Source organism: Pseudomonas sp. 1L-C-7-B-C1 (assembly GCF_057291635.1).
The window spans coordinates 230687-288303 of sequence record NZ_JBXAWH010000008.1 but is presented as its reverse complement, the minus strand read 5'-3'; the positions used below and the strand labels follow the sequence as shown (position 1 = coordinate 288303).

Genomic DNA, 57617 nt, shown 5'->3' with positions numbered 1-57617 from the left:
CGCTTCGTTCGACTTGGCGTCTCACGTCAGCGGGAGGCGAATTCTACAGCGTTACAACCTGCTGTCAACTGCCTTTTTCACCGCTGTCGATTCAAACATCTGAACCGAAGCATTCCTCGCCGCCTACTTCGTCCAACTCTTTGATTATCAAGGAGTTTTCCGTTTCGTCTGCGCCGGAAGTGGGGCGAATTATAGACAGATCCAAAGGGGCGTCAAGCACTTATTCAAACTTTAGTGGCAACGGTGCCGCTCTTTACCCTGCGGCGCTGAATACGCCCAGCAATCACGGGAATTCTAAGCACGAGGAGCAACGCGCCAATCACCGCATATATAGCCCACTCTTTCAGATCAGCCCGGACAATCCACAGCATATGCAGCAACCCTAGCCCGAGAATCAGGTAACTGAGCCGATGCAGTTTCTTCCAACGCACGCCCAAACGGCGCTGACTATAGCGATTGGACGTGACGGCCAGCGACAAGAGACCCAGAAAACCTAGCGCGCCGACAATGATGTAGGGCCGCTTGACCAACTCCACGCCCAGTTGCGCCCAGTCGAAACCCAGAATAAAGAAGCCATAGCCCAGCATGTGCAGCGACACATAGGTAAAACACCACAGCCCCAGTTGCCGACGCACCGCGATCCATCCGGGCCAGCCCGTCGTGCGCTGTAATGGGGTCATTGCCAAGGTGATCAACAGCAGCACAAGCGTTCCCAGCCCGAGGCGATCGACCAGCACCTTCCCCGGATCAGGCCCCAAGGCAAAAATCCACGCCTGATAGAGCCAATACATGGGCACTAACGCTGCAGCGATGAACACCGACACTCGCCAGTAGATGAAGCGCATCAATAGTTTTTCCGTAGATCCAGACCCGCATAGAGAGAAGCAACCTGCTCCCCATACCCGTTAAACATCTCGGTCTGGCGAATATTCGGGCTGAACAGCCCGCTGGGCAGGCGCCGCTCGTGTGCTTGGGTCCAGCGTGGGTGATCAACAGTCGGGTTCACGTTGGCGTAGAAACCGTACTCGCTTGCCGCAATGCTTTGCCATGTAGTCTTCGGCTGCTCGCTTGTCAGACTGATGCGCACGATGGACTTCACGCTTTTAAAGCCGTATTTCCAAGGCACTACCAGACGCAAGGGCGCGCCGTTCTGATTGGGCAGCTCCCGCCCATACATACCCACCGCCAGTATCGCGAGCGGGTTCATCGCCTCATCCAGGCGCAGCCCCTCTACATAAGGCCAGTCAATCAACGCGAAGCCGGAGCGCTGGCCAGGCATGGTCTTCGGGTCCTGCAGCGTTTCGAAGCGGATGTATTTGGCATTCGCCGTCGGCTCGACCTGCTTGAGCAGCTCGGAGATCGGGAAACCCAGCCAAGGGATCACCATCGACCACGCCTCTACGCAGCGCAGGCGATAGATACGCTCTTCCAGTTGATAGGGCTTCATGAAGTCTTCGAGTGCGTAGCGACCAGGCTTGGCCACTTCCCCGTCAATGACTACGCTCCAGGGCTCGGTTTTCAAAGACCCTGCGTTTTGCGCCGGGTCGCCCTTGTCGGTGCCGAACTCGTAAAAGTTGTTGTAGTGAGTCGCATCTTTGAACGGAGTGATCGTCTCGTCCTTGACGGTGACGGCTTGCCACTTGGTCGCAGGCAATTTTCCTTTGAACCAGTCAGGAGCAGCGCCGGCTTCGACGTCGGCGTAGCGCGAAGCTTCTTCGGCTTGGGCCCAACCAGGCATCGCGCTTACGGCAAGTCCTGCAAGTGAGCTGCCAAGCAATGCGCGACGGGAGAGATAAATGGATTCGGGCGTGACATCCGACTCTGTGCAATCGGATGTAGAAGGGATCTTGATCAGCATGATGACTCCGCAGCTATGGAGAACTGAAGCATCTATAGCTGCGGAGTATGCGGGAAATGCAGGCCGACTAACTACCTCTGGCGACGTAGACGCAGCAGGTATTGGATGGGGCCAGATGCTGCATAGCCGAGGAATATCAGCAGCAGAATACGCGGCGGATCACTGAACACCACGGCAAATACCAGAACCACCGCCAGGATGGCAACGAATGGCACGCGTCCCTTGAGATCCAACTCCTTGAAGCTGTTGTATTTGATGTTGCTGACCATCAGCATCCCGGCGGCTGCAACCAATAGCGCGACCAGGAACGACAGTTTCGAGCCCTGAATGCCGTAATCGCTGAATGCCCAGACGGTGCCTGCTACAACGCCCGCGGCGGCGGGACTTGCCAGGCCGATGAAGTAGCGCTTGTCGGCCTTGCCCACTTGGGTATTGAAGCGGGCCAGACGCAACGCCGCACCCGCCACATAGATGAAGGCGACCATCCAGCCGACCTTGCCCATGTCACCCAGCGCCCAGCCAAACGCCAACAGTGCTGGCGCCACGCCGAAAGCAACCATGTCGGACAGCGAGTCGTACTCTGCACCGAAGGCGCTCTGAGTGTTGGTCATCCGCGCGACCCGGCCATCCAGACCATCCAGGACCATGGCAACGAAGATGGCGATGGCAGAGAACGCGAAGTACTTGCTCGCGCTCGCCTGGTCACCCGCACTCAACGCACTTTGCGCACTCATCGCACTGATGATTGCGTAGAAGCCGGCGAACAGGTTAGCGGTGGTGAACAGATTGGGTAGCAGGTAAATGCCGCGATGGCGCACCTTGCGCCCCTCGTCGTCATGGCCCTCTTCAATGTGTTCATCGATCGGTAGCAGGCTTTCGGCGTCAGAAGCCTTGTTCGGCTCTTCGGGACGTTCGCTCATGGACAATACCTTGCAGCTGAATAATTTCGACAAATGCTTGTGGCCTCGGGGCCGACAAACGATGCAGCTTTATACCAGATGAGCCCCCATAACGAAAAAACGCGACCCGAGGGCCGCGTTTTTTCATGCAAGAAGCTGATCTGTGATCTTAGTTCTTGGCTTGGTCGACGATCTTGTTCTTCGCGATCCAAGGCATCATCGAGCGCAGTTGCTCACCGATGATTTCCAGGCCATGCGCCTTGTTGTTACGACGCTTGGCGGTCATCGACGGGTAGCCGCTGGCACCCTCGGCGATGAACATCTTCGCGTACTCGCCGTCCTGGATGCGCTTCAGAGCGTTGCGCATGGCCTGACGGGATTCGGCATTGATGACCTCCGGGCCGGTCACGTACTCGCCGTATTCGGCGTTGTTGGAGATCGAGTAGTTCATGTTGGCGATACCGCCTTCGTACATGAGGTCAACGATCAGCTTCAGTTCGTGCAGGCATTCGAAGTAGGCCATTTCCGGCGCATAACCGGCTTCAACCAAAGTCTCGAAACCGGCCTTGACCAGCTCAACGGTACCGCCACACAGAACGGCTTGCTCGCCGAACAGGTCGGTTTCGGTCTCGTCCTTGAACGTGGTTTCGATGATACCGGTACGGCCGCCGCCAACACCCGAAGCGTACGACAGAGCGACGTTCTTGGCGTTGCCAGAGGCGTCCTGGTAAACGGCGATCAGGTCAGGGATGCCACCGCCTTTGACGAACTCGGTGCGCACGGTGTGGCCCGGTGCCTTTGGCGCGATCATGATCACGTCGAGGTCGGCGCGCGGGACAACCTGGTTGTAGTGAATCGCGAAGCCGTGGGAGAAGGCCAGTGTCGCGCCCTTCTTGATGTTCGGCTCGATTTCGTTCTTGTACAGCTGAGACTGGAATTCGTCCGGGGTCAAGATCATGACCAGGTCTGCAGCGGCGACAGCGGAAGCCACGTCGGTCACTTTCAGGCCGTGAGCTTCAGCTTTGGCGACAGTAGCCGAACCCTTGCGCAGGCCAACAGTGACATCAACGCCGGAGTCTTTCAGGTTGCACGCTTGAGCGTGACCCTGGGAACCGTAACCGATGATGGCAACTTTTTTGCCCTGGATGATCGAAAGGTCGCAGTCTTTGTCGTAATAAACTTTCATGAAATTCCCCTGATAACGTGGCCGCAAGGCCATTTGCAAAATTAGGTTAGATGCTCAGCACTTTGTCGCCGCGGGCTATGCCGGTAACGCCGCTGCGAACGGTTTCCAGAATGGCCGTGGTGCCAATCGCCTGGATGAAGCTGTCCAGCTTGTCGCTTGTCCCGGTCAACTGCACGGTATAGACGCTGCTGGAAACATCCACGATCTGGCCGCGGAAAATGTCGGTGGTGCGCTTGATCTCAGCACGCTGTGCGCCGGTGGCCTTCACCTTGATCAGCATCAGTTCGCGCTCGATGTGGGCGCTTTCCGACAGGTCGACCAGCTTGACCACTTCGACCAGCTTGTTGAGGTTTTTGGTGATTTGCTCGATCACTTCATCATGACCAACAGTGGTCAGCGTCAGACGCGACAGGGTCGGGTCCTCGGTTGGCGCCACTGTCAGGCTTTCGATGTTGTAGTTGCGCTGGGAAAACAGGCCAACCACACGAGACAGGGCACCCGGTTCGTTTTCCAGCAATAGCGAAATAATGTGGCGCATGGTTATGTCCGCTCCGTCTTGCTCAGCCACATGTCACGCATGGACCCGTCTCTGATCTGCATCGGATAGACGTGCTCGCCGACATCGACCTTGATATCAAGGAATACCAGGCGATCCTTCATGGCGAACGCTTCTTCCATCATCGGCTTCAGGTCTTTCAGGTCAGTGATGCGCATGCCGACATGACCGTATGCCTCGACCAATTTGACGAAGTCAGGCAGCGACTCCATGTAGGAATGCGAGTGACGGCCGCTGTAACTCATGTCTTGCCACTGACGGACCATGCCGAGCACGCCGTTGTTGAGCAGGATGATCTTCACCGGCAGGTTGTACTGCAGGCAGGTCGACAGTTCCTGAATGTTCATCTGAATGCTGCCTTCGCCGGTGACGCAGGCGACATTGTCATTCGGGAAACTCAGCGCAACGCCCATCGCGGCAGGCAGGCCAAAGCCCATCGTGCCGAGACCGCCGGAGTTGATCCAGCGATTGGGTTTGTTGAAGCGATAGTACTGAGCCGCGAACATCTGGTGCTGACCCACGTCGGAGGTGACGTAGGCATCGCCTTTGGTCACTTCACACAGCGTCTCGATCACGGTCTGCGGCTTGATGACGGTTCCGTCGCCACGGTTGTACGGAAACAGGTCGCCGCCGGCGCGCCATTCTTCGATCTGCTTCCACCACGTCTCGACCGACTCCTTGTTAGGGGTTTCGGCAAGCTCTTTGAGGGTCGCAACCATTTCGGTCAGCACGCTCTCAACCGGCCCGACAATGGGCACGTCGGCCTTGATGGTCTTGGAGATGGATGCAGGGTCGATGTCGACGTGAATGATTTTAGCGTTCGGGCAGAACTTCGCCGGGCCATTGATCACGCGATCATCGAAACGCGCGCCGACCGCAAGAATCACGTCGGCGTGGTGCATCGCCAGATTGGCGGTGTAGCTGCCATGCATGCCCAACATACCGACGAACTGGCGATCAGTGCCCGGATAGGCACCCAACCCCATCAGCGTGTTGGTGACCGGGGCGTTCAATTGCTGCGCCAGTTCGGTCAATGGCGCCGAACCGTTGCCCATGATCACGCCGCCGCCGGCGTAGATGACCGGGCGTTTGGCCGCCACCAGCATTTCCACGGCCTTGCGGATCTGCCCTGAGTGGCCACGGACCGCCGGGCTGTAGGAACGCAGCTTGGCTTTCTTGGGGAAAATGTATTCGAACTTTTCAGCCGGGTTGGTCATGTCTTTCGGAATATCGACAACGACAGGACCAGGACGACCGGATTGAGCGAGGTAAAACGCCTTTTTCAGGACTTCCGGGATTTCCGACGGGTGCTTGATCATGAAGCTGTGCTTCACGATCGGCCGAGAGATACCGATCATGTCGGTTTCCTGGAACGCGTCGGTACCGACCATGTTGCTAGGAACCTGGCCGGACAGCACCACCATCGGAATCGAGTCCATGTAGGCGGTCGCGATACCCGTAATGGCGTTGGTTGCGCCGGGACCTGAAGTCACCAGCACAACGCCTGCCTTGCCGGTGGCGCGGGCGTAGCCGTCAGCCATGTGAGTCGCCGCCTGTTCGTGACGAACGAGGATGTGGCTCACAGCCGGTTCTTTGAACAGCGCGTCGTATATATGCAGGAGGGCACCGCCAGGGTACCCGTAGATGTGCTCTACGCCTTCGTCACGCAAAAAGCGGACGACCATTTCAGCGCCAGATAAAAGCTCCACGTTGTTCACCTCTAAAACGCCAGAATACCGTCCACACAAGCGAGGAGACGGGTCTTAATAGGTTTACTGCAAAGCAGAGCATGAGCGACGGTGGTCGCCGACTACGTCAGCACTGACTGAGCAAGTATTGGGATCGCCCCTTTAAGTGTTTCGGGGTCTTCCCACCCAGCGCGAGGTAACGCGTTGCGGGTGTTACGGGTCGGCGCGGGTGTGCGCCTCATGATCTACCGAGACGGTCTGCTTCTGGCAGTCCTTCTACAGCGAGCTTTGGATTGTTGGGATTCGCCCCTCTCAAGTCAAGTCATCGATGCGCTTTCTTCGTCCGCCGCCCGCCAAAAGGCACCGAATGAGGTCGCGGCGTCCCGCTTGTGATACGTTTCCGGCCATTGCCACAGAAGTAAGGAACCGGGAATGCGCTGGATGATTCTTGCGGCGACGCTGACACTTGCCGTCGCCCCGGCGGTCGGACAGGCCGCGCAGATATACAAATGGGTCGACGCTCAGGGCGTAACGCATTTCGACGCCCAGCCGCCTGCCGGGCAGACCGCACAGGAAATCAATACAGGGAGCCCTGTCGCCGCGCCCCCTGCCCCGCCGCCGCAGAATCAAGATGGAGCTCGGGAGCAGGAAGCAGTCGATGCCAAAGTCAGGAAGCAGGTTGCGGCTCAGGAGGCCAAGCGCAAAGAGGCGTGCGACGAACAGCGAACCAGCCTCGCGCAACTGCAGAACAATCCGCGGGTACGACAGGAGGTGGATGGCGAGCTAAGGCGGTTCACGGAAGAAGAGCGGCAGGCACGCATCGCCGAGGTCAAGAAATACCTCGACGATCAATGCAACTAAGGGTCAAACAGCCTCGGTGATCAACCGATCGAAGTCCTTCAGCAGCGCCAGGAGGTTGCGCGCTTCACGTATACGGCTGGCGTAGACCATCTCCGCCATTTCCAGGATGCCAGATGCCGTAGGCAACGGCATGTCCTGCTCGAGGATGATCTTCATGCGCGGCAGGAAGATCCATTGCAGCCACTGGTCAAAGTCCAGCGTGTCGACACAGAAGGGTTCACGGCTGGACAGCGACTCATCGCTGGGCGGCACGTCCTTCCACCATCCCAGCACGCGCAATTCGCGCTCGATCAACAGCAACTGGTCGGCAATTTTCGGAAAGCGTTTATCCATTGGCTTTCTGCCGTGCCAGCGCTGCACCGGCGGCGTCGCCCTGTTTCTCACGCGATTGGGCAATCAATCCCCAAAGACTTGCTTGAAGGCTGGCGCGACCGTTGGCGTAGGTCAGAGCGCGGCGGGCTAACTGCTCAGCCTGAGGCGCATCGCCCTGAGCCAGGCGTACTTGCGCCAGACGGTAAAGGACCTGCGGCTCACGGGGGGCAACACGTTGCGCACGCTCAAGGCTCGATGATGCGCCGTTAAGATCACCGCCGGACTGCTGTTGCTGAGCGGTTGTCAGCAGCGCCAGCACGGGCCCATCCAGTTGCTCGTCTTCTGACAATCCGCCGCTGGACGCAGAGGGAATACCAGTCGGCGCCGACGCTGGCATGTTGTAGGTATTACTGTTGGCCGGTGGCGGTGTGTACGGGTTGTTTACCGGGGCCTGATTAACCGGCGCCGTATTGATCGGTGCCGTGCTGATCGGCGCCGTGGTGGGTGGCACGAATGTGGAAATAGGTGCACCACTGGCATTGGCGCCGCCGGGCACCATGACCGTGACACCGGAATCTTCCTGAATCGTCTGCGACTGCGCTGGCGCCTGCACCGGCGCGCGGTAGGTGTTGCTGCGTGTCGACGAAACGCGTTCGCCATTCGAAACGCGTGACCCTGAATCCACCACCGGAATTGCACTGCGCGTCTGGGACGCGCAACCGTTGAGCAAAGCCAGAGCCGTTACAGCCGGAATCCACCACTTGTTCACGTCACATCCTCTTTGCTTGATTCAACCAGGCTTAATTCAACCAGCCCTTGACCCAGTCCATTACCGAATCGGCAGGCGCTGCAGCCCCCCCGCAGGTCGGGCCGGGTTGCGGCTCACTGCCGCGAATATACGGCATCTGGACGGCGTTCGGGCAGCTGGCGTCGGTGCCTTCGCCAGTACTGGCATTGACCCAGGCCTGCACGACGTTGTCGGGCATCGCCATGTCCAGTGGCAGCGGATCGGCCTTCTTCATGAAACTGGTCCAGATCTGCAATGCGCCGGTGGCCCCGGTAAACGGCGTCTTGCCGTTGTCGTCGCGGCCCATCCAGACGATTGCCAGCAAGTCCTGACTGAAACCGGCAAACCAGCTGTCGCGCGAATCGTTGGTAGTGCCCGATTTACCCGCCAGATTCAGCGTGCCTGGCAGCACGTTGTACACCGATTTACCCGTGCCTTCGCGCATCACCCGCTGCATGGCGTTCTGCAAGAGATAGATCGAGCCCGGGTCAAAACGTTGCTGAATCTGGAACGGGTAGCGCTTGAGCGGCTCCCCTTCGGCGGTCAGTACGCTGCGAATCCCGCGCAACGGCGTGTTGAAGCCGCCACTGGCGATGGTCTGGTACATCGTCGCCACTTCGATCGGCGTCAGAGCGCCAGCACCCAAAAGCATCGACGGGAACGCAGGCCACTCGCGGGTCACGCCCAGTTTGGTCAGGGTTTTGAAGACATTGGGTATGCCCAGGTCCAGACCCAGCTTGGCGCTGGACAGGTTGTAGGAATGCGCCAACCCCTGATACAGAAAAATATTGCCGTGGGCTTTGTGATCGTAGTTCTGCGGTTTCCAGATCTGGCCGTCGGCGCCTTTCACCTGGAAGGGCTCGTCCGGAATCCAACTGGTCAGGGTGTATTGTTGCGGGCGTTCGAGAGCGGTGAGGTAGATGGCCGGCTTGACCAACGACCCAATCGGCCGTACAGCATCCAGCGCTCGGTTGAACCCCGCGAAGCCCGCTTGTCGACTACCAATCAGCGCCTGGACTTCGCCGGTTTCCGGATTGGTCACGACCATAGCCGTTTCCATTTCGTCAGCGCCTTTGCGGCCCGATATCTTGGCGAAGCTTTCGCGCACGGCGGCTTCGGATTTCATCTGCAGAATCGGATCAAAGCTGGTGAAGATCCGCAGGCCCTCTTCGGTCAAGTCTTCGTCGCGGTAGTCCTGACGCAACTGGCGTTTGACCAGGTCAAGGAAGTCCGGAAACGAACTGTCGGCCAGTGAACCGGTTTTGGTCACGCCCAGCGGCATTTTCTTCGCCGCCGCAACCACTTCCGGCGTGGCGATACCCTGCTGCTCGAGCAGATCGAGGACCAGATTGCGCCGCTCCAGCGCACGCTCAGGATTGCGGCGCGGGTTGTAATACGAGGGCCCCTTGACCAGACCGACCAGCAAGGCAACCTGATGCAGCTTCAGTTCCGACAGCGGCTGGCTGAAGAAATACTGACTCGCCAGACCAAAGCCGTGGACCGCACGCTGACCGTCCTGGCCCACGAACACTTCGTTGAGGTAGGCCTCGAGAATCTCCTGCTTGCTGTAATGGATCTCCAGCAAAACAGCCATTATCGCTTCGGTCAGCTTGCGGGTGATGCTGCGCTCGTTGGTCAGGTAGAAGTTCTTGACCAGTTGCTGAGTCAGCGTCGATCCGCCCTGGCGCATCTGCCCAGCGGATGCGTTGATCCAGAAAGCGCGCACGATCCCCTTCGGGGATACGCCGAAATGATGGTAGAAATCGCGGTCTTCGACGGTGACGAGCGTGTCGAGCAAATAAGGCGGCGCCTGATCGAGTTTGATCAGAATCCGGTCTTCGAGATTCTTCGGATACAAGCCGCCGATCATCAAGGGCTCAAGCCGTGCGACAGCCAGCTTGGCACCGTTGGCGGCGGTCAGTTCAGCGACGTAATCGCCGGAGAAGCGCACATGGATCTGCTGGGCCGGATCAGCGCCTTCATAAAACTGGAAACCACGGGTGTTGAGGTCGACAGTGTTGCCGTTGACCGCAGCAGCGCCCGGCCCATTGGCCACGCCTTCGCGGCGATAGCCCAGCGCATCGAGCTCCAGAAGGAAGTCATCGCGTGAAAGCTTCTGCCCGACGAACAGCTCCAGTGGCCGTGCATAGACCTTGGCCGGAATGGTCCAGCGCTTGCCGGAGAATTTCTCCTGGACGATGGAATCCAGGTAAACGGCGAAGCAGCCAAGGATCACCAGCCCGACAAGACTGAGTTTCAGGGCCCAGCCCAACAGGCTGCGCAGGCGGCTGTTGGTGGGTTTGGGGGATTTTTTCGGGGAGCGGGATCGGGTCATGGCGGCGGATTATACGCACTTTCAAAGCCCCCGACAGACCGCCCTTTAAGCGGTTTGCAGCATTGTCTCCAGCGGCCATAATGGCCGCCTTTCGCTACTTCTCTATCGACTTATCACCTTTCAAGGATCGTCCGTGAGCCAGACACTGATAGCCGCGTTGCAAAACCCCGCCCTGTTTCCTCACCCGGTCGAAGAATTTCAGGTCATCGAGACGCATATTTCCTGGGTACTGCTCACCGGCCCATACGTTTACAAGATGAAGAAGCCGGTCAATTTCGGCTTTCTGGACTTCACCAGCCTGCCGGCGCGCCAGCATTTCTGTGAGCAGGAGCTGATGCTGAACCAGCGCCTGACAGACAATCTGTACCTGGAAGTACTGCCCATCACCGGCAGCATCGAAGCCCCGCAGTTGAATGGTGAAGGCGAAGCAATCGAGTACGTGCTGAAAATGCGCCAGTTCCCGCAGGACGGATTGCTCAGCACCTTGCAAGCCAAAGGCGAGTTGACGACGGCGCATATCGACGACATGGCCCGGCAGATCGCCGAGTTTCATCTCAAGTCGCCCAAGGTGCCGATGGAAAATCCGCTCGGTAGCGCTGACAGCGCCATGGCGCCGGTCACGCAGAACTTTGAACAGATTCTGCCTTTCCTCAGCGAAAAATCTGACCTCATCCAGCTGGAAGCGCTGGAAGCCTGGGCCAACACCAGTTTCGAGCGCCTCAAGCCTCTGATGAACCAGCGCAAGCTCGACGGCTTTGTGCGGGAATGCCATGGCGACATCCACTTGGGCAATGCAACGCTGATCGATGGCAAGGTCGTGATTTTCGACTGCATCGAGTTCAACGAGCCGTTCCGCATGACGGATGTCTATGCGGACATCGGCTTCCTGGCCATGGACCTTGAGGATCGCGGTCTGAAAAGCCTGTCGCGCCGACTCGTCAGCCAGTACCTGGAGCTGACCGGCGACTACGAAGGCTTGCAACTGCTCAATTTCTACAAAGCCTACCGCGCGATGGTGCGTGCCAAAGTGGCGCTGTTCAGCCTGAATGCCAACGCCGATCAGGTGCAGCGCGCCGCGACACTGCGCCAGTACCGCAACTACGCCAACCTGGCCGAAAGCTACAGCGCGATTCCGTCCAACTTCCTGGCCATCACCCATGGCGTTTCGGCGGTCGGCAAAAGTCAGGTCGCCATGAGGTTGGTCGAAGCCCTGGGTGCAATCCGCCTGCGTTCAGATGTCGAGCGCAAGCGTGCATTCGCCAACCATGAAGATCTGTATTCCGCCGACGTCAGCGCGGCCACGTATCAACGTCTGAATGAGCTGGCGGGTGTCGTGCTCCGCGCAGGCTTGCCGGTGGTCATTGATGCAACCTATTTGAAGCTCGCGCAACGTCAGGCGGCCGCACAGATTGCCGAGGCGATGGGCAGTCCGTTTCTGATCATTGATTGCGCCGCGCCCAAAGCCGTTATCGAAGGTTGGCTGGCCCAGCGTCGAGCGCAAAATCAGGACCCATCCGACGCAACCATGGAAGTCATCGAAATGCAGCTGGCCAGTCGCGAAGCGTTGACTGCCGACGAGATACTGCGCAGTCGGCACGTCGAGACCAACGTCTCCGGCGATCTGGACAAGCTGGTCGCCGACATTCGTCAGCACCTGCCGGGGCTCTGACTTCCCGCCCCACCAGTGGTCGAGTCGTGAAGGATACCGCTTCACGGCTCGACACTAGTGGCATTATAGTGGCGTCAGAATTCCAACAAAGGAGACGTCAAATGAACCAGCCCAAGCACCTTGACTCCCCCCTGTTCGCGCTATTGCGAAACGACGACGTGACCGCCTTCAACCTCGAACGGCCCAAACAGGGACCTGTTGATCTGTCTGGAGGAGATTTTCGCGGCCTTGACCTGCGTGAACTCAACGCTGAAGAGGTCGATTTCAGCGACGCCTACTTCAGATCGGCGGACCTGCGTGGCGTTGATTTCCGGACAACCAGGCTCGAGGGTGCAAGCATCGCCCACGCGCAGATATCCGGGGCGTACTTCCCGCCAGAGCTAAGTGCTGACGAAATCCTCATGTCGGTCAATTTCGGTACGCGCCTGCGTTATCGCACCCGCTGACGTCATCACCCCACTAAGCCCCGCCCTGACTTTTCGCCCCGCATGCGCCGCCGTGCCGTGCCCGTGCTCGCCTTTCATTTCAGTTGACCCTACCGTTCGGCGGCGCGTGCCGCATTCCACTGAGATTTTCTGCGGAGCAATTCTAGGGCGTCTACGCTCAAGGGCATGGCTCGCCTTTTCAGTTTGTGTCGGGCCTACGGAGAAGTTATTACATGGAATGATTGGAAAGGGCTGCAATCATGGACGATGAGTTGTTGGGGATGAAGAACCTGGGGAAGACCTCGGTTCAATGGCTTCACGCTGCGGGCATTCACACTATCGCCGACCTGCGCCGTCTTGGCGCAATCCAGGCCTACCGGGCCGTCCAGGTCAGGGGCTTCCGAGCATCCAAAGCGCTGCTGTATTCACTCGAAGGTGCGTTGTCGAATCGCCCTTGGAGCGAGCTGTCTCAGGAATACAAAGACTCCCTGGACACCGAATTGAAGAATGCATGCCCTGGGGCTATCGGAGAGCGCTGAACGCGCACAGCAAAATAGTCTTCAGAACACTGTTGACTTACAAATGAGAATCACTATGATTATCACATCCGGTCGCGAGACTGGCCGATAAACTGAAAGGCTCCTTGGTTCGGACTCTCAGATTATCTCCTCATCAGGCTAATCACGGTTTTTGACCCGGCTCTTTGCCGGGTCTTTTTTTGCCCGCGATTTACGCGCCTACGCCCAAGCGGATCAGCAGATCATCCAGCAGGCTGGTAGCCCCGAGCCGCAATCTCCCCTGCTCACGCCAGCGCGGCCCAAACCGCGCTTTGACCAAATCCATATGCACCCGCGCTTCATCGAGCGTTCGTACATTGCCGGAAACATTGATCCCCAAATGCGCGCCTGAGTCGGCGATGGCCGCGATCAAAATGCGGCTGGCCTGGGGCGTTGCATTCAGGATGTGTTTGCCGGTGCTGGTTTTGAGAAAGTTGGCGCCCTCCTCAATCGCCACACAGCTTGCGCCGTGAATAACCTGCGGATCACGCAGCACGCCGGTTTCCAGCGTGACGGTCAACGCTGCCCGACCGCACCTGGTCTTGCAGGCATTGATGATCTCAGCGCCAATCTGCCTGTCCCCGCCAAGCAACGCATAAAAAGGGTAAACCAGATCAATTTCGTCGGCCCCCGCGAGAATCGCCGCCTGGGTTTCCAGCTCGGCTGAACTGACAGAAGCCGAACCGCTCGGAAAGTTAACCGCTGCCACGACCTTGATCTCGCGCGCATGAAGGCTGTCGAGTGTGCGCCGCGCCAGTCCTGCGAACCTGGGCATGACGCAGACGGCGGCAACCTGCCCGACCGGTGTCAGTGCTCTATGACACAAGGCAACAATTTTTTCCGGCGTGTCGTCAGCATTCAGTGAAGCCAACTCCATCAGACCAATAGCCAGTTGCGCCAATGACGCATCGACCTCATACACGTCAATCGCCGCATTTATGTCGTTCATTACCCACCCTCAATGCCTTTGTCTGAGGCGACGATAATCGAGAATGGCTGTGCCTGAACGCTCACAACGACGCAAAAGAGCAGGCCTACGTGATTACAAGAATTGTCCGAAGGACGTTGCCTGCATGAGCATTGGAAATGGGGCTGCCGCATCGAAAAAAGGAACTGATGCCGGTCGATAACCAAGCCACTTCAGCGAGTGATCACCAGAGGGTGCCCACGCTCGGGATGGGGTTGCACCAGAACATCCAGGCCAAATACCGACATCAGCGCGTCAGGCGTCAGCACTTGCTGTGGCGTGCCGGATACATACGCGAGACCCTGACTCAGCAACAACAAGTGATCGCAATAACGGGCCGCCAGGTTCAAATCATGCAGGATCACCATCACCGCGCCGCCACGGTCGGCGAACGCGCGAACGGCCAACAGTGTGGTGTGTTGATGCAATGGGTCGAGCGCCGAGGTGGGCTCGTCCAGCAACAGAACCTGCCCCTTCTCCCCGGGCCACACCTGAGCCAGCGCCCGCGCCAGATGGACCCGCTGACGCTCGCCCCCCGATAGCTTCAGATAGCTGCGGCCGAGCAGGTGCATTGCATCGGCGGCCTCAAGGGCATGCTGGATAATTTCACCGTCACGTTGCTGACCGCTTTCATGGGGCAAGCGGCCCATCGCAACCACTTCCTCGACCTTGAACGCGAAACTCAATGTCGAGGCCTGCGGCAGTACGGCCAAGCGCCGAGCCCGCTCCGGACCACGCCATTGATCCAGAGGAATATCGTCCAGAAATACCTGGCCGCGGGTCGGGACAAGCTCGCCGCACAGAGCAGCCAACAGTGTACTTTTGCCAGCCCCGTTGGGGCCCAGCACGCCAAGCATCTGACCGGGCGCCATTGTCAATTCGATGCTGTCGAGCACCTGTTTGCCATCACGAACAACGCCGATGTCTTTGCCGATCAACATCAGGCACGCCCTCGAACGAGCAGGAAAAGAAAGAACGGCGCGCCGATGAATACGGTGACAATCCCGATCGGCAATTCCGCCGGGGCCATTACCAGTCGGGCGAAAATGTCTGCGAAGAGCAACAACGATGCGCCCGCCAGCGCTGATGCGGGTAGAACAACGCGGTGGTCTGGCCCCGTCAGCAGTCGCACAAGGTGCGGCACGATCAGGCCAATGAAACCGATGAGCCCCGCCGCCGCGACGGCTGCCCCCACGCCGAGTGCGATGCAAAGAATCAGCTCGCGCTTGAGGCGTTCGACCTCGATGCCCAAGTGACGCGCCTCCGATTCTCCAAGCAGCAATGCGTTAAGCGCCTTCGCTCGGCGCGGCAACCAGAGGATCACTGCCGCGCAAACCAGCAACAGAGGCCAGAGCCGGGCATAGCTGGCACCGTTGAGCGTGCCCAGATTCCAGAACGTCAGCGTTCGCAGGCTCGCATCATCGGCCAGATACGTGAACAGGCCGATGATCGAACCGGCCAGCGCAGTCATCGCCACACCCGCCAGCAGCATCGTACTGACACTAGTGTGACCGTCGCGGCGTCCGAGCCGATAGACGATTGCGGTCACCCCAAGCCCACCGGCGAAGGCGCAGATGGACAGCAGATAAGGCTGGAGCGGCTCGGGCAGTCCGCCAAGGGACGCTCCGGCGACGATGGCCACTGCCGCACCCAATGCCGCACCACTGGAAACGCCAACCAGACCGGGATCGGCGAGAGGGTTGCGAAACAGACCCTGCATCGCCACGCCAGACAAGGCCAGCACTGCACCGACTGCCAGTCCAAGCAGCGTACGAGGCAGGCGGATCTGGCCCACGATCAGTTCCGCCTGTTGCAAGTTGTCTTCCGCCATGGGCACGCCCACCAGATGAAGAACCGCGCGCAAGGTATCCATCATCGGCAGACTGACCGGGCCGAGCGCGAGGGACAGCCATATCGCCAGTAAACAGGCAAAACCCAGCGTGATGAACAGCGTTTTGGGGGCGAGATCAAGCCTCATCGGGCGTTCGAGACTCTGGCGCTGCCTGGTGCAGCGCCAGGATAGAACGCGTCTGCCAGTGATCTGACTGCGTCCGGCAACCGTGGGCCAAGACCGCCTACCAGTAAGGTCGGATCAATCTCGACGACGCGGTTATCCCGCAAGGCCTTGGTTGCCCTAAGGAGCGGGTTTTCACGCAGCAACGCCTCGCGGGGCTGGACGCCGTTTTGAGCACGGTCGCTGACAACGAGCACTTCAGGGTTCAGCCCGCTCATTGCCTCAGTGGAAAACACCTTGTAGCCGGTGTGGGTTGCCAGGTTGCGGCCGCCAGCCTGAGTGATCAGCCAGTCGCCGACAGTGCCTGCGCCAGCCACCATCGGCGCGCTCCCCGCGTGGCTCACCAGCAACAGAACACCCGGCGCGGCACGCTTCAGTTGCGTCACTCGCTGATGCTCCGTCGCGAGCCGCTTGATGAATTGGTCGCTCAACTGACGCGCCTCGCCCTTTTTGCCCAGTAATGCGCCGAGTCTTTCAAGACTGGCCTGGAGCGCGGGCAGCTCTGCACTGGCCGACAACACCTCGACCTGCACGCCGGCCGTACGCAGTTGCTGGATAACTGGCGGCGGGCCCATTTCTTCGGTGCCTATCAGAACGTTCGGACGCAACGTGAGGATGCCTTCCGCCGACAACTGTCGCTGGTAACCGATGCCCGGCAGCGATTTGACCGACCGCGGGTGCTGGCTCGTGCTGTCCACGCCCACCAGACGCGACTCTCCGCCCAGAGCGACTATCCACTCCGTCAAGGCGCCGCCGGCACTGACCCACCGCTGCGGCTCGGGTGAAGCGGCGGCTGCCAGGTGGGCGATAAAAAGCCCCGTGACGATCGCGATCAATCGGGAGGTGAAGCGCATAAGCGGTGGGTCCTCTATAAAGGAAGGCTCAGTCGATCACCTCAAGGCGCGACTGGCAGGATTTCGCTCATCGACTGGCGGGTTTGACTGCTGGCAGAATGCGCAGCCTGCTACGGCCAGGCATTTGATAATTATTTGCATTTGAGCGTCAAGCGCCAAGGAGACCCCGCTGAAATACCTGTGCGACAGCGCTGCGCTGATTGAAGGCAAAAGCCTCGGGTTCGATGTCGATGAGCTCAAGATTCTGGCCGTCCGGCGAGGGGGTCAGGTGTATGTGTACGCCAACCGGTGTCCCCATCGAGGGGTGGCGCTGGAATGGCAGCCCAATGAGTTTCTCGATGCCAGCGCCAGTCTGATCCAGTGCGCCACTCACGGTGCGCTGTTCTTGATCGAGAACGGCGAGTGCGTCGCCGGCCCTTGCGAGGGCAAATTCCTGAGGGCTATCGACTGCGGCGAAGACGCTCAGGGCATCTGGATCAACCCAGTGGCACCGGACTGAGCGGGCGCGTTTCCGAGAGATGAATCTCAAGCGGTCGATCAATGCGCACTCCGTCAGGGGTCAGCTCCACGCCATACGCCAGGACTTCGACCCCTGCCGCAGCCGCCTCAAGCAAGGCTGAGGCGTAGGCCGCGTCGATTTCGGCGGCGGGCCGCACGGCATCGATCCCTGTCAGGTTCACGCAATAGAGCAACACTGCGCGCACGCCCTCCCTGGCCAACGCTGCCAATTCACGCAGGTGCTTCGCGCCGCGCTGAGTGACCGCATCGGGAAACGCAGCGACCCGGCTGTCATCAAAACCCAGGGTCACGCTTTTGACTTCCAGGTAGAGCGGGCCATCGGGGTAATCCAGACGGAAGTCAACGCGGCTGTTTTCCTGACCGTAGGCGACTTCGCGCTTAAGCGCCGTAAACCCCGCCAACTCCGTGATCACGCCGTCCAGAAGCGCTTCTTCTACCAGCTTGTTGGCGCGCGCGGTGTTGACGCAGGCGAGCCGCCCCTGTGGCGTTTCGGTGATTTCCCAAGTGCCCGGAAGCTTGCGCTTGGGGTCATTGGACCTGCTGAACCAGACGCGGCCACCCGGCATCATGCAATTGAACATGGAGCCCGTATTGGGGCAGTGAATCGTCAGCAGCTCGCCGCTGGCGGTCTCGATGTCGGCGAGGAACCGCTTGTAGCGCTGAATCAGCCGGCCTTCTTCAAGTGGAGGAGAGAAACGCATCAGCCTTGCCAGCTCCGCAGGCCACGACCTATTCGCTCGACCGCTTCCTGAAGCCGAGGCAAGCTCTGGGTGTAGGCGAAGCGCACGTGATGGCCGGCGCGGTAGCGACCGAAATCCAGCCCGGGTGTGAACGCGACGTGCTCGGTTTCCAGAAAGTGATGGCAGAACGCAAACGCATCACCGCCGAATGCGCTGATGTCTGCGTATAGATAGAAGGCGCCTTCGGGTTCCACGGCAATGTTAAAGCCCAGTTCGCGCAGCGCCGGAAGCAGGAAGTCGCGACGGCGGGCAAACTCGGCTCGACGTTGTTCGAGGATCTCCAGGGTTTGCGGCTCGAAGCAGGCAAGCGCCGCACTTTGCGCCATGCTCGGCGCGCTGATGTAGAGATTCTGTGCCAGTTTTTCCAGATCGCCGACCGCCGCCTCGGGGGCAACCAGCCAACCGAGTCGCCAACCGGTCATGCCGAAATACTTGGAAAAACTATTCAGCACGAAGGCGTCATTGTCGACTTCCAGCACGCTGCTCGCGTCGGTGCCGTAGGTCAAACCGTGGTAAATCTCGTCAACCACAAGGTGCCCATCCCGCGCCTTGAGCGACGCCGACAGCGCGGCCAACTCGTCGCGGTGCAGCAGCGTCCCGGTCGGATTGGCCGGTGACGCCACCAGCGCACCGACGCTGTCCTCGTTCCAGTGTTGAGCGACCAGATCGGCCGTCAGCTGATAGCGCACGTCCGGCCCCACGGGCACCAGTTGAGCGGCGCCCTCCACCAGACGCAGAAAATGCCGGTTGCAGGGGTAACCCGGATCGGCCAGTAGCCAGTGTTTGCCGGGATCGACCAGCAGACTCGCCGCCAGCAGCAACGCACCGGAACCACCCGGCGTGATCAGAATCCGGCCCGGATCGACGTTCACGCCATAACGCTGAGCGTAAAAACCCGAGATCGCCTCGCGCAATTCCGGCAGACCACGGGCCGCCGTGTATCGGGTCTTGCCAGCGGCCAACGCCGCCTGACCGGCCTTGATGATCGGCTCGGCCGTGGTGAAATCCGGCTCGCCTATCTCAAGGTGGATGACGTCATGCCCCGCCGCTTGCAGTTCGTTCGCCCGCGCCAGCAGCGCCATCACATGAAAGGGTTCTATGGCGCGGCTGCGCGCACTGTAGGGCTGTGGCATGGGCCTTCCTTTGGTGAGGGGTGGCGAGAGGAATCGCCGATTCTACCCATCCGCCCGAGCGGGCTACAGCGTTTATCCGCCTGGGCAGCAGCAACTTGCAATCGACAGGCCGGTAAACCGGGGACTTGCGCCACACGCACTAAACTCGGCGCACTGCAAAAATAGATAAAACCGGGCGCTCAGGCTGTGGTCATAGTTCGGGTGCGTGTTGCAGGCCATCCTCGACAACCGGGAGTAGCGCGCTCCGATTCGATCTGGTAAGTTCGCCCGCTTGCAGCCGCAGGGCCGGCAGGTGTCGGCGATGGATCTTAACCTGTGTAATGGCTTAGAAGAGTGAGAGGCGGTCCGTTCATGCCCACCGAAGAAAAGCAAAAGAGCACCCCGGCAATCAGTGGTTTCGAACCCTACGTTGCGACGAAGGGCGAGGAATACATGGGCGAACCCATGCGCAAGCACTTCACCAAAATCCTGTCCCAGTGGAAGCAGGATCTGATGGTAGAAGTTGACCGCACGGTTGTTCACATGAAGGACGAGGCGGCTAATTTCCCTGACCCTGCCGACCGTGCAAGCCAGGAAGAAGAATTCGCACTGGAGCTGCGCGCCCGCGATCGTGAGCGCAAGTTGATCAAGAAGATCGACAAGACGCTGCAGCTGATCCAAGACAAGGAATACGGCTGGTGCGAATCGTGCGGCGTCGAGATCGGTATCAAGCGCCTCGAGGCCCGTCCAACGGCCGACATGTGCGTTGACTGCAAAAGCCTCGCTGAAATCAAGGAAAAACAGGTCGGTAAATGACCCTGTTGATCCAGTAGAAAAGGACGCCTCGGCGTCCTTTTCTTGTTTTGCCTGTACCGATCCACCGAGCGGAGAACGGTGCAAGCTGGAAGGCGCTACACGGATGCGTTGCGTTTTCCCACACAGCACGGCCAGTCGTCCGGTATTTCGTACGTTTTATTTCCAGTACCATCAGCGCCCATGAAAAACCCTTCCTATATAGGGCGCTTTGCGCCGACCCCCAGCGGTTATCTGCACTTCGGCTCTCTGGTCGCAGCGCTGGCCTCCTACCTCGACGCCCGCTCGGTCGGCGGGAAATGGCTGATGCGCATGGAGGATCTCGACCCTCCCCGCGAAGTTCAGGGTGCCCAGGCGGGCATACTCCAGACGCTCGAAGCCTACGGATTCGAATGGGACGGCGAACTGGTAAGGCAAAGCGACCGGCATGAGGCTTATCAGGAGATCATCAATCGGTGGTTCAACCACGGGCTTGCTTACGCGTGCACCTGTTCGCGCAAGCAATTGGAAGACTACAACGGGATCTACCCGGGTTTTTGCCGCAACGCCGGGCACTCACCCGAAGACGCGGCCATCCGGATTCGGGTGCCTGAGCTGGAATACCGCTTCGAAGACCGGGTTCAGGGCGAGTTTCGTCAACATTTGGGGCGCGACGCGGGGGATTTCATCATTCGGCGACGGGACGGCTTCTACGCCTACCAACTGGCGGTCGTCCTGGACGACGGCTGGCAGGGCGTGACCGACATCGTACGCGGCGCCGATCTGCTCGACTCCACGCCACGTCAGCTGTACCTGCAAGAACTGCTGGGCCTGCCGCAACCACGTTACCTTCACGTGCCGCTGATCACCCAACCCGACGGTCATAAGCTGGGGAAATCCTACCGTTCGCCGCCGCTGCCGCCTGATCAGGCCACGCCGCTGCTGCTCCGGGGTTTACGTGCCCTGGGGCAAAAGACGCCGGGTGAACTGAACGACGCGACACCCCGAGCGGTGCTGGACTGGGCCATTGCGCACTGGAATGCCGATTCGATACCTCGCCTCGGCGCTATCGAGGAAGCTCGAATAGACTGAGCTCCCGCGGCCGATTCATATGGGGCAGCACAAAGCTGGCGGAAACGTCGCTTGCAGCCCCATCGCCATCCGTTACCATGCCGCTCCGTCATCTTCTGGTCAGTCAACCTGGGAGGCCAAATGTACATTTATCGATTGGTCCTGCTACTGGTGGTGGGCATCTATCTGTTCTCCCCGGCCATCATGGACTGGTGGATCGACGCGACGGGCGCCTGGTACAGGCCGTACATGCTGTGGCTGATCCTGATCGTAGTGACCTTCATTCTGCAGAGCCAACGAGATGCCGATGAGCTTTAGCCTGACCCAGATGATTCTGGTCAGTGCCGCCTACCTGACGGTGCTATTCGGCGTTGCCTGGATCAGCGAACGTGGCCTGATCCCGCGCTGGATCATTCGTCACCCGCTGACCTACACACTGTCACTTGGCGTCTACGCCAGTGCGTGGGCGTTTTACGGCACGGTCGGATTGGCCTACGAATACGGCTACGGCTTTCTGTCGAGTTACCTGGGTGTGTCCGGCGCCTTCCTGCTCGCCCCCGTTCTGCTTTACCCCATTCTCAAAATCACTCGCACCTACCAGCTCTCGTCCCTGGCCGATCTGTTCGCGTTCCGCTTTCGCAGCACCTGGGCGGGGGCATTGACGACGATCTTCATGCTGATCGGTGTGTTGCCATTGCTGGCGCTGCAGATTCAGGCCGTCGCCGACTCCATCGGCATTCTTACCCGGGAGCCTGTGCGCAACTACGTGGCCTTCGCGTTCTGCGTGCTGATCACACTGTTCACCATCTTCTTCGGCTCGCGCCATATCGCTACGCGGGAAAAACACGAAGGGCTGGTGTTCGCCATTGCCTTCGAGTCGGTCATCAAACTGGTCGCCATCGGCGGCATCGGTCTCTATGCGCTGTATGGCGTGTTCGACGGGCCGCAGAGCCTTGAACAATGGCTGCTGCAGAACCAAAGCGCACTGGCGGCATTGCACACGCCACTGCAGGAAGGCCCTTGGCGGACGCTGCTGCTGGTGTTCTTTGCCTCGGCCATCGTGATGCCGCACATGTATCACATGACCTTCACCGAGAACCTCAACCCGCGCTCGCTGGTCAGCGCCAGTTGGGGGCTGCCACTGTTTCTGCTGCTGATGAGTCTGGCAGTACCGCTGGTGCTGTGGGCCGGGCTGAAACTGGGCGCCACGACCAGCCCCGAGTACTTCACGCTGGGTATTGGCATCGCCGCCCACAGCAAGACCCTGGCCTTGCTTGGCTATATCGGCGGGCTTTCCGCGGCAAGCGGGCTGATCATCGTCACCACGCTGGCGCTGTCCGGCATGGCGCTGAACCACCTGGTGCTGCCGCTTTATCAGCCGCCAGCCGAAGGCAATATCTATCGCTGGCTGAAGTGGACCCGGCGCGGCCTGATCGTCGCGATCATCATGGCCGGGTTTGGCTTTTATCTGCTGCTTGGCGCCAAGCAGAATCTCGCAAATCTGGGCATCGTTGCGTTCGTAGCGACGTTGCAATTTCTGCCCGGTGTGCTGTCCGTTCTGTACTGGCCGGCTGCCAACCGCCGCGGTTTCATGGCGGGGCTGATCGCCGGCATCGCGGTCTGGACTTTCAGCATGTTGCTGCCGCTGATCGGCGACTTCCAGGGGTTCTACATCCCGCTGCTGAACATGATTTACGTGCTGGATGACACCAGCTGGCATATGGCGGCAATTGCCTCTCTAGCGGCCAACGTGCTGGTTTTCACCCTGATTTCGCTGTTCAGCAATCCCAGTCCCGAAGAGGCGAGTGCGGCCGAGGCCTGCGCGGTGGACAACGTTCGCCGCCCCCAGCGCCGCGAACTGCACGCAGCCTCTCCCCAGGAGTTTGCGACCCAGCTGGCCAAACCCTTGGGCGCGAAGGCCGCGCAGAAGGAAGTCGAACAGGCGCTGCGGGATCTTTACCTGCCGTTCGACGAGCGCCGGCCATATGCGCTGCGGCGTTTACGCGACCGTATCGAAGCCAACCTCTCTGGGCTGATGGGGCCAAGTGTTGCGCAGGACATGGTCGAGACGTTTCTGCCGTACAAGTCCGGCAGCGAGAACTATGTCACCGAGGACATTCACTTCATTGAAAGCCGGCTCGAGGATTACCACTCCCGTCTCACAGGCCTGGCTGCCGAGCTCGACGCCCTGCGCCGTTATCACCGCCAGACCCTTCAAGAGCTGCCGATGGGTGTGTGCTCCCTGGCCAAGGATCAAGAGATCCTGATGTGGAACAAGGCGATGGAGGAGCTGACCGGCATCGGCGCTCAGCGCGTCGTCGGATCACGGCTCGAGACCATCGTCGATCCCTGGAAGCAGCTGCTGCTGGGGTTCATCAACGTACCTGACGAGCACTTGCACAAACAGCGCCTGGGCCTGGACGGTCAGACTCGCTGGCTCAACCTGCACAAGGCGGCCATCGACGAGCCGCTCGCGCCGGGCAACAGCGGGCTGGTGATTCTGGTTGAAGACCTGACCGACACGCAGATGCTCGAAGACAAACTGGTGCACTCCGAACGGCTTGCGAGCATCGGCCGACTGGCCGCCGGCGTTGCCCACGAAATCGGCAACCCGATCACCGGCATTGCCTGCCTGGCGCAGAACCTTCGCGAAGAACGGGAAGAAGACGCCGAGCTGACGGAAATCAGCAGCCAGATCATCGAACAGACCAAACGTGTCTCGCGCATCGTGCAGTCGCTGATGAGCTTCGCCCACGCCGGCGGGCATCAGCATGCCGACGAACCCGTATGCCTGGCAGAGGTGGCGCAGGATGCCATTGGTCTGCTGGCGCTGAACCGCCGTAATTTCGAAGTGCAGTTCTATAACCTGTGCAACCCTAACCACTGGGTCGATGGCGATCCCCAACGGCTGGCGCAGGTGTTGATCAACCTGCTGTCCAACGCCCGCGATGCATCGCCCGCCGGCAGTGCAGTACGGGTGAAAAGCGAGGCCTCCGAACACACGGTCGACCTGATCGTCGAAGACGAAGGCAGCGGCATTCCGAAAGCCATCATGGACCGATTGTTCGAACCTTTCTTCACCACCAAGGATCCGGGCGAAGGGACAGGGCTGGGCCTCGCGCTGGTCTATTCCATCGTTGAAGAGCATTATGGACAAATCACCATCGACAGCCCGGCTGACCCCGAGCACCAACGCGGAACCCGGATTCGGGTGACCTTACCGCGACATGTCGAAGCGACGTCCGCCGTGAACTGAGACCGTCGAGAGAACCGAATCAATGCCTCACATTTTGATCGTGGAAGACGAAACCATCATCCGCTCCGCCCTGCGTCGACTGCTGGAACGTAATCAGTACCAAGTCAGCGAAGCCGGGTCCGTGCAGGAAGCTCAGGAACGTTTCAGCATCCCCTCGTTTGACCTGATCGTCAGCGACTTACGCCTGCCTGGCGCACCTGGCACAGAGCTGATCAAGCTCGGCCATGGCAAGCCGGTGCTGATCATGACCAGTTACGCCAGCCTGCGCTCGGCCGTGGATTCGATGAAAATGGGCGCGGTGGATTACATCGCCAAACCCTTCGACCACGACGAAATGCTTCAGGCCGTCTCGCGTATCCTGCGTGATCGCCAGACGCTGCAAAGCATGCAGGCCGAACGCGCCGCCACCGCAAAAACCGTGACCGGTGACAAATCTGGCCCGGACAACAGCAACGGCGAGATCGGCATCATCGGCTCCTGCCCGCCAATGCAGGACATGTACAGCAAGATCCGCAAAGTCGCGCCGACTGACTCCAACGTCCTGATTCAGGGCGAGTCCGGTACGGGCAAGGAATTGGTGGCGCGCGCGCTGCACAATCTGTCCCGTCGCGCCAAGGCGCCGATGATTTCGGTCAACTGCGCAGCGATCCCGGAATCCCTCATCGAATCCGAGCTGTTCGGCCACGAGAAAGGCGCGTTCACCGGCGCCAGCGCCGGTCGTGCCGGTCTGGTTGAGGCAGCGGACGGTGGCACCCTCTTTCTCGACGAGATCGGCGAGCTACCGTTGGAAGCTCAGGCGAGGCTTCTGCGCGTCTTGCAAGAAGGCGAAATTCGCCGCGTGGGCTCGGTGCAATCGCAGAAAGTCGACGTACGCCTGATCGCAGCGACTCACCGCGACCTCAAGAGCCTGGCCAAAGTCGGGCAGTTCCGTGAAGACTTGTACTACCGCCTGCACGTGATCGCGTTGAAGCTGCCCGCATTGCGTGAGCGCGGCGCGGACGTTAACGAAATTGCCAATGCGTTTCTGGCGCGGCAAAGCCTCAAGGCCGGGCGTAACGACCTGCGGTTTGCGCCAGATGCGGAGCACGCGATCCGACACTATTCGTGGCCAGGCAACGTGAGGGAACTGGAGAACGCGGTCGAGCGCGCGGTAATCCTGTGCGAGAGCCCGGACATCTCCGCAGAGCTGCTAGGCATCGATATCGAGTTGAGCGATCTCGACGTCAACGAGTTCATCGGCCTTGCGCCACAGACGTCAAGCTCGTCGAGTTCCACGGCTGGCGAGCCGACGGAAGACTTGTCGCTGGAGGACTATTTCCAGCATTTCGTTCTGGAGCATCAGGACCACATGACCGAGACAGAACTCGCTCGCAAGCTCGGCGTCAGCCGCAAGTGCCTGTGGGAGCGTCGGCAGCGCCTCGGCATCCCCCGTCGCAAGACCGGAGTGGCAAGCGAAACCTGAGCAAGCCGTCGCGCAGGCTCTGGCACGCGGGTTACGGGCAATGTGAAAAAACTGTTACCTCTTTAAAGGTGACGTAACAGAACCGGGGCGTACGGTAACGAACCCCCGGTTTTTTTTCGTCCGCACTGAATAGCGTCAATTTGCCACACCCTCGGATTCAGTGGCCTGTAGCGATTTTTGCAAAAGTTGGCACAGGTACTGCTATAGGTATTCGTACAAAAACAACAAAAATCAGTCACCCGAAACACCAACATAATAAAAACAAGACGAATCGACTCACGCATAACAAGAACAACACGGCGGAGGCGCAGCTAACTGATTCTTTTGGAGAGGCGTTGCATTTGGGACTTGTCCCGCAACCAGGCCGAGAACAACAAAAACTACCCTTAGGTAGAGCCTGAACTGGTTGGATCGATAGATCACTGCCGCACAGCGACCAAAGCAATCCGTTTGCTCTTGACTCCCGATTGGGAGGTTTCACAGGCGAAAGCCGTGAATTGGGCGGTCAACAAAAATAAAAAGCCCATCAGACAATAAAAATAAGAGCACGCACTTTGGGGGAGCTTCGGCTCCCCCAGTAGCATCCGCACTAAACCCCTCCCGCTCGACACCCGCGCCACGCAGCGCATTCAATACCCGCACGCACCCATCGCGCTGCCTCCTACACCATCCCCCGACTAAATGCTAGAATCCCCGCCCATCGTGCGGTCACTCTTCGAAATTGGCCGAATATTCCTTCAAACAGTGCCTCCCATGCTGAAGAAGCTGTTCCAGTCATTCCGTTCCCCACTGCGCAAGCCGCAGCAACACGTGCGCACAACGCCTGAGGTGCTCAATAGCAGCCAGCACTCGTTGCAACGCAATCAATTCAGCCGCTATGCGGTGAACATCGTCGAGCGCCTGCAGACCGCCGGCTACCAGGCCTATCTGGTGGGCGGTTGCGTCCGAGACATGATGCTCGGCATCACGCCAAAGGATTTCGACGTCGCCACCAGCGCCACGCCCGAGCAGATCCGCGCCGAGTTTCGCAACGCCCGTATCATCGGCCGCCGCTTCAAGCTGGTTCACATCCATTTCGGCCGTGAAATCATTGAAGTCGCGACCTTCCGCGCCAATCATCCAATCGACGACGAAGACGAAGACAGCAACCAGTCTTCGCGCAACGAGAGCGGGCGCATTCTGCGTGACAACGTTTACGGCACCCTTGAAGACGATGCACAGCGTCGCGACTTCACAATCAATGCCCTGTATTACGATCCGGTCACCGAGCGCGTTCTCGATTATGCCAACGGCGTACACGACATCCGCAATCGCTTGATTCGCCTGATCGGTGATCCACAGCAGCGTTACAAGGAAGACCCGGTGCGCATGCTGCGGGCCGTGCGTTTCGCCGCCAAGCTGGATTTCGGTATCGAGAAGCACAGTGCCACGCCGATTCGCCCGTTGGCGCCGATGCTGCGCGACATCCCGTCGGCGCGCCTGTTTGAAGAAGTGCTGAAGCTGTTCCTTTCGGGTTACGCCGAGGCGACGTTCGAAATGCTCGTCGATCTCGAACTGTTCGAGCCGCTGTTCCCGGCCAGTTCCAAAGCGCTGGAATACAACCCGACCTACACCCACACGCTGATCAGCGAGGCGTTGGCCAACACCGATCTGCGCATCAAGCAGAACAAACCGGTCACGCCGGCGTTCCTGTTTGCCGCATTGTTGTGGCCTGCCCTGCCCGCCCGTGTGCTGCGTCTGCAAGAGCGCGGCATGCCGCCGATTCCGGCTATGCAGGAAGCGGCTCACGAACTGATCACCGAACAGTGCCAGCGGATTGCCATCCCGAAACGCTTCACCATGCCGATCCGCGAAATCTGGGACATGCAGGAACGTCTGCCGCGCCGCTCGGGCAAGCGTGCGGACCTGCTGCTGGAAAACCCGCGCTTCCGTGCCGGCTACGACTTCCTGCTGCTGCGCGAATTGGCTGGCGAAGAAACCGACGGCCTGGGTGAATGGTGGACGGACTATCAGGACGCCAACGATTCCGGACGCCGTGACATGATTCGTGACCTGGGCAGCAAGCCCGACGCCACCGGCCAGGGCCCGCGCAAACGTCGTCGCAGCAGCAGCGGCAAGCGCAAACGCGCCGGCGTCGACGGGGCGGAATAACAGCCAATGATCGAGCGCGTTTACGTCGGCCTGGGTAGCAACCTGGCCGACCCCGCCGAACAGTTGCGCGAAGCGATCAAGGCCATGGGCCTGTTGCCGCAGAGCAGCCTGTCAGGCGTTTCCTCTTTTTATGTCAGCGACTCGCTGTTGCCGGGTCAGCCGCGTTACACCAATGCAGTCGCTGCGCTCGACACCTCGCTCCCCCCGCTGGCACTGCTCGACGCCTTGCAAGGCATCGAAAACGATCAGGGCCGCGAGCGCCTCGAACGCTGGGGGCCGCGCACGCTGGACCTCGACATCTTGCTGTTCGGCGATCGCCTCATCGATGAGCCGCGCCTGAAGGTGCCGCATTACCACATCCAGGAGCGCGCGTTTGTGCTGTACCCACTGGCCGAACTGGCGCCAGGGATCACCCTCGCTGATGGCCGCGCGCTGAATGATTTGCTTGCTCGATGCCCGTTCGAAGGCCTGGAACGATTGGCGAGCTGACGCCGCTCTGCGGGCACGTTGAAACCGGCAACACCCGGAATTGACTTCCCGCCCCCTCCTCACGAAGATAAGCGTCCCAAAGCCGGACGACCGGCCACAAGGCGCGGATCAGGCCGTTGCAAACATCGCGAAACGACGATGTGCCTGCCTCCCAAGATGAATCACGCGTTGCTCGCCGCAGTATTCACAGCGCCTGAATGAGGACTTTCCATGCCCGATATCACCGTTACGTCCCTGCTGGCCCTGAAGCAGAAAGGTGAAAAAATCACCATGCTGACCTGCTACGACGCGACTTTTGCCCACACCGCCAGCCAGGCAGGTGTGGAAGTGCTGCTGGTCGGCGACTCGCTGGGCATGGTCCTTCAAGGCCACGACAGCACGCTGCCCGTCACCACCGCTGAAATGGCGTACCACGTGGCCGGCGTCAAACGCGGCAATCAGGGCGCGCTGATTCTGGTGGATTTGCCGTTCATGTCCTACGCCACGCCCGAGCAGACCTTCGCCAACAGCGCCACGCTGATGCAGGCAGGCGCACACATGGTCAAGATCGAAGGCGCAGCGTGGCTCGCCGACTCGATCCGGCTGCTCGCCGAACGCGGCGTGCCCGTCTGTGCACACATGGGTTTAACGCCCCAGGCGGTCAACGTGTTGGGCGGCTATAAAGTGCAGGGGCGTCAGGAGTCGCAGGCGCGGCAGATGCGGGCCGACGCGATTACCCTTGAGCAGGCCGGCGCCGCGATGATTCTGCTGGAATGCGTACCGAGCGAACTGGCCCAGGAAATCACCCACGCTGTAAAGATTCCGGTGATCGGGATCGGCGCCGGCAGCGCCACCGACGGTCAGGTGCTGGTGCTCCATGACATGCTCGGGCTGTCGATCACCGGCCGCGTGCCCAAGTTCGTGAAGAATTTCATGGCCGGTCAGCCGGACATTCAGTCGGCGATCGCCGCTTACGTCAGCGCGGTCAAGGACGTCAGCTTCCCCGCTCCAGAACACGGATTCTCGGCATGAACACAGTTAAAACCGTTCGCGAACTGCGCGCCGTCGTCGCTCGCGCTCGCAGCGAAGGCAAACGCATCGCTCTGGTGCCCACCATGGGCAACCTGCACAGCGGCCATATCGCGTTGGTCACCAAAGCCGTTCAACGCGCTGATTTTGTAATCGCCAGCATCTTCGTCAACCCGCTGCAGTTTGGTCCCAACGAAGACTTGGCGTCGTACCCCCGTACTCTGGCTGCCGATCAGGAGCAATTGCTTCAGGCCGGTTGCCATTTGCTGTTTACGCCGACGGTCGAAGAAATGTATCCCCATGGCATGGCTGACCAGACCATCGTGCGTGTGCCAGTGGTGTCCGAAGGACTGTGTGGCGGCAGCCGTCCTGGCCATTTCGACGGCGTATCGACGGTGGTCAGCAAGCTGTTCAACATGGTGCAGCCGGACATCGCGATTTTCGGTCAGAAGGATTTCCAGCAACTGGCCGTCGTCAACGCATTGGTGCGTGACCTGAACATGCCCATTCAAATCATCGGCGAACCCACCGTGCGTGCCGCCGATGGCCTGGCCCTGTCGTCGCGCAATGGCTACCTGACTGAAGACCAGCGCACGGCAGCGCCTGCGTTGTACCGCGTGATCAAACGGATCGGCACGGCATTGCAGCATGGCGAGCAGGATCATCAGCAGCTGATCAGCGATGGTGTGAAAGACCTCGAAGCAGCGGGCTTCCGGCCTGATTACCTGGAGATTCGCCATGCAGTGAGCCTGCGCCCTGCGACCCCGGATGATCGTGATCTGGTTGTGCTGGGCGCGGCGTTCATGGGCAAGACGCGCCTGATCGACAACCTGCATCTGGTCAAGGAATAACCTGCCCACCCGGCTGATGGATGCGCCGGGTCTCATGTGAAGCAAAAGTCACGTGATCGGATGACCATCTGCGCCTATGCTCAGGGCGCGAAACCGATTGTGCAGCGCAGGCCTTGGCCTTCGCAGGGTGCTGGCGATGAACTTAGCCACACCCGCAATGCCATACCGATACAGTTCGTGTCAGACCAGCAGCTCTACTCTGTGAGAAAAAGTACCGAGCAAAGGTAAAGCAGGGCGCAGACATCGGCGTTGCCGGGGACTAGTCTCTGATCCGCCCACGAATTCATGTCCAATCCTGCTTTTCAGTGTCCAAAAGGCAGTTCAAGTACAAGGAAACCCGCAGCGATGGCGTACTACCGCACTCCTCATGACGTCACTACCCTGCCCGCCTGGCAGGCGCTCAACGATCACCGCGAAGCGATGCAGAATTTCAGCATGCGCGACGCGTTCAACGCAGACCCGAAGCGTTTCGACGAATTCACGCTCAGCAGTGCCGGTCTGTTTCTCGACTACTCGAAGAACCTCATTACCGCCGAGACCCGCCAGTTGCTGGTCAACCTGGCCAATGAAGTTGGTTTGAAAGAAGCCATCAAGGCGCAGTACGACGGCGAACTGGTCAACGCTTCGGAAGGCCGCCCTGCTCTGCACACCGCACTGCGTCGTCCGGTGGGCGACAAGCTGTTGGTCAACGGCGTCAACGTGATGCCGGAAGTGCACAAGGTGCTGAACCAGATCACTGATCTGGTCGGCCGCATCCACGACGGTCTGTGGCGCGGCTACACCGAAAAGCCGATCACCGATGTGGTCAATATCGGCATCGGCGGCTCGTTCCTCGGTCCTGAGCTGGTGTCCGAGGCGCTGCTGTCCTACGCGCAGAAAGGCGTTCGCTGCCATTACCTGGCGAACATCGACGGCACCGAGCTGCACGAGCTGACTCAGAAGCTGCGCGCCGAAACCACGCTGTTCATCGTTTCGTCGAAGACGTTCACCACCCTTGAAACCCTGAAGAACGCCACCGCTGCCCGCGCCTGGTACCTCGCCCAGGGCGGGTCCGAAGCCGAGCTGTATCGCCACTTCATCGCGGTGTCGAGCAACAACGCCGCGGCGGTTGCGTTCGGGATTCGTGAAGAAAACATCTTCCCGATGTGGGACTGGGTTGGCGGCCGTTACTCGCTGTGGTCAGCCATCGGCCTGCCGATTGCGCTGGCGATCGGCATGTCGAACTTCAAGGAGCTGTTGTCCGGCGCCTACACCATGGATCAGCACTTCCAGAACGCCGAGTTCGAAGAGAACATGCCGGTGCTGCTGGGCTTGCTGGGTATCTGGTATGGCAACTTCTGGGGCGCGCAAAGCCACGCGATCCTGCCGTACGACCACTACCTGCGCAACATCACCAAGCACTTGCAGCAGCTGGACATGGAATCCAACGGCAAGAGCGTTCGCCAGGACGGCGTGCCCGTCAAAACCGACACGGGCCCGGTCATCTGGGGTGGCGTTGGCGCGAACGGTCAGCATGCTTACCACCAGTTGCTGCACCAAGGCACGCAAATGATCCCGGCCGACTTCATCGTGCCGATCGTCAGCTTCAACCCGGTGTCCGACCACCACCAGTGGCTGTACGCCAACTGCCTGTCCCAGAGCCAGGCGTTGATGCAGGGTAAAACCCGCCCCGAAGCGGAAGCCGAACTGCGCGCCAAGGGTGTACCGGAAGAAGAAGTGCAGCGTGTCGCGCCGCACAAGGTCATTCCGGGCAATCGTCCGAGCAACACCATTGTCGTCGAGCGCATCAGCCCTCGCCGCCTGGGCGCACTGGTCGCGATGTACGAGCACAAGGTGTTCGTGCAAAGCGTGGTCTGGGGCACGAATGCCTTCGACCAATGGGGTGTTGAGCTGGGTAAAGAGCTGGGCAAAGGCGTTTACAGCCGCCTCGTCGGCACCGACGAAACGATTGCTGAAGACGCTTCGACTCAAGGCCTGATCAACTATTTCCGCGGTCGTCACCGCGGCTGATCTGCCTTCCTGCAGCACACGCGAAACCCGCTGCCCTCTCCCACGAGGCAGCGGGTTTCGTGCGTTCAGGCTGCTCAGTCTTCTATGTCGGGAAGCACCGTCGGATCAAGCTGAATGGTGTGCTGTGCCGGATTGCGCACGCAGATGAATTGATCGTCACGTGCCCCTTCCTTGGGGCCGACGCGACGCAGATGCATCAATGAGCCACACCAAGGACATTGCGCGGTGAGGCGATTCACCCGCAGCCGTCCAGCCTGGCTGATTTCGATATAGTGCCGCGAGCCGAAGAAATGCTCGAATTTGCGTCGACGCAGCACGGACGACATGGCAACGGCCATGACGGCAACGATGAACGAAAACATGAAGAACGTTGACCACGAGCTTTGCCCGCCCAATGGCGGCTGGAACAGGGTGAAGTACAGCCCGATCAGACTGGCGACACCCGTGATGCCTCCAAAGACAGAGACGTTGCTGCTGTCGACGCTTCGGCCGCCAAATGCCGAATGGCGCTTAATGTGCAATTGCTCAGGGGTGAACGTGGAACGCTCGTTGTGACTGATGTTTACGTTGGCGCCACGGAAATCGCCGACGCCTACGTTCAGGCTGTTGTCGCCGCTTTGATCGCCATGATTGTTGTTAGGCAAAAGAGGGTCTCCTGGGACGTGGACGCTGAAATGGCCGGCGATTGTCACTGCCTTCACCTTCAACGAAAATCAGCCCCTTCCCGGATTTGCGTGGGAACTAGCGACACACCCTGTCATATGTTTCTGTAGGAAGGATCCGCAATCGGTCGAGGATGGCGGTGCCCTGCGCACCGTGATGACAGGGTTCAGGCGACAAAGGGCTTAAATTATCATCGTCATTCATGCAACCATGCTTCCCTTGATGCGGCTGCCTGCCCTCTCTGTTTAGCCTCTTTACATCCGGTCCGGCGCCATGTCCTACACCACTGAGGATTCGCACCATGCAAGACGTTGTAATCGTTGCCGCTACCCGCACAGCGGTGGGCAGTTTCCAGGGTTCTTTGGCGAATATTCCTGCAGTGGATCTCGGCGCTGCCGTCATCCGTCAACTGCTGGCACAGACGGGTCTGGACGGTGCGCTGGTCGATGAGGTGATCATGGGTCAGGTGCTCACCGCAGGCGCAGGCCAGAACCCTGCACGCCAGGCGGCGATCAAGGCGGGTTTGCCGTTCACAGTGCCGGCCATGACGCTGAACAAGGTCTGCGGCTCGGGCCTCAAGGCGCTGCATCTGGGCACGCAGGCAATTCGTTGCGGCGATGCTGAGGTGATCATTGCTGGCGGCCAGGAAAGCATGAGCCTGTCCAACTATGTGATGCCGGGCGCGCGAACCGGCTTACGCATGGGCCACGCGACGATGATCGACACGATGATCAGCGATGGCCTGTGGGATGCGTTCAACGATTACCACATGGGCATCACGGCCGAGAACCTGGCCGATAAATACGCCATCAGCCGTGAGGCACAGGATGCATTTGCGGCGGCGTCGCAACAGAAAGCCGCCGCTGCCATCGAGGCCGGGCGCTTCGTGGATGAAATCACCCCGATCCTGATTCCTCAGCGCAAAGGCGATCCGCTGTCCTTCGCAACCGACGAGCAGCCACGTTCGGGCACCACCGCTGAATCCCTGGGCAAGCTCAAGCCAGCCTTCAAAAAGGACGGCTCGGTCACGGCAGGTAATGCGTCATCGTTGAACGACGGCGCGGCCGCGGTCATTCTGATGAGTGCCCGGAAAGCAGAAGAACTGGGCTTGCCAGTGCTGGCGCGGATTGCCGCTTACGCGAATGCCGGCGTAGACCCGGCAATCATGGGCATCGGCCCGGTGAGCGCAACCCGCCGCTGCCTGGACAAGGCGGGTTGGTCGCTGGAGGCGCTGGATCTGATCGAAGCCAACGAAGCCTTCGCCGCGCAGTCCTTGTCAGTCGGCAAAGAGCTGGGCTGGAACACGGACAAGGTCAACGTCAACGGCGGCGCTATCGCCATCGGCCACCCGATCGGCGCGTCGGGCTGCCGCGTGCTGGTGACCCTGCTCCACGAAATGATCAAACGCGACGCGAAGAAGGGACTGGCGACGCTGTGCATTGGTGGCGGACAAGGTGTGGCGCTGGCGTTGGCCCGGCCATAAGAGCCTGGCCGAGACGCAGGTGTAGGACCAGTCCCACTAAAAGCACGTGGTCAGTCAGTGGGACCGGCGTCACATGCAATCATTGCCACCCAAACTTGCGCACATAAAAGCCCTTCACCGCCTGGGTCAACGCCACGTACCCGATCAGGATCAGCGGCAGTATGGCGAAGTACAGCGGGGGCAGTGCCTGGAGCTTGAAGTAGTGCGCCAGCGGGCCCATTGGCAGGAAGATGCCCACGGCCATGATCACCCCGGTCATCACCATCAACGGCATTGCCGCGCGGCTTTGCAGGAAAGGGATTTTTGGCGTGCGGATCATGTGCACGATCAGCGTTTGCGTCAGCAGGCCCACGACAAACCAGCCGGACTGGAACAGGGTCTGATGCTCAGGCGTGTTGGCGCCGAATACGTACCACATGACCGCGAACGTGGTGATGTCGAAGATCGAGCTGATCGGCCCGAAGAACAGCATGAAGCGACCTACATCCGCAGGCTGCCAGCGCTGGGGCTTTTTCAGCAATTCCTCATCGACGTTATCGAACGGGATGGCGATCTGGGAAATGTCGTACAGCAGGTTCTGCACCAGCAGGTGCATCGGCAGCATCGGCAGGAACGGGATGAACGCACTGGCGACCAGCACCGAGAACACGTTGCCGAAGTTAGAACTGGCCGTCATCTTGATGTACTTGAGCATGTTGGCGAACGTCCGGCGCCCTTCCAGCACGCCCTCCTCCAGCACCATCAGACTCTTCTCCAGCAGAATGATATCGGCGGCTTCCTTGGCGATGTCCACCGCGCTGTCCACGGAAATACCGATGTCGGCCGTGCGCAGCGCAGGCGCGTCGTTGATGCCATCGCCCATGAACCCCACCACGTGCCCGTTGGCCTTGAGCAGCCGAACGATGCGCTCCTTGTGGGAAGGCGTCAGTTTGGCAAACACGTTGGTGGTCTCTACAGCGACCGCCAGTTCAGCGTCGCTCATGCGTTCGATATCACCGCCCAGCAGCAGGCCCTGACGTTCCAGACCGACTTCGCGACAGATCTTCGCGGTGACGCGCTCGTTGTCGCCGGTGAGCACCTTCACCGCCACGCCATGCTCGGCCAGTGCCTTGAGTGCAGGCGCCGTGCTTTCCTTCGGTGGATCGAGAAACGCCACATAACCGATCAGGGTCAGGTCGCTTTCGTCAGCCAGGCCGTAGGTGTCGCGGCCCGCCTCCATAGGACGCGCGGCCACAGCCACAACGCGCAGGCCTTCTTCGTTGAACGCAGCGGTGACGTTCAGAATGCGCTCGAGCAGTTCAGGCGTCAGCGCTTCTTCGGCATCGCCGTGGCGCACGCGGTTGCACACGCTCAGCACTTCTTCCAGCGCGCCTTTGCAGATCAACAGATGCGGTTCGCGCTGCTGTTGCACCACCACCGACATGCGCCGGCGATTGAAGTCGAACGGGACCTCATCGACCTTGCTGAACGCGGTGCCGACTTGCAGCTCGCGGTGAATCTCGACGTGCTCCAGCACGGCGACGTCCAGCAGATTTTTCAGGCCGGTCTGGTAGTAGCTGTTGAGGTAGGCCATTTCCAGAACGTCGTCGGACTCATCGCCCCAGACGTCGACATGGCGTGCGAGAAAAATCTTGTCCTGGGTCAGCGTGCCGGTCTTGTCGGTGCACAGCACGTCCATGGCGCCGAAGTTCTGGATGGCGTCGAGGCGTTTGACGATGACTTTCTTGCGCGACAGAAACACCGCGCCCTTGGCCAGCGTCGAAGTGACGATCATCGGCAGCATTTCCGGGGTCAGGCCGACAGCGATGGACAGCGCGAACAGCAGCGCTTCCATCCAGTCGCCCTTGGTGAAGCCGTTGATGAACAGCACCAGCGGCGCCATCACGAACATGAAGCGGATCAGCAGCCAGCTGACTTTATTGACCCCGGCCTGGAACGAGGTCGGCGCGCGGTCGGTGGCACTGACCCGCTGCGCCAGCGCGCCGAAATAGGTGTTGTTGCCCGTCGCAAGTATGACGCCCGTCGCCGCGCCGGACACCACGTTGGTGCCCATGAACAGGATGTTTTCCAGGTCCAGCGGGTTGCTTGTGTCGACGTCCTGACGCCGCGCGAATTTCTCCACCGGCATGGATTCACCGGTCATCGCGGCCTGGCTGACGAACAGGTCCTTCGCGCTGAGCACGCGGCAGTCCGCAGGGATCATGTCGCCGGCAGACAGCACGATGAGGTCGCCCGGCACCAGGTGCTTGATCGGCAGCTCAATGCGTTTTTGCTTTGCGTTAGCGGCAGCGTCGAACGTGCCGTCGGCGCGACGCATGACGGTCGCTGTGTTGCTGACCATCGCCTTCAGCGCGTCGGCGGCCTGATTGGAGCGCGCCTCCTGCCAGAAACGCAGCAGTGTGGAGAGCACGACCATGGAAAAGATCACCGTGGCGGCTTTCATGTCCTCGGTCAGCCACGAGATGAACGCCAGCAGGGTCAGCAGCAGGTTGAACGGGTTTTTGTAGCAGTGCCACAGGTGCACCCACCATGGCAGCGGCTGTTCGTGCTCGACTTCGTTAAGGCCGTGTTGCTCGCGCAGCTCGTGCGCTTCGGTTTCGGTGAGACCGTCGGCGTGGCTGCACAGGCGTGCGAGCAATTCAGGCACATCGCTGCTGGCACCGCGGGTCAGGGTTTGCGCAAGGGTGGGCGGCACTTCGCGGCTGACGGTGGCGTCGGTCACGCTGTCGAGCGTCGCCAGCCGACGGAAGTGCCGGCCAAGTTTGCGAGTGCGGACGAAGTCTGCGAGAAATTCTTTCAGGAGGGTGTACTTCATGGTTATGTCCCCTGGACTGAAGGCTGCTGGAGCTGAAAGCACAGGAACCTGGAGCGGGTACGGCAAGCCTCAGGCGCCGCGCTCATTGATGAGCAGGCACCGCAGGCTGGCCCGCACAGCAAAAATGCCGCGCGCGTCCGATGCGCAGACGAACGACGGACGCGTCGGTCATCACGCAGGATTGGGCGTCAGGGAAAGGACAGGAAAGCGGGCTCTGATCAGAGTCTGCTGGCACTGCCGCTTCTCACGTTGTCGGCGAGATAGCGGCAGTGAAAAGACTGCGCGTTATCGGGCCGAGGATTGGCCGGTCGTTAGCACCGGCTGACGTCTGTCACTCGAACAAGTACCCACTGTGGGTCTCCGCATTGGTTGAAAACGGGCGAAGAATACGCCCGGGTTTTATGAGAGTAAATCGCCAGTACGTGGGGTGTAAGGGTTATTGCGGATGTCTTCAGGGGAGGTTCAGCAAAGGCTGCAACGGTGCGGTATGTGACGGCATTTGTGGGAGTGAGCTTGCTCACGAAGACGGTATTTCAATCGCTACAGATGCGACGGATGTCCCGGCCTTTTCGCGAGCAAGCTCGCTCCCACAATGTGTGTCTGCAGTGCTGTGATGTTCGGCCACAGCAGACCGTATGAAATCGAACTGCTAAACTGCCGCGCCTCATTCCTGCCCCAAGGCCGAGCATGTCTTCGTTGAATCAGGCGCTCAGCGTCGCCCTCGATAATCGTCAACCCCTGCTCGCGGAATTGCACGCCCAAGGCACCGACTGCTATCGCCTGTTCCACGGCAGCCAGGAGGGCGCAAGCGGGCTGACCGTCGACCGCTACGGTCCGCAACTGCTGGTGCAGAGTTTCCACAACAGCCTGGACCTTGATTCGCTGCTCGCGCTGCATGCCGCCGTCAATGCACGGCTGGGTCTGGAGCTGTTGCTGGTCTACAACGACCGCTCCCAGGGCAACTCGCGCGTCGACCGCACAGACCCGATCTACAAAGCCGACGACGCAGCGCTCGTCGATCTGGTCGGCCATGAATGGGGCCTCAATTACCGGGTGCGCGGCCGTCATGCCGGGCAGGATCCGCTGCTGTTTCTCGACCTGCGCAACGCCCGCGGCTGGGTCAAGCAACATGCCGCCGGCAAGAGCGTGCTCAACCTGTTCGCCTATACCTGCGGCGTCGGCCTGAGCGCGGCGGCGGGTGGCGCGCGCGAGGTGTGCAACCTGGATTTCGCCGAGGGCAACCTGGCCGTCGGGCGCGAGAACGGCCTGCTCAATCCGCAGCTGCCGACCATGCAGTTCGTCCAGTCCGATTATTTCCCGGCCATTCGCCAACTGGCCGGGCTGCCCATCGCTTCCCGTCGCGGCCACAAACTGCCGAGCTACGTCCGCCTCGAGCAACGCCAGTATGATCTGGTCCTGCTGGATCCGCCGGCCTGGGCCAAGAGCGCCTTCGGCACGGTTGACCTGCTGCGCGATTATCAAAGCCTGCTGAAACCCGCGCTGCTGACCACCGCCGAAGATGGCGTGTTGATCTGCTGCAACAACCTGGCGAAGGTCAGCCTGGACGATTGGCGCGAGCAAGTGCTGCGTTGCGCGAGCAAGATTGGCCGACCTGTGCGTGACTGCCAAGTGCTGACCCCGGGCGCCGACTTTCCGTCACAGGACCAGCAGCCCCCGCTCAAGACATTGATCTTGCAGCTGTGATGCTCAAACGGGCTTAAGGAAATTTCCCACAAGGATTGAAGCGACTGGATTCGGAACCAGATTGGCGTGCCATACTCCAAGGACCTCCCATCGAGAGAGTCGGCGACCTACATGCCCAAAGGATTGAAACGCGCCATCGGCGCCCTGCTGGCCGTCTTTGCCATCTACAGCGTGCTGGGGTTTCTGATCCTGCCAGGCGTTGCATTGCGAATCATCAATCAACAGCTGGCAAATTACAGCACGGTGCCGGCCAGGCTCGACCGCCTCGAACTCAATCCCTACAGCCTGGAAGTCACCCTTTGGGGCCTGAACATCGGGGTGCCGGGCAAGGAGCAAATCGGTTTCGCACGGCTTTACGCCAATCTGCAAATCGACAGCCTGTGGACCAAGGCCCTGCACCTCAAGGCCGTCGAACTCGATAAACCCAAGACCGAGCTGCTGTTCGCCAAGGACGGCACGCTCAATCTGGCCGGGCTGTTCAAGCTGCCCGCCAGTGAACCAGCCAAGCCTGACGAACCGCCCAGCAAGCCGTTTCCGCTACGCATCGGCGAGATCAAGCTGGCCGACGGTTACGTGCATTTTCAGGACATGCGCCCCAGCGAGCCCATCGAGTTTCTCTACGACGCGCTGAATTTCGAACTCAAAAACCTCAGCACGCTGCCGGAAGACAACGCTGACATGACGCTGGTCGCCGCCGGGCCTGAAGGCGGTCAAATCGACTGGGTCGGGCGTATCAGCCTGGTGCCGATCGCGTCGGAAGGCACGCTCAAAGTCACCGACGGCAAGATGAAAGTCTGGTGGCCTTACGTTCGCGATGCATTGCCGCTGGTGCTCAAAGACGGCGTGCTCAACTTCAACACCCATTACACACTCAGTCTGGCCGAGGAAACCGAGCTGCTGCTGGACAACACGTCCCTGAGCGTCGCGCCCTTTGCCATTGATGCGCCGGACGGCAGACCGCTGGCTCGCCTGAAAAAACTGAGCGTGAGCGAGACGTCGATCGATCTGGCCAAGCAGTTGGTGACCGTCGGCAAGATTCGCAGCGAAGGCCTGGAAACCTGGGCGACGCGTGAGTCGGACGGTGAGCTGGACTGGCAAAAGCTGTTCGCCAGCCAGCCTTCTAAGGAGCAGGCAAAAAAGGTTGAGGCTGAAAAACAGCAGCCCGCCACCGCGAGCAGCGCTGAAACCACGGCGAGCGCAAAGCCCACAACGCCGAGCAAACCCTGGCAGGTGTTGCTGCGCGATACGCAGCTGCGCGACTACCGCATTCATCTCGCCGACAAAGTGCCGAAAGAGCCTGTCGCCATTGACGTCGGCCCGTTGAATCTGGACCTGACCGGCTTCGACAGCCTCAACAAGTCGCCCTTCAAACTCAAGCTCGACACCGGCGTGGGCAAGCAAGGCAAGCTGACCGCAGACGGCGAGGTGAATCTGGCGCCGGTTCGCGCCAATCTTAATGTCACCACCCGCGATATCGACTTGCGTGTCGCGCAGTCCTACGTCACACCTTTCATTCGCCTGGAAGTGCGCAGCGGCATGCTCAACAGCGATCTGGCGGTGGACCTGAAAAGCACCGAGCCCTTGGCGCTGGGCATTACCGGCAAGGCGCAGGTTGACCAGCTGCACACCCTCGACACGCTCAAATCGCGAGACTTCGTGAAGTGGCAACGGCTGAATGTCGAGGGGCTGAATTTCCAGTTGGGCGACAGCCTGACGATTGCCTCGGTCAACATTGATCAGCCGTATGCGCGCTTCATGATCGCCGATGATCGCTCGACCAATATCGACGACCTTCTGATTCCACAGCCCGCTGATCAGGCGCCTGCTGCGCCGAAAGCCAAGGCTGCCGCCAGCAGCGAAAAGCCCATGGGCATTCGCATTGGCGAGGTCAACATCACCAATGGCTCGGCCAACTTCGCCGACTTCAGCCTGACGCCGAACTTCGCCACCGCCGTTCAGCAGCTCAACGGCAAGATCGGCACGCTGGACAACCGCCAAGACAAACCGGCAACGGTGAACATCAACGGCAAGGTTGATCGGTATGCGCCGGTGACCATCAAGGGCGCGCTGAATCCGTTCAACCCGATGGCGAGTCTGGACATCGCCACCAGCTTCAAGCGCGTGGAACTGACCACGTTGACGCCCTACTCCGGCAAGTTCGCCGGTTACCGTATTCGCAAGGGGCGCTTGAATCTGGATCTGCATTACCTGATCACCAAGGGCCAGCTCAAGGCCGAGAACAAAGTGGTCGTTGAGCAGCTGCAACTGGGTGAAAAGGTCGACAGCCCGGATGCGGTGAATCTTCCGTTGAAACTGGCGATTGCCCTGCTGAAGGATACCGATGGCAAGATTTCCATCGAGTTGCCCGTAACGGGCGACCTCAACAATCCGCAGTTCAGCGTCATGCCGATTGTCTGGCAGACCCTGCGCAATTTGGTGGTGAAGGCCGCGGCGGCGCCGTTCAAATTCATCGGCGGGTTGATCAGCGGCGGTGGCGGGTCGGAGGATTTGGGCACGGTGGCCTTCGCGCCGGGGGCTGATGAGTTGAGCCCTGAGGCAATGGCTTCGCTGGACAAGCTGGCGGCAGGATTGAAAGCGCGGCCGGCGTTGCGTCTGGAGATTGAAGGCACCAGCGCTGAAGCGAGCGACGGGCCGTTGATTGCCCAGCAACGACTGGAGCGCGAATACCAGAGCACGTACTACAAGATTCTCCAGCGCCGTGGCGACAAAGTGCCTGCGCAGCCGAGCGATCTGGCCGTGCCTGCTGATGAGAAAGCGCCGATGCTCGAGGGCATTTATCGCACACGTCTGAAGCAACAGCCGCCAGCCGAGTGGGTGAATCTGGGCAAGGAAGAGCGTCAGAACAAGCTGCGCGAAGCGGTGCTCAAATCCTGGAGTTCGAGCGCGCTGCTGCTGCGTCAGCTCGGCCAGGCGCGGGCCGGAAGCATTAAGGACTATCTGGTCGACAAGGGCCAACTGGCAGACGAGCGGGTGTATTTCGTCGACACCACCCTTGGCCAGCCAGAAAAAGACGGCCGCGTTATCAGCCCCATGCACCTCGACAGCGAGTGATGATTTTGAAGAATGCAATAACGAGGATGGCGTTGGTGCTCGGTGTGACCGCGCTGGTTGGCGTTGTTCAGGCGGATACATTGCGCTGTGGCAGCCAGTTGATCAGCGTGGGCGACCGGATGTTTGAAGTGCAGCAGAAGTGCGGCCAGCCGGTTAGCCAGGACATCATCGGCTACAAGGAAACCGTCAATCACTACCGTCAGGTGGATCAGGTGCAGGTCCAGGAATGGATCTACGGCCCGAGCAACGGGATGTACCAGTATTTGAGGTTCGAAGGTGGGCGATTGGTGAGGATCGATAGCAAACGCGGGAGGTGATGGCTGCGGAAGATTTATTGTGGGACCGGCTTTAGCCGGGAAGAGGCCGGGATGATCACCCTCAAATTTGCAGAGTGACACCCGACGTCTTCCCGGCTGAAGCCGGTCCTACAAAGGTGAGCCTGCTCCACTAGCACGCGCGCCGCGTCGCTTTTAGTGGGACCGGCTTTAGCCGGGAAGAGGCCAGTGTGAACACCATAGATTTCCGGTGTGAGACCCGACGCATTCCCGGCTAAAGCCGGTCCTACAAGATTGCGACCATCAACGCTCGTGCAATGCCTCGGCGCGGGCTTTTAGCACGGGTTTGAGCAGGTAGCTCAGGATGGTTTTCTTGCCGGTGATGATGTCCACCGAGGCGACCATGCCGGGGATGATGAGCAGCGGGTGCTCATCGGTGCCGAGGTGGCTGCGGTCGGTGCGCAGCTTGATCACGTAGAAGGTGTTCTTCTTCTCTTCGTCCTGAATGGTGTCGGCGCCGATCTGTTCCAGCTTGCCTTTCAGCCCGCCATAGATCGTGTAGTCGTAGGCCGTGAATTTGATCATCGCTTCCTGACCCGGGTGCAGGAAGGCAATGTCTTGCGGACGAATGCGCGCTTCTACCAACAGGGTGTCATCCAGCGGGACGACTTCGGCAATGTCGCTGCCCGGCTGAATAACGCCGCCCACGGTATTGACCAGCATCTGCTTGACCACGCCGCGCACCGGCGATGTCACCATCGTACGGTTGACGCGGTCTTCAAGGCCCTTGGCCGTCGACTGCGCTTTGGAAAGGTTGGTGCGCGCTTCATTCAGTTGGGTCAGCGCATCGCTGCGGAATTTGCCACGGGTTTCGTCGATCTTGCGCTGCACTTCGGCAATCGCCGCTTGTGCCCGAGGAATCGCCAGCGTGGTGCCGTCCAGCTGCCCGCGTGTTTCCACCTCGGAACGCTTCAGCCGCAGGATGTCCACCGGCGACACCGCGCCCTGGGACACCAACGGCTCGGACATGCCGATCTCCTGGCGCAACAGGCCCAGGCTGCTGCGGTACTGCTCCTGCTTGGAGGCGAACTCACGCAATTCCTGCTGACGCTGAATCAACTGCTGCTGCAAGCCACCGATCTCGTCGACCAGTTGCTGACGACGGCTCTTGTACAGCGACTCTTCGTTGGACGCCTGATTCGGCACCAACTTGCGTGCTTCGGCGCTGATGTTCAATGGCCGGTCATCGACCTCGGCGCTCAGACGCTCAACGCGCAGTTGCATCGCCAGACGATCCGCTTCGGTCTCGCCGACGTTGGACGCAAAGCGCGTGTCATCGAGACGAATCAGCGGGGCGCCGGCGTCGACGATCTGGCCGTCGTGGGCGTAGATCTGCGCGACGATGCCGCCTTCCAGGTTCTGGATCTTCTGGATCTTGGTCGACGGAATCGCCTTGCCCTCGCCCTTTGTCACTTCGTCGATCACGGCATAGTTGGCCCAGACCAGCAAGAAGACGAAGAACAGGATCACCGCCCAGATGGTCAGCCGCACGATGCGCGGAGCATCGTCAACCAGTGCCTTTTTGACTTCCGGCAGCGCCTGGCCTTCCAGCGAAGGCGAGCCTTTGAAGTAGCCGAAGATGCCGCCACCGGAGTTTTGACCTGACTTAAGCAACACTGATCTGCCCCTTCTTCAACGCTTCCATAACGGCGGCTTTCGGGCCGTCGGCCACGATCTGGCCGCGGTCGATGACTATCAGGCGATCAACCAGGCTGAGCAACGAAGCTCGGTGTGTCACAAGAATCACGGTCTTTTTCTCGATAACGCCATGCAGGCGCTGCTTCAAACGTTCTTCGCCGGTGTTGTCCATGGCGCTGGTGGGTTCGTCGAGCAACAGAATCGGCGGATCGAGCAACAAGGCCCGCGCCAGGGCGACGTTCTGCCGCTGACCGCCGGACAGGTTCTGCCCACGCTCACCCACCTGCAGCTCGTAGCCCTGGGGATGCAGACTCGCGAATTCATGCACGCCGGCCAGTTCGGCGGCCTGCAGCACCATCTCGTCATCCACGTAGCGCGCGCCGGAGATCAGGTTGTCGCGCAGCGTGCCCGACAACAGCTGAATGTCCTGAGCGACGTAGCCGATGTTGTGGCGCACTTCGCTGACGTCGATCTGGCGAATGTCGACGCCATCGACCAGCAACGAGCCTTCGTCCGGCTGATACAAACCGACCAGCAGCTTGGCCAGGGAGCTTTTCCCCGAACCGCTCCGGCCGATGATGCCGACCTTCTCGCCCGGGCGGATCACCAGATTGATGTTGCGCAGCGCCAGGTTTTGCTGGTTCGGGTAAGTGAACTCAAGGTTGCGGAATTCCATGGCGCCTTGCAGGACCTGACGGCTGAGCGGACGCTCGTCGAAATTGCGTTCCTGGGGCAGCTCCATCATCTGATCGACCGACACCATGGTCACTTTGGCTTGCTGATAACGGGTCAGCAGGCCGGACAATTGCGCCAACGGGCCGAGGGCGCGACCGCTGAGCATGTAGCACGCCACAAGGCCGCCCATGCTGAGAACGCCGTCCATGATCATATAAACGCCGAAACAGATCATCGCCACGCCCGCCAGTTGCTGAATCAGCAGCGTGATGTTCATGGCCAGACCGGAAAGGACCTTGACGCGCAATTCCAGGCGGCTGAGGGTACCGATGGTGTGTTCCCACTGGTACTGACGCTCGCTTTCGGCGTTATTGACCTTCACCGCGTCGAGGCCGGCGAGGGTTTCGATCAGGCTCGACTGACGCTCGGCACCCAGCGCCATGGTGCGCTCAAGGGTGGAGGTCAGCGGCTTTTGCAGGAAATGGCCAATGCCCAGCGCCAGCGGGAAGGCGATGATCGGAATCCACACCAGATGCCCGCCCAGCAGCGCAATCACCAGCAGGATGATCAGCGTGAACGGCAGATCAATAAGGCTGGTCAGGGTCAGCGACGTGAGGAAGTCACGCATGCCCTGAAACTCATGGATGTTCTGGGCGTAACTGCCCACCCGCGCCGGACGAAACTTCATCGCCATGCCGACGATTCGCTCGAACAGCGTGGCGGAAATGATCAGGTCGGTTTTCTTGCCGGCCAGGTCCAGACACAGACTGCGCAGGCCCTTGAGCAACAGGTCAAACAGGAACGCACCACAGATACCGGTCGCCAGCACCCACAAGGTTGCGGTGGCCTGATTGGGCACGACACGGTCGTAGACGTTCATCACGAAAAGAGGGGTAGCCAGAGCGATCAGGTTGATCACAAAGCTGGCAGCGATCGCGTCGACGTAAAGCCAGCGAGACAGCTTGAGGGTGTCCTTGAACCAGGAACGAGCGCGCGGGATAAGCGAGCCCTGGGTCACGTCAAATTTATGTTGCGGCTGTGCGAAAAACACCCGACCGCTGTAATCCTGCGCCAGCGCTTCGGTTTCGATCAGCACTTCGCCGCCGTTGCTTTCGCTGATCAGCAGGCGGGCCGATTCGCCCTCCCAACCGAGCAGAACGGCAGAGCGCCCTTCTTTCAGCAGCAGCAGGGCGGGCAATGCGATCTCGGGAATCTGGTTGAGCTTGCGTTGCAGCAAACGCCCTTGCAAACCGGCCCGGGCTGCGGCGCGAGGCAGCAGATCCGGGCTCAAGCGCTGGTCGGGCAATGGCAGACCGGTGGTCAGCATGGCCCGGCTCGCGGGTTTGTGATGCAGGGCACAGAGTGTCAGCAGCCCGTCGAGTAGCGGATCGTCGTGCTGGCTGCGTGGATCATGACCTAATTGAGCCGAAGGTAATTCCAAGTCCACGCTGACACTCTCTTTCTTAACGGTTAAAAGAAGCTGACTCCGTCAAGAATCAGTTCATGCCCGGCAGCTGAACGGTCGGTTTGACGTCGTTCTGCACAACCGATGCCATTGGCGCCACAACGCCCTGGCTTTTCAGCAGCGTGCCCATGTCCGCCTTGATGCGGTATTGGGTGTACGTCTGCAGGTTCTTCAGTTGCACCAGACGCTGTTGCGCGGTGAACAACTCGTTCTCGCTGTCGAGAAGGTCGAGCAGGGTACGCTCTCCCAGACTGAATTGCTGCTGGTAAGAGGTACGAACGCTGTTGGCACGCTCGACGTACTGCTGAGCAATCGGCACCTGGGCGTTGGCGTTGTTGTAGGCGTTCCAGGCCAGGCCCAGTTCTTCGTTCAACTGACGCAGCGCGTTGTTGCGGATGTCCAGGGCCTGGCTCGACAGGTACGACTTGGACTGCAGATCAGCCTTGTTGCTGCCACCGGCGTACAGGTTGAAGCGCATGCGCACCATGGCTTCCCAGCCATTGTTGTGGCCTTCGTCGCCGCCAATGTTGTTATCGGCATTGCGGCCCAGTTCTGCATCGAAACGCGGGTAATAATTGGACTGCGCCGAGCTGTACTGCTTTTCAGCGGCAACGATGTCGGCTTCGGCCGAGCGCAGCACCGGGCTGTTCTCGAGCATCTGGCGGCGGGCTTCGTTCAGATCGGCGGGCATCATGGCGAACGGCGACGGCGCTTCCAGCTGGTCAGCTTCCAGACCAACGGCACTTAGGTAGTTGGTCTGAGCGTCGGCCAAGTTGGTCTGTTCGGTGATCAGGTTGTTACGGGCCTGTGCCAGACGGGCATCGGCCTGGTCCATATCCGCCATACGCCCGACACCGCGGGAAGTGCGAAGTTTGATTTGATCGTAAATACGTTCGTGACTCTTCAGGTTCTCTTCTGCCAGCCGAACCATTTCACGTTGGGTCAGTACATCCAGATAGACCTGTGCAACAGTCAACGCCGTACGTTCGGTGGTATTCAACAGCGAATAGCCCCGGGAATTGGCGGTGGCTTGTTGACGCGCAACTTCGTTACTTGTTGCGAAGCCATCAAACAGCATCTGCTGAAGGCGGATTTGCGCTTCACCGCGGTCCAGCGTCTGGTAGTCATGACGGCCGGTCGAGGCACGGGTGCTTGGCGTATCGGAACCGGCCCGGCCGTAGCCCGCCGTGACGTCGACACGCGGCAGGTAACCGCCTTTTGCAGCACGAAGCGCGTAGTCCTGCGCGATACGGGCATTAATGCCGGCCTGCACCTCGGGATGCTCGTCCATGGCTTTCTGCATGGCGGACTGTAGCGTCTGGGCCTGAACGAAGCCGGCACAAAGGATAAGGGGTACAGCAGTGAAAAGGTGCTTACGCATTTTGGTGGTTTCCCGAGAACGTACTTGTTCAAAATGCAGCAATACACACTGCCGCATCGTAAAAATGGCCATTGAAGTGATCGTTTCGAGAGTGTTCTGAAGGGCGCTTGCGATCACACTGCAGAAATACGCGATCTCATCAAATATCAATGTGACATTACGGATGCGATTGTTTAGGATGTCGCCGAATAGGTCAATACTTTGGCAGAAAGTTAATTCCGGCGCCGACCTGCTGTTAATAAATTGACGCCAGATAACGTGCAACTTAATTAGTTCCCTAAGTTGTTATCTGTCATCGAATCAAATGCGAATCTTTACGTATTCCAATATGAAGCGGCTCTGTTAAGCCGGTCGGCATGATGGATACCCACTGAACGGTAATTTCGGAGAGTCACCCCCATGAGCAGTGTTGTTGCCATCGTCAAAAGCATTGTTGGCCAGGTAGTCGCAGTTTCCCCGGAAGGGATTCGTCGTGTGCTGATCGAGGGTGACCGGCTGTTCACCGGCGAGCAGGTTCTGACAGGCCCGGGAGGCGCAGTCACGCTGCAGCTTGCTGATGGCCGTCAACTGGACATCGGTCGTGACAGCCAATGGAGCGCCGACGCACCCGCTTCCACCACCAACCTTGCTGAAGCCACCGCGCAAGCGGCACCTTCGGTTGCGGAACTGCAGCAGGCCATCGCGGCCGGCGCCGACCCGACCAAGGACCTTGAAGCCACTGCGGCAGGTCCGCAGGCCGCGCCAGGTGATGGCGGCAACGCAGGCGGCGGCCACAGCGTCGTGATGCTCACCGAGACCGCAGGCGTGGTGAATCCGACCATCGGCTTCCCGACCAACGGCCTGGGCACCACTGCCACGCCTCCACCTACGCTGGTTAATGGCCTGGCCATCGACGACGGCAATGGCAACGGAACCCCTGTCGCGCCGACGCCGACGGGTACCCTGACACTGACCGCCACCCAGACGCTGACCGAAGCCGGCGGCGCGCTGGTTTACACGGCAAACGTCACTCAGGCCCCGACTTCGGACCTGACGATCACCCTGTCCAACGGGTCGACCATTGTCATTCGTGGCGGCGACACTTCGGGCTCCACCACTGTTCAAGTGGCTGACAACAACACGCCGTACATCGACCCGTCCGTGATTAGCACCACCATCACGGGCACCACCGGCGGTGGCGGCCTGGTCGTGACGACCGACCCGACTCCGGCGGTGACCACCATCACCGACACCATCGACACCACCTTCGCCAGCATCACCGGCACCCAGTCGGTGGTTGAAGGCCAGGCTGCCACGTACACCATTACGTTGAGCAATCCGGCGCAGACCGAAGTCACGATCAACCTGACCTACAGCGGCACCGCGACCGACGGCAGCGACTACACGCAAGTGGTCAGCGTGAAGATCCCTGCCAACAGCAGCAGCGTTACCTTCGACCTGAACACACTGAATGACACGATCCCGGAAGGCGTTGAAAACGTCACCGTCGCGATTGGCGCCATCAGTGGCGGCAACTTCGAGAACGTCGCTGTCAGCCCGACCAATGGCAGCGTCACCACCACCATCATCGACAACGACGCACTGCCGGTTGTCGATCCGAACGGCGGCGGTAACGGCACCAACAGCGAAACCACCTTCACCGAAGGCCAGGCTGGCGTATCGATCGCCAACCAGTTGACCATCACCGATGCCGACAGCCCGAACCTGCAAAGCGCGCGCGTCACCCTGACCAACGCTCAGGACGCCGACACATTAGTAGTGGGCAGCCCGAATGCGAACATCGCGGTCAGCACCGCCACCGTCAACGGCCAGATTGTCCTGACCCTGACCGGCGCCGCCACTTCTGCCGAGTACGAAGCCGTGATCAAGTCGATCACCTTCCAGAACAGCAGCGAAGACCCGAGTGTCGCGGACCGCACCATTACTGTGACCGTCAACGACGGCCAGAACGATTCCGTGCCGGCCACCAGCATCGTGCACGTCGTCGCGGTCAATGACGCCCCGACCGTCTCGTTCACCGGCACCGACTACGTCGAAAACGGCGCGCCTCAGGCACTGGTCAGCAACCTGCAGATTGGCGACGTCGACGGCGGCCAGTTGAGCGGCGCGAAGATCACCGTGACCGGCGTTCAGGCCGAAGACCTGATCGCCTCGCCGTCCTTCCAGGGCGGCAACAGCGGCACCACGGCTTCGGGCATCAGCTACACGCTGGGCAACGACGCCAACGGCAACGTTGTCATTCAGTTGAGCGGCAACGCGTCGATCGCCGACTACACCACGCTGATCAACTCGATCACGTACGCCAACAGCAGTGACGCTCCGATTACCACCCCACGCGGCGTGACGATCGAAGTGACTGACGTGGACACCCACGGCACTAACAACCTGACGGGCAGCGCCACCGGCGAAGTCGCCATCACCCCGGTCAACGACGCCCCTACCGTCATCGACGCATCGGGCAACGGCGACGAAGACACCACCATCGCGGTCAAGCTGACCGGCGCTGACGTCGACGGCACCATCGATCACTTCAACCTGGTCAGCCTGGCAGCCAACGGCACGTTCTACGCCGATGCTGCCGGTACCCAGGCGCTGACCAGTCTCAGCAACATCGCGGCTACCGCCAACGGCGCGACGATCTACTTCAAGCCGAACGCCAACTGGGCAGGCGACACCAGCTTTACTTATACCGCTGTCGACAATCAGGGCCAGCCAGCCGGCGCGCCAGCGAACGGCATCATCAACGTCACGCCAGTAGCCGACGCGCCAATCGTGACTGTTGCCGACGCCCAAGGCGCCGAAGACACCGCGATCAAGCTGACCCTGAGCACGGCGCTGGTCGATACCGACGGTTCCGAATCCCTGGGCCCGCTTGTTGTGTCGGGCATTCCGGTCAACGCCGTGCTGAGTGACGGCAATGGCCACAGCTACACCTCGATTCCGACCGGTGACGGCGCCGTCTACATCGACGGTTGGGACCTGAACAACCTGACGATCACTCCACCGAAAGACTTCAACGGCGAGATCATCCTGAAGGTGAGCTCGACGTCGACCGAGGGCGCCAACAAGGATTCGGCCACCACGACGCAGTCTCTGACCGTGACCGTCGGGCCGGTTAACGACGCGCCTACCGTCACCTTTACCAACCCTGACTACGTCGAGAACGGCGCACCTCAGCCATTGGTCGGCAACCTGCAGATCGGCGACATCGACAGCACCCAGCTGAGCAGCGCAAAAATCACGCTGACCGGTATTCAGGCTGAAGACTTGATCGTTTCCCAGTACTACAAGGACGCCAACAGCGGCGATGCCGCCTTTGGCATCAAGTACACGCTGAGCAACGACGCCAACGGCAACATCGTGATTGATCTGACCGGCAACGCGTCGGTCGCCGACTACACGACGGTGATCAACTCGATTACCTACGCCAACAGCAGTGATAACCCGAGCACCACACCGCGCGGCGTGACCATCGCTGTCACCGACGTGGATGCCAACGGCACCAACAACTTGTCGGGCAGCGCCACCGGTGTCATTAACGTCACACCGGTCAACGATGCGCCGACCGTGAGCGCGGCTCAGGGCCAGGGCAACGAAGATACGGCGATCGCGGTCAAGCTGACCGGCGCTGACGTCGACGGCAAGATTGATCACTTCAACCTGGTCACCATGGCCGAGCACGGCAAGTTCTACGCCGATGCCGCCGGGACCCAGGAGCTGACCAACCTCAGCAACATCGCCGCCAGCAACAACAGCGCGACGATCTACTTCAAGCCGGACGCCAACTGGGCCGGTGACACCAGCTTCACCTACACCGCTGTCGACAATCAGAATCTGGCAGCGGGCGCGCCGGCCAACGGCACGATCAACGTCACGCCGGTGGCCGATGCACCAACCGTTACCGTCACCAACGCTCAGGGCGCTGAAGACAGCGCCATCAAGCTGGACCTGAGCGCTGCACTGGTGGACACCGACGGTTCCGAGTCCCTCGGACCGGTCATTGTGGGCGGCATTCCAGTGGGCGCGGTGCTCAGCGATGGCAACGGCCACAGCTACACCTCCATCCCTGTTTCTGAAGGCGGCGATGGCGAGGCTTACCTCACCGGCTGGAACCTGAGCACCCTGACCATCACGCCGCCGAAAGACTTCAACGGCTTGATCAACCTGCAAGTGAGCTCGACGTCGACCGAAAGCGCCAACAACGACTCGGCCACTACGGTCAAGTTGCTGACCGTCAACGTCTCGCCAGTCAACGATGCACCTGTTGTCGACACGACCACGGGCAAGGGCAACGAAGACACAACTATCGCCGTCAAGCTGACTGGCTCTGACGTCGACGGCACCATTGACCACTTCAACCTGGTCAACACGCCTGCCAACGGCACGTTCTACTCCGACGCCGCGGGCACTCAGCCGCTGACCAACTTGACCAACATCACCGCCACCAACAACGGCGCGACGATCTACTTCAAGCCGGACGCGAACTGGAACGGCAGCACGCCGTTCACCTACACCGCCGTCGACAATCAGGGCCTGGCGTCGACTCCGGCAGCCGGCACCCTCACGGTTACGCCTGTCAACGACGCGCCTGTGGTGAATTTCGACAGCACCACCTACACCGAGAAAGGTGCCGCGGTAGCGCTGGTCAACAACTTCAGCATCACTGACGTCGACAGCACCCAGCTGAGCAGCGCGAAAATCACGCTGACCGGTATTCAGGCTGAAGACCTGATCGTTTCCTCGTACTACAAAGACAGCAACAGCGCCGAAACCGGTCTGGGCATCAAGTACACGCTGAGCAACGACGCCAACGGCAACATCGTTATCGATTTGACCGGTAAGGCTTCGGTGGCCAACTACGAGACCCTGATCAAGTCGATCACCTACGCCGATGACAGTAGCGACCCGAGCACCACGCCACGCGGCGTGACCATCACCGTGACCGACGTGGATGCCAACGGCACCAACAACCAGACCGTTGTTCACGACAGTAAGGTCAACGTCATCGCCGTGAACGACGCGCCTATCGTCGACAACGCCACAGGCAAGGGCAACGAAGACACCACCATCGCCGTCAAGCTGTCTGGCTCTGACGTCGACGGCACTATTGGCCACTTCAACCTGGTCAGTGCGCCTGCACATGGCACGTTCTACTCGGACGCCGCCGGCACCCAGCCGCTGACCAACTTGACCAACATCACCGCCAGCAACAACGGCGCGACGATCTACTTCAAGCCGGACGCCAACTGGGCCGGTGACACCACCTTCACCTACACCGCTGTCGATAACCAGAACCTGCCAGCCGGTAACACGGCAACTGGCACGATCAACGTCACGCCGGTGGCCGATGCGCCGATTGTTACCGTCACCAACGCCCAGGGCGCTGAAGACAGCGCCATCAAGCTGGACCTGAGCGCTGCACTGGTGGACACCGACGGTTCTGAGTCCCTCGGACCGGTCATTGTGGGCGGTATTCCAGTGGGCGCGGTGTTGAGCGATGGCAACGGCCACAGCTACACCTCCCTCCCTGTTTCTGAAGGCGGCGATGGCGAGGCTTACCTCACCGGCTGGAACCTGAGCACCCTGACCATCACGCCGCCGAAAGACTTCAACGGCTCGTTCAACCTGCAAGTGAGCTCGACGTCGACCGAAAGCGCCAACAACGACTCGGCCACCTCGATTAAGTCGCTGACCGTCAACGTCTCGTCAGTCAACGATGCGCCTGTTGTCGACACGACCACAGGCAAGGGCAACGAAGACACCCCTATCGCCGTCAAGCTGACTGGCTCTGATGTCGACGGCACCATTGACCACTTCAACCTGGTCAACCCGCCTGCCAATGGCACGTTCTACTCCGACGCCGCGGGCACTCAGCCGCTGACCAACTTGACCAACATCACCGCCACCAACAACGGCGCAACGATCTACTTCAAGCCGGACGCGAACTGGAACGGCAGCACGCCGTTCACGTATACCGCCGTCGACAACCAGGGCACGGCTTCCACCACCCCGGCAACCGGCACCATCACCGTAACGCCAGTCAACGACGCGCCTGTGGTCAACTTCGGCAGCATCACCTACACCGAAAACGGTGCAGCGACGCCGATCGTCAAAGACTTCAGCATCACCGATGTCGACAGCACTGAGCTGAGCAGCGCGAAAATCACGCTGACCGGCATCAAGGGCGAAGACCTGATCGTTTCGCAGTACTACAAAGGCGGCAACGACGGCACCACCGGCACAACCGATCTGGGTATCAGCTACAAGCTCAGCAACGACGCCAACGGCAACATCGTCATCGACCTGACCGGCAAGGCTTCGATCGCCAGCTACGAAACCTTGATCAAGTCGATCACCTACGCCGACAACAGCAACAACCCGAGCACCACGCCACGCGGCGTGACCATCGCTATCACCGACGTGGATGCCAACGGCACTGACAACCTGACTGTGGTTCACAACAGCCAGATCAACGTGATTGCCGTGAACGACGCACCTGTCATCGGCCACACCGGGACAGGCAAAGAGTTCGGCAACACCTGGAACGAAACCGCCGTCGGTGGCGATGTCACCGCGCCGGGCAAAGGCCCAGGTCAAATCGCTCGCGATTTCACCCTGAACGATGCGGACAGCACCACACTGAAAAGCGCGACCGTCACGCTAACCAACTTCAAAGACGGCGACGTCCTGAATGTCGGCAAACCGGGCGCCCTGACCTACACCCTGAGTGATGTAAAAGACGCTTCCGGCGCAGTGACCGGCAAAACCATCACCTTCGGTCCGGGCACAGCCGCCCAGTACCAGACGGCGATTCAGTCGATCACCTTCGACAGCACGTCCCATGATCCGTCGAAAGACAACCGCATCATCAACATCACTGTCGATGACGGCAGCGCGGTCAACAACATCGCGTCCACGACCTCGACGATCCACATCACCACGGTCAACGATTTACCGACCGTGAGCACTGCGTCGGTTGCCTTTACTGAAAACGACGCGGCGGTCTCGATCGTCAAGAACCTGAACCTGGCCGATGTCGACAACACCACCCTGAGCAAGGCCGTGGTGTCGGTCGATGTGAAGGCAGGCGACGTACTGACCTTCACCGGCACTGCGCCGAAAGGCGTCAGCGTGGTGGAAACCCACAACGATGCAGGCCTGGTGAACGGCTTCAAGATCAACGGCATCGCGACCATTGACCAGTACAAGGCGCTGATCCAGTCGATCACCTTCAACAGCCCGGGCGACAACCCTCAGGCGGGTGACCGTGCCGTGACGGTTCAAGTGACCGACTCCGGCGCGAAAGGCGACGGTACCGGTACGCAGGATTCGCTGGTTGCCGGCAGCAAGATCTCGGTCACCGCCGTGAACGACGCGCCAGTCATCGGCCACACCGGGACGGGCGCAGAGTTCGGCAACACCTGGAACGAAACCCTGGTCGGCGGGGATGTCACCGCGCCGGGCAAAGGTCCAGGCCTGATTGCTGCAGACTTCACCCTGAAAGACGCCGACACCCCGACGCTGCAAAGCGCCACTGTCACGCTGACCAACTATAAGGCGGGTGATCTGCTGGCGATCGGCAACACCGCTGGCCTGAGCTACACCACCACTGACATCGTCACCAACAACGTGGTGACCGGCAAGGTCATCACGTTCGGTGCGGGCACGGCGGCTCAGTATCAGACGGCGATCTCGTCGATTACCTTCGACAGCACGTCTCACGACCCTGTCAAAGACGATCGCATCATCAACATCAGCCTCAACGACGGCAGTGCCACCAACAACATCGCCAACACCACCTCGACGATTCACATCACGACGGTCAACGATGTTCCGGTGGCCAACGCCACGACAGGCAGCGGTAACGAAGACAGCCCGGCCATCGCCGTGACGCTGAGCGCAACCGACGTGGACAGCAAAATCGACCACTTCAACCTGGTCGACATGGCGGCACACGGCACGTTCTACGCCGATGCGGCGGGCAAGGTCGCGTTGACCAGCCTGAGCAACATCGCGGCAGTCGGCAACGCTGCAACGGTGTACTTCAAGCCAGCCGCCGATTGGGCGGGCAGCACGTCGTTCACCTACAAGGCCGTCGACGATCAGGGTCTGGCGAGTTCGGTCAAAGCCACCGGCACCATCAATGTGGCGCCTGTCGCCGACCAACCAGTAGTGACGCTGGGCTCCGGCGTCGTTCAGTCGACCGGTCTGGTGAAAGACGTTTATGTCGGTACGCTGAAAAATATGGGCACCGACGGCAACGGCGCCAACGAAGCGACCATCAAGGCCGGCTTCAACACCACCGTTGCCCCGACCACTCACGGCGTCGCCACCGGCGCGCAGGACTCCTCCGCCGCAGTCGCCACCGGTACCGGCACCAAGCTGTCCGGCCTGATGTACATGGAAGCCGGCCACACCTACACCTTCTCCGGTACCGCGGACGACAGCCTGCTGATCACTGTCGGTGGCCAGACCGCAGCCAACGCCACATGGGGCGCGGGCGGCAAAATCCAGAGTGCGGGCTTTACGCCCACCGAGTCCGGTTATTACACCCTAGACATCTACCACTACAACCAGGCCGGCCCGGGCAGCTACAACGTCAGCCTGACCGACAAGAACCTCAGCACCAACGCCACCCAGACCGTGGCCCTGAACGGCAGCAACGTGCTGCTGTTCGCAACGGTCGATGACCTCAAGGCTTCCGGCCTGAACGTCTCGCCGCTGCACGAAGGCACGGTTGGCAGCGGTGAGGGTTACTACACCGGTTACGAGCTGAACCACGGCACCGAAGGCAGCGCGATCAAGCTGAGCCCGGTCAAAGTAGTGTTCGGTGACAGCCTCGACGGTTCGGAGACGCACGTCGTTACCGTCAGCGGCGCACCGGCAGGCTCGATCCTGACCGACGCAGCGGGCCACACCGCCACCGTGACCAGCGATAAGGGTTCGGTCGATGTCAGCAATTTCGACCTGTCGACACTGAGCGTCACCACCCGTGACTACTTCGTTGGCAAGTTCGACCTGACCGTCACTGCCAAGGCGACCGAAGCGAAGGTGCCAGGCGTGGACACGGCGGTAGAAAGCGCCACCGCCACTAAAGTCATCACCGTGACTGTCGAGCCTCAGACCTACACCCCGATCGAAGGCCTGCCCGGCACTGACCCAACCGTGATCACGGGCACCACCGGTGCGGATATCATCGTCGGCGACGTCAGCGGCACGACCATCGTGCAGGGGAAGAACTACAACATCGCCTTTATCGTCGACAGCTCGGGCAGCATGGGCAGTACGCTCGACACCGCCAAGACGCAATTGCAGTCGGTCTTCCAGAAACTGGCGAGCAGCGCCCAGACCGCCAACGCGGGCAAAATCAACGTACTGCTGGTGGATTTCGACACCAACGTGCGCTCGACCGTCTCCGTGGACATGTCTAACAAGGCCGCAGCGCTGGCTACCCTGAACACGGCCCTGGCAGGCATGAAGTCAGGCGGTACCACCAACTACGAAGATGCGTTCAAGTCTACGGCGAACTGGTTTGCCGGCCTGAACAGCACTAACCCGACGGGCGAGAACCGCACCTACTTCATCACCGACGGCGAGCCTAACGTTTACCAGAACACCAGCACGGTGCTAGGGACGGTGAACGGTACGGCCATCCTGCTCGCGACTGCGCTTGATAGCTGGCATCTGGGCAGCACGTACTCGGTGAATGGCAAGGTCGCCATCGACGCCGAGGGTCATGTTTACAGTTACGCCAATAGCACGACCGGCAAGTCGGTAGGCACCCTCGCTCTCCACGACGACGGCAAGGGCGGTCAGGAATACAGCCTGACCTCTCCGGAGATGAACGGCAGCAGCGTTGTGCTGGCTGAAGCGGATACGGGCTACGCCCTGCTGCTGAAGCAATCGCCCACCATCGAAGCGATTGGCCTTAACTCGTCGGTCAAGACGAGCACGCTC

40 protein-coding genes (1 of these 40 cut by a window edge) are annotated in these 57617 nt (G+C 60.2%); 20 read left to right on the top strand and 20 right to left on the bottom strand.

The window, feature by feature from the left end; all coding sequences use genetic code 11:
- Positions 1–224 precede the first annotated feature (224 nt).
- The 6 genes from msrQ to AC0Z8Z_RS14810 all read right to left on the bottom strand — a co-directional run bounded on the left by msrQ (position 225) and on the right by AC0Z8Z_RS14810 (position 6208).
- Positions 225–845 carry a protein-methionine-sulfoxide reductase heme-binding subunit MsrQ gene (msrQ, locus tag AC0Z8Z_RS14835; protein ID WP_122536984.1) on the bottom strand — a complete coding sequence of 207 codons (621 nt, stop codon included), beginning with the start codon at positions 843–845 and terminating at the stop codon, positions 225–227.
- Entirely contained in the window at positions 845–1858 is a 1014-nt protein-coding gene (msrP, locus tag AC0Z8Z_RS14830) for a protein-methionine-sulfoxide reductase catalytic subunit MsrP (RefSeq protein WP_485619601.1), read from the bottom strand. Before msrP ends, msrQ begins: the two co-directional genes overlap by 1 nt.
- Positions 1859–1929: 71 nt before the next feature.
- Positions 1930–2778 carry a CDP-diacylglycerol--serine O-phosphatidyltransferase gene (gene pssA / locus AC0Z8Z_RS14825; RefSeq protein ID WP_122536982.1) on the bottom strand — a complete coding sequence of 283 codons (849 nt, stop codon included), beginning with the start codon at positions 2776–2778 and terminating at the stop codon, positions 1930–1932.
- A 148-nt stretch (positions 2779–2926) separates the two neighbouring features.
- On the bottom strand, positions 2927–3943 hold the full coding sequence (gene ilvC / locus AC0Z8Z_RS14820) for a ketol-acid reductoisomerase (RefSeq protein ID WP_037018564.1): 1017 nt from the start codon (positions 3941–3943) through the stop codon (positions 2927–2929).
- Between the two features lie 46 nt (positions 3944–3989).
- The gene (gene ilvN / locus AC0Z8Z_RS14815) at positions 3990–4481 is read right to left on the bottom strand and encodes an acetolactate synthase small subunit (protein WP_093469284.1); all 492 of its coding nucleotides are present in this window, start codon (positions 4479–4481) and stop codon (positions 3990–3992) included.
- A 2-nt stretch (positions 4482–4483) separates the two neighbouring features.
- The gene (locus AC0Z8Z_RS14810; RefSeq protein ID WP_205486705.1) at positions 4484–6208 is read right to left on the bottom strand and encodes an acetolactate synthase 3 large subunit; all 1725 of its coding nucleotides are present in this window, start codon (positions 6206–6208) and stop codon (positions 4484–4486) included.
- Between the two features lie 411 nt (positions 6209–6619).
- On the opposite strand from AC0Z8Z_RS14810, the gene AC0Z8Z_RS14805 reads away from it, so the two are divergent.
- Positions 6620–7048 carry a DUF4124 domain-containing protein gene (locus tag AC0Z8Z_RS14805; protein ID WP_205486704.1) on the top strand — a complete coding sequence of 143 codons (429 nt, stop codon included), beginning with the start codon at positions 6620–6622 and terminating at the stop codon, positions 7046–7048.
- 3 nt (positions 7049–7051) lie between these two features.
- Here AC0Z8Z_RS14805 and AC0Z8Z_RS14800 read toward each other — a convergent pair whose 3' ends face one another.
- From AC0Z8Z_RS14800 to mrcB, 3 genes are read right to left on the bottom strand one after another with little or no spacing between them, the layout of a single operon-like run.
- Complete coding sequence (locus AC0Z8Z_RS14800; protein WP_122536980.1) at positions 7052–7381, bottom strand: YqcC family protein; 330 nt, start codon at positions 7379–7381, stop codon at positions 7052–7054.
- Positions 7374–8129, bottom strand: a complete 756-nt coding sequence (locus tag AC0Z8Z_RS14795; protein ID WP_485619599.1) for a tetratricopeptide repeat protein — start codon at positions 8127–8129, stop codon at positions 7374–7376. The genes AC0Z8Z_RS14800 and AC0Z8Z_RS14795 overlap by 8 nt, the downstream gene beginning before the upstream one ends.
- A gap of 31 nt (positions 8130–8160) precedes the next feature.
- Positions 8161–10482 carry a penicillin-binding protein 1B gene (gene mrcB, locus AC0Z8Z_RS14790; protein WP_485619598.1) on the bottom strand — a complete coding sequence of 774 codons (2322 nt, stop codon included), beginning with the start codon at positions 10480–10482 and terminating at the stop codon, positions 8161–8163.
- Positions 10483–10615: 133 nt separating this feature from the next.
- Here mrcB and AC0Z8Z_RS14785 point away from each other — a divergent pair, with 133 nt between their 5' ends.
- The 3 genes from AC0Z8Z_RS14785 (at position 10616) to AC0Z8Z_RS14775 (ending at position 13115) form a co-directional block, all read left to right on the top strand.
- On the top strand, positions 10616–12151 hold the full coding sequence (locus AC0Z8Z_RS14785) for a bifunctional aminoglycoside phosphotransferase/ATP-binding protein (RefSeq protein WP_485619597.1): 1536 nt from the start codon (positions 10616–10618) through the stop codon (positions 12149–12151).
- 101 nt (positions 12152–12252) lie between these two features.
- Positions 12253–12597, top strand: coding sequence for a pentapeptide repeat-containing protein (locus AC0Z8Z_RS14780; RefSeq protein WP_122623126.1), 345 nt, complete (start codon positions 12253–12255; stop codon positions 12595–12597).
- A gap of 239 nt (positions 12598–12836) precedes the next feature.
- Entirely contained in the window at positions 12837–13115 is a 279-nt protein-coding gene (locus AC0Z8Z_RS14775) for a TfoX/Sxy family protein (RefSeq protein WP_485619596.1), read from the top strand.
- Positions 13116–13305: 190 nt separating this feature from the next.
- Here AC0Z8Z_RS14775 and deoC read toward each other — a convergent pair whose 3' ends face one another.
- From deoC to AC0Z8Z_RS14755, 4 genes are all read right to left on the bottom strand, one after another.
- Positions 13306–14082 carry a deoxyribose-phosphate aldolase gene (deoC, locus tag AC0Z8Z_RS14770; protein ID WP_485619595.1) on the bottom strand — a complete coding sequence of 259 codons (777 nt, stop codon included), beginning with the start codon at positions 14080–14082 and terminating at the stop codon, positions 13306–13308.
- Positions 14083–14273: 191 nt separating this feature from the next.
- Positions 14274–15041, bottom strand: coding sequence for a heme ABC transporter ATP-binding protein (locus tag AC0Z8Z_RS14765; protein WP_485619594.1), 768 nt, complete (start codon positions 15039–15041; stop codon positions 14274–14276).
- Positions 15041–16078, bottom strand: coding sequence for a FecCD family ABC transporter permease (locus AC0Z8Z_RS14760; protein WP_485619592.1), 1038 nt, complete (start codon positions 16076–16078; stop codon positions 15041–15043). Before AC0Z8Z_RS14760 ends, AC0Z8Z_RS14765 begins: the two co-directional genes overlap by 1 nt.
- Positions 16075–16968, bottom strand: a complete 894-nt coding sequence (locus tag AC0Z8Z_RS14755; protein ID WP_485619591.1) for a heme/hemin ABC transporter substrate-binding protein — start codon at positions 16966–16968, stop codon at positions 16075–16077. The genes AC0Z8Z_RS14760 and AC0Z8Z_RS14755 overlap by 4 nt, the downstream gene beginning before the upstream one ends.
- Before the next feature lie 169 nt (positions 16969–17137).
- Between AC0Z8Z_RS14755 and AC0Z8Z_RS14750 the strand changes: the two genes are divergently transcribed.
- Positions 17138–17467: a Rieske (2Fe-2S) protein gene (locus AC0Z8Z_RS14750; RefSeq protein WP_485619613.1), complete on the top strand. Its 330-nt coding sequence runs from the start codon at positions 17138–17140 to the stop codon at positions 17465–17467.
- Here AC0Z8Z_RS14750 and sfsA read toward each other — a convergent pair.
- Both sfsA and AC0Z8Z_RS14740 read right to left on the bottom strand, forming a co-directional pair.
- Positions 17445–18188, bottom strand: coding sequence for a DNA/RNA nuclease SfsA (gene sfsA / locus AC0Z8Z_RS14745; RefSeq protein ID WP_485619590.1), 744 nt, complete (start codon positions 18186–18188; stop codon positions 17445–17447). The two genes, AC0Z8Z_RS14750 and sfsA, sit on opposite strands and share 23 nt — an antisense overlap.
- Entirely contained in the window at positions 18188–19360 is a 1173-nt protein-coding gene (locus tag AC0Z8Z_RS14740) for a pyridoxal phosphate-dependent aminotransferase (RefSeq protein ID WP_122623118.1), read from the bottom strand. Before AC0Z8Z_RS14740 ends, sfsA begins: the two co-directional genes overlap by 1 nt.
- Positions 19361–19711: 351 nt before the next feature.
- On the opposite strand from AC0Z8Z_RS14740, the gene dksA reads away from it, so the two are divergent.
- From dksA to pgi, 10 genes are all read left to right on the top strand, one after another.
- The gene (dksA, locus tag AC0Z8Z_RS14735; protein WP_122536967.1) at positions 19712–20155 is read left to right on the top strand and encodes an RNA polymerase-binding protein DksA; all 444 of its coding nucleotides are present in this window, start codon (positions 19712–19714) and stop codon (positions 20153–20155) included.
- A 180-nt stretch (positions 20156–20335) separates the two neighbouring features.
- Positions 20336–21223 (top strand): tRNA glutamyl-Q(34) synthetase GluQRS, encoded by an 888-nt coding sequence (gene gluQRS / locus AC0Z8Z_RS14730; RefSeq protein ID WP_122623117.1) that lies wholly within the window; start codon positions 20336–20338, stop codon positions 21221–21223.
- Positions 21224–21343: 120 nt separating this feature from the next.
- Entirely contained in the window at positions 21344–21520 is a 177-nt protein-coding gene (locus AC0Z8Z_RS14725) for a hypothetical protein (protein WP_002552060.1), read from the top strand.
- Positions 21504–24458, top strand: coding sequence for a sensor histidine kinase (locus AC0Z8Z_RS14720; RefSeq protein ID WP_163022027.1), 2955 nt, complete (start codon positions 21504–21506; stop codon positions 24456–24458). The genes AC0Z8Z_RS14725 and AC0Z8Z_RS14720 overlap by 17 nt, the downstream gene beginning before the upstream one ends.
- Before the next feature lie 22 nt (positions 24459–24480).
- The gene (locus tag AC0Z8Z_RS14715; protein ID WP_485619589.1) at positions 24481–25920 is read left to right on the top strand and encodes a sigma-54-dependent transcriptional regulator; all 1440 of its coding nucleotides are present in this window, start codon (positions 24481–24483) and stop codon (positions 25918–25920) included.
- A gap of 753 nt (positions 25921–26673) precedes the next feature.
- Positions 26674–28071, top strand: a complete 1398-nt coding sequence (locus AC0Z8Z_RS14710; protein WP_485619588.1) for a polynucleotide adenylyltransferase PcnB — start codon at positions 26674–26676, stop codon at positions 28069–28071.
- A 6-nt stretch (positions 28072–28077) separates the two neighbouring features.
- Positions 28078–28560 (top strand): 2-amino-4-hydroxy-6-hydroxymethyldihydropteridine diphosphokinase, encoded by a 483-nt coding sequence (gene folK, locus AC0Z8Z_RS14705; protein WP_485619587.1) that lies wholly within the window; start codon positions 28078–28080, stop codon positions 28558–28560.
- A 210-nt stretch (positions 28561–28770) separates the two neighbouring features.
- On the top strand, positions 28771–29571 hold the full coding sequence (gene panB / locus AC0Z8Z_RS14700) for a 3-methyl-2-oxobutanoate hydroxymethyltransferase (RefSeq protein ID WP_122536960.1): 801 nt from the start codon (positions 28771–28773) through the stop codon (positions 29569–29571).
- On the top strand, positions 29568–30419 hold the full coding sequence (panC, locus tag AC0Z8Z_RS14695) for a pantoate--beta-alanine ligase (RefSeq protein WP_485619586.1): 852 nt from the start codon (positions 29568–29570) through the stop codon (positions 30417–30419). The genes panB and panC overlap by 4 nt, the downstream gene beginning before the upstream one ends.
- 345 nt (positions 30420–30764) lie before the next feature.
- Positions 30765–32429: a glucose-6-phosphate isomerase gene (gene pgi / locus AC0Z8Z_RS14690; RefSeq protein WP_122623114.1), complete on the top strand. Its 1665-nt coding sequence runs from the start codon at positions 30765–30767 to the stop codon at positions 32427–32429.
- Between the two features lie 74 nt (positions 32430–32503).
- Here the strand turns inward: pgi and AC0Z8Z_RS14685 are convergent, their stop codons facing one another.
- Positions 32504–33073, bottom strand: a complete 570-nt coding sequence (locus AC0Z8Z_RS14685; RefSeq protein ID WP_485619585.1) for a hypothetical protein — start codon at positions 33071–33073, stop codon at positions 32504–32506.
- A gap of 320 nt (positions 33074–33393) precedes the next feature.
- On the opposite strand from AC0Z8Z_RS14685, the gene AC0Z8Z_RS14680 reads away from it, so the two are divergent.
- A complete protein-coding gene (locus tag AC0Z8Z_RS14680) occupies positions 33394–34575 on the top strand; it encodes an acetyl-CoA C-acetyltransferase (protein WP_485619584.1) in 1182 nt (393 codons plus the stop codon).
- A gap of 79 nt (positions 34576–34654) precedes the next feature.
- On the opposite strand, the gene mgtA is transcribed toward AC0Z8Z_RS14680, so the two are convergent.
- Positions 34655–37390 (bottom strand): magnesium-translocating P-type ATPase, encoded by a 2736-nt coding sequence (mgtA, locus tag AC0Z8Z_RS14675; protein WP_485619582.1) that lies wholly within the window; start codon positions 37388–37390, stop codon positions 34655–34657.
- Positions 37391–38077: 687 nt separating this feature from the next.
- On the opposite strand from mgtA, the gene AC0Z8Z_RS14670 reads away from it, so the two are divergent.
- The 3 genes from AC0Z8Z_RS14670 (at position 38078) to AC0Z8Z_RS14660 (ending at position 42483) form a co-directional block, all read left to right on the top strand.
- The gene (locus tag AC0Z8Z_RS14670; RefSeq protein WP_485619581.1) at positions 38078–39094 is read left to right on the top strand and encodes a class I SAM-dependent rRNA methyltransferase; all 1017 of its coding nucleotides are present in this window, start codon (positions 38078–38080) and stop codon (positions 39092–39094) included.
- A gap of 111 nt (positions 39095–39205) precedes the next feature.
- The gene (locus AC0Z8Z_RS14665; RefSeq protein WP_485619580.1) at positions 39206–42166 is read left to right on the top strand and encodes a DUF748 domain-containing protein; all 2961 of its coding nucleotides are present in this window, start codon (positions 39206–39208) and stop codon (positions 42164–42166) included.
- Between the two features lie 26 nt (positions 42167–42192).
- Positions 42193–42483: a DUF2845 domain-containing protein gene (locus AC0Z8Z_RS14660; RefSeq protein WP_485619612.1), complete on the top strand. Its 291-nt coding sequence runs from the start codon at positions 42193–42195 to the stop codon at positions 42481–42483.
- Positions 42484–42744: 261 nt separating this feature from the next.
- Here AC0Z8Z_RS14660 and AC0Z8Z_RS14655 read toward each other — a convergent pair whose 3' ends face one another.
- Genes AC0Z8Z_RS14655 through AC0Z8Z_RS14645 form a run of 3 tightly spaced genes read right to left on the bottom strand, consistent with a single transcriptional unit; the run spans position 42745 to position 47660 of the window.
- A complete protein-coding gene (locus AC0Z8Z_RS14655; RefSeq protein WP_122624061.1) occupies positions 42745–44118 on the bottom strand; it encodes an HlyD family type I secretion periplasmic adaptor subunit in 1374 nt (457 codons plus the stop codon).
- On the bottom strand, positions 44108–46261 hold the full coding sequence (locus AC0Z8Z_RS14650; protein WP_485619579.1) for a type I secretion system permease/ATPase: 2154 nt from the start codon (positions 46259–46261) through the stop codon (positions 44108–44110). The genes AC0Z8Z_RS14655 and AC0Z8Z_RS14650 overlap by 11 nt, the downstream gene beginning before the upstream one ends.
- Before the next feature lie 49 nt (positions 46262–46310).
- A complete protein-coding gene (locus tag AC0Z8Z_RS14645; RefSeq protein WP_122536993.1) occupies positions 46311–47660 on the bottom strand; it encodes a TolC family outer membrane protein in 1350 nt (449 codons plus the stop codon).
- 399 nt (positions 47661–48059) lie between these two features.
- Between AC0Z8Z_RS14645 and AC0Z8Z_RS14640 the strand changes: the two genes are divergently transcribed.
- Positions 48060–57617, top strand: the 5' portion of a protein-coding gene (locus AC0Z8Z_RS14640; RefSeq protein ID WP_485619578.1) for a retention module-containing protein. The gene runs 771 nt beyond the window's last position; only the first 9558 of its 10329 coding nucleotides appear in the window; it begins with the start codon at positions 48060–48062; the stop codon falls past the right edge of the window.

Coding starts and splice junctions, on each gene's coding strand:
- msrQ (WP_122536984.1), bottom strand. CDS start 845: ATGCGCTTCATCTACTGGCGAGTGTCGGTGTTCATCGCTGCAGCGTTA.
- msrP (WP_485619601.1), bottom strand. CDS start 1,858: ATGCTGATCAAGATCCCTTCTACATCCGATTGCACAGAGTCGGATGTC.
- pssA (WP_122536982.1), bottom strand. CDS start 2,778: ATGAGCGAACGTCCCGAAGAGCCGAACAAGGCTTCTGACGCCGAAAGC.
- ilvC (WP_037018564.1), bottom strand. CDS start 3,943: ATGAAAGTTTATTACGACAAAGACTGCGACCTTTCGATCATCCAGGGC.
- ilvN (WP_093469284.1), bottom strand. CDS start 4,481: ATGCGCCACATTATTTCGCTATTGCTGGAAAACGAACCGGGTGCCCTG.
- AC0Z8Z_RS14805 (WP_205486704.1), top strand. CDS start 6,620: ATGCGCTGGATGATTCTTGCGGCGACGCTGACACTTGCCGTCGCCCCG.
- AC0Z8Z_RS14800 (WP_122536980.1), bottom strand. CDS start 7,381: ATGGATAAACGCTTTCCGAAAATTGCCGACCAGTTGCTGTTGATCGAG.
- mrcB (WP_485619598.1), bottom strand. CDS start 10,482: ATGACCCGATCCCGCTCCCCGAAAAAATCCCCCAAACCCACCAACAGC.
- AC0Z8Z_RS14780 (WP_122623126.1), top strand. CDS start 12,253: ATGAACCAGCCCAAGCACCTTGACTCCCCCCTGTTCGCGCTATTGCGA.
- AC0Z8Z_RS14775 (WP_485619596.1), top strand. CDS start 12,837: ATGGACGATGAGTTGTTGGGGATGAAGAACCTGGGGAAGACCTCGGTT.
- deoC (WP_485619595.1), bottom strand. CDS start 14,082: ATGAACGACATAAATGCGGCGATTGACGTGTATGAGGTCGATGCGTCA.
- AC0Z8Z_RS14765 (WP_485619594.1), bottom strand. CDS start 15,041: ATGTTGATCGGCAAAGACATCGGCGTTGTTCGTGATGGCAAACAGGTG.
- AC0Z8Z_RS14760 (WP_485619592.1), bottom strand. CDS start 16,078: ATGAGGCTTGATCTCGCCCCCAAAACGCTGTTCATCACGCTGGGTTTT.
- AC0Z8Z_RS14755 (WP_485619591.1), bottom strand. CDS start 16,968: ATGCGCTTCACCTCCCGATTGATCGCGATCGTCACGGGGCTTTTTATC.
- sfsA (WP_485619590.1), bottom strand. CDS start 18,188: ATGCGTTTCTCTCCTCCACTTGAAGAAGGCCGGCTGATTCAGCGCTAC.
- AC0Z8Z_RS14740 (WP_122623118.1), bottom strand. CDS start 19,360: ATGCCACAGCCCTACAGTGCGCGCAGCCGCGCCATAGAACCCTTTCAT.
- dksA (WP_122536967.1), top strand. CDS start 19,712: ATGCCCACCGAAGAAAAGCAAAAGAGCACCCCGGCAATCAGTGGTTTC.
- gluQRS (WP_122623117.1), top strand. CDS start 20,336: ATGAAAAACCCTTCCTATATAGGGCGCTTTGCGCCGACCCCCAGCGGT.
- AC0Z8Z_RS14725 (WP_002552060.1), top strand. CDS start 21,344: ATGTACATTTATCGATTGGTCCTGCTACTGGTGGTGGGCATCTATCTG.
- AC0Z8Z_RS14720 (WP_163022027.1), top strand. CDS start 21,504: ATGCCGATGAGCTTTAGCCTGACCCAGATGATTCTGGTCAGTGCCGCC.
- AC0Z8Z_RS14715 (WP_485619589.1), top strand. CDS start 24,481: ATGCCTCACATTTTGATCGTGGAAGACGAAACCATCATCCGCTCCGCC.
- AC0Z8Z_RS14710 (WP_485619588.1), top strand. CDS start 26,674: ATGCTGAAGAAGCTGTTCCAGTCATTCCGTTCCCCACTGCGCAAGCCG.
- folK (WP_485619587.1), top strand. CDS start 28,078: ATGATCGAGCGCGTTTACGTCGGCCTGGGTAGCAACCTGGCCGACCCC.
- panB (WP_122536960.1), top strand. CDS start 28,771: ATGCCCGATATCACCGTTACGTCCCTGCTGGCCCTGAAGCAGAAAGGT.
- panC (WP_485619586.1), top strand. CDS start 29,568: ATGAACACAGTTAAAACCGTTCGCGAACTGCGCGCCGTCGTCGCTCGC.
- pgi (WP_122623114.1), top strand. CDS start 30,765: ATGGCGTACTACCGCACTCCTCATGACGTCACTACCCTGCCCGCCTGG.
- AC0Z8Z_RS14680 (WP_485619584.1), top strand. CDS start 33,394: ATGCAAGACGTTGTAATCGTTGCCGCTACCCGCACAGCGGTGGGCAGT.
- mgtA (WP_485619582.1), bottom strand. CDS start 37,390: ATGAAGTACACCCTCCTGAAAGAATTTCTCGCAGACTTCGTCCGCACT.
- AC0Z8Z_RS14670 (WP_485619581.1), top strand. CDS start 38,078: ATGTCTTCGTTGAATCAGGCGCTCAGCGTCGCCCTCGATAATCGTCAA.
- AC0Z8Z_RS14665 (WP_485619580.1), top strand. CDS start 39,206: ATGCCCAAAGGATTGAAACGCGCCATCGGCGCCCTGCTGGCCGTCTTT.
- AC0Z8Z_RS14660 (WP_485619612.1), top strand. CDS start 42,193: ATGGCGTTGGTGCTCGGTGTGACCGCGCTGGTTGGCGTTGTTCAGGCG.
- AC0Z8Z_RS14645 (WP_122536993.1), bottom strand. CDS start 47,660: ATGCGTAAGCACCTTTTCACTGCTGTACCCCTTATCCTTTGTGCCGGC.